Genomic DNA, 57,671 nt, shown 5'->3' on the forward strand with positions numbered 1-57,671 from the left:
CAGCATCGCTTGCGAACGGACGTCCACTTCCGGCCGAGACGCAGGCCTATCTGGCCTCGGTCACTGGCGGCGACAACGGATTTTTGCGCCGGGATAGCACCGAGGGTGCGCAAACGATCCTCGCGCCATCCTCGCCTTCAGGCCCCATCCGGCAGTCGATCTTCATCGTGAGGTCCTCGGCAAATGCCGGGACCTCACCTGACGTAGCATCGGACCGCCACGCGCCATCCCAGTCTGGCGGGGCGGCCGAGATCGACCCGCTTTTCGCTGTCCGCATTCTCGGGGCCGGACCGGCCCGCTGACAAACGCGCTCGCAGCATCGCCGCGGGAGAGAAGCGGCACCTGACTGCGGGTGTCGAGCGAGGACGAGAGGTAGACAGCCCTCCTCGGATCTGCCGAGCGTGACGGCCTCTGCGGCGGCTGTAAAGGCCGGCGGCACCTCCAATTTTGCCGCAGAAATAGAGCGCGCTACGCGCGCGAGTTTGTTTGTTTTCCTGGGGCAAAATCGGCTCCTCCGCCGCCGCTTCGCGGCGCACCGACAAGCCGGCGCGGCCCTGACAGCCACCGCGCCGACCGTCGGGCGACAAGGGTCCTCGAAGGTCGGGGACGCTCTAGCGAAGGAGGCTGTTATGGTTGCTCAGGTAAGCATCGGCGTTGCGGCGCAGCGGGTCATGGAAAAGCTGGTGGCAGGGCTCGAGATCGAGTTTGGACATGGAGCGGGCGCGGCGCTGGCAGCACGGTTCATGGAGGCAGAGGAGAGCGATTTCGTGTGGGACGCACGGGTGTGCGAGCGTTGGCTTGGCACGTTGATGTGCGATGGTGATTGCGGATCGGTTTGCGATTGCAAGGGACCGGATGGCGAGTGGTTCGAACTCGACAGGGTTGCGATCGTGGGGTGCCTGGATGGGGCTTGGTACGCGGCGGTTAGCATCGTCGACGGCGATGGCCGGGCGCACGGATTGATGGCGCGGCGGGCATGCGCGAGCGAAGGCGAAGCACGCGAAGCCTATGCCGCATTGCGATGAGAGGGAGGTCGGTTTCCAGCCGGGATGTGGGTGCACTTCGTTGCCTCGCACCCCGGCTTTTTTGTGCTCACCAGGCAAGCGGGGCTGGGCGTCGGTGCGGGTGAGGCGGAGGGAGCAGGGGAGGGCGGGATATGCGGCTGAGAGGTTAGGGGCGCGTAAGGCAAGATAAAGGCATGGCACCCCTGTGCCATAACCTGTTGTCTGCACATCGTTTTTGGCGGTTTTTAATGGCACTGGCCGTGATTCGGCAGTGCCATGAGGCCGTTCGCACCCGTGTTTCTGCGGCCTTGGATGGCACCGGTTTTCAGAAATCCGCTGTGGCCGCATGATTGCCGGGATTTTCCTGTCGCGAGCATTGCCATGATCGATGATGACGACTTCATGCCTCGTCTGGGCCGCCAGAAGGCGAAGGGAAGCAGGGGTGTAAAGCGCTATCTCGGGCAGGTGCTCGCGGCTGCAAATCTGGCGCGCGGCGGCGCGCGGGGGCCGTCCGGAAAATCGGGATTTTCCGGGAGCAAAATCGGGCGCGGCGCAGGCGTGGGACGCATGCTCGCCAGCAGGGGCGGAATGGCGGGTAGTCACCGTCGCCGTGTGGTGGTAAAAGCGAGCATCGTCAGGCTGAGCGGCAAGGGCGTTGCGGCGGCCGCCGCGCACCTTCGTTACCTGCAGCGCGACGGGACTACCCGAGAGGGAGAGCGTGGCTCACTCTACGGGCGTGATCTCGATACCGTGGATGGCAAGGCTTTCCTCGAAAAGGGGACCGGCGATCGTCACCAGTTCCGTTTCATTGTCTCGCCCGAAGATGGCGATCGATACGAAGACCTGAAGCCGCTGACGCGGCGGCTTATGGCGCAGATGGAAAAGGATCTCGGCACCGAGCTCGAGTGGGCGGCGGTCGATCACTACAACACGGCCCATCCACACACGCATATCGTCGTGCGGGGGAAGGATGTTGAGGGCAAGGAACTGGTGATAGCCCGCGACTATCTCACCAGTGGGATACGCGAGCGTGCGGCCGACCTCGTTGAACTCGATTTGGGGCTCCGGTCGGACCGGGAAATCGTCGATGGTCTTCGCGCGGAAATAGGCCAGGAGCGGCTGACCTCGATTGACCGGTTGCTGATCGGCGAGGCAGGGCAGGATCACGAGGTTGCTGCCAGGTCGCACGATCCGCTCCAGCAATCTGTGAGGGCCGGGCGTCTCGCCCATCTTTCGCGGATGGGTCTGGCCGAACATCTGGACGGCGATCGTTACCGCCTCGCCGCCGATCTCGACGATACGCTGCGCAGCATGGGCGAACGGGGTGATGTAATCCGTACGATGCAGCGCGAATTCACGAGGCTGAAGGTCGAGCGGGCAATGGCGGATCAGGTGATCTATGACCCGTCAGTAGAGAATGCTCGGCCCCTCATGGGGCGGGTGCTTTCACGCGGGCTCGCCGACGAATTCGAGGACCGCCATTACCTGATTGTCGACGGGGCGGACGGACGCAGCCACTATGTCGCGATCGGCAAGGCCGGGCAGAGCGCTCTTGGCGCAGGGGTAGACGAGGCCAGTTCGCTCGCGGGTTCCATAGTCAGAATAGAGCCGCTGCGCCCTAGCGTGCGCGAGGTCGACCGGACGATCGTGGCTGTCGCGGCGGCAAATGGTGGCCATTACCAAATCGACCTTCACTTGCGGCACGATCCCAACGCTACCCAGACTTACGCCGAGACCCATGTCCGCCGCCTCGAAGCGATGCGGCGTGAGAGCGGACTTGTAGTTCGTGAGCCCTCCGGGCGCTGGACGATTTCTGCCGATCACCTGGAGCGGGTTACCACGTGGCAACAGGGGCGGATCAGGGACCAACCAGTGGCCGTTGAATTGCTGACCCGCGAGCCGCTGGGTAAGCTGGCACAGATGGACGCTGCAACCTGGATCGATCGAGACCTGACTTCGGGCGCGCCGGAACCGGCGCGCAAGGCGGGATTCGGACAGGAACTGTGCGACGCCCGTAACCGAAGGCGACAATGGCTTCTGGCCCGGGGACTTGCGGATGAAGTCCAGGGCAGGACCGTGTTCGCAGACGGCATGATGGACGCGTTGCGTCGCCGCGAGTTGCTACGGGTTGCAGCCGGCCTCGAAGACGAGTTCGGTCGGCCCTATCGCGAAGCCCGGCAAGGCGAGCCTATCGAAGGCGTCTATCGTCGAGCTGTCGATCTGGTCAGTGGCAAGCATGCGCTGATCGAGCGCAGCCGGGATTTCACGCTGGTTCCCTGGCGCCCGGCGCTTGAAAAACAGGTCGGGAAGTCCGTCTCCGGCTTGATGCGGACGGGCGGCATCAACTGGACTATTGGGAGAGGGCGGGGCGGCCCGGGTTTCTCTTGAAAATTGGGGCTAGTGGCGAGCAATAGAATTGCCGAGCGTTGTACCTATTAAATTTTAGTTTTTTTGCTGAATGAGTGTGTAGAAAAATCATCAAGAGATTTGACGTCATCAATAAAATGCGATTAAATCCAAGTGCGACGAATAGAACGGCGCGGTTGGCGAGCGCGCCGACAAAAAGGCTTGCTGATGAAGAAGAGTTTTGCATTTTTAATCGGTGGAATTTTGATGCTCACCGGTTGTGGTCAAAATGGCAGTGATTTTCTTGGAACCTGGGAAAGCACCAGGCAGGCCAAGAGCACCATGACCATCGAACGGAACGGGGATGCTTACATCGTCCGCAGGGAGATCCCTACTTACGTTGGCGCTCCCAAGAAGGACTCCTATCCGGCAACGGTTGAAAACGGAATGCTCCATATGAATGTCGGTATCGGGACGATCGATTTCGCAATCGACAAATCGTCGGGCCATCTCGTTGGTGGTGGGTTGGATTACCTGAGAAAGTAGCGAGCCTCGTCCGACGCTAAATTGGGCCGACCGTTGCATAAGGGTGTCGGCTACCGACGCTTTGTTGTCGTTCCTGAGCTGGATTTCGATCCCCAAGTCCAGACTGGCAGCTATTCCGGCGGCTGCCGACCAGATACGACGTTTGATGGCGCTCTATTGAACGCCCATTTCTGACGGAAACTGCCGCTTGTTTTTTCCGGCGGTCAATCAGCCTCGCTACGCGCCTGACAACTCTTTGGTTTGGGTGCCTGTGGACGGTGCTTGGTGCCATTGCTACGGTATCTCTGGGGGGAACGAATGTCCGAAGACGCCAGCTTGTTTTTCGATAACCGATTCTTGGAACGTCATGCCGGTTCGATCATCCAAGATCCCGCCATCGCGATCGTCGAACTCGTCGCTAATGCATGGGACGCTTGGGCCACACGCGTTGATATCGTTTGGCCCGAAGCTGGCAGCGACAGCTATTTTGAGATTGAAGACAACGGCAAGGGTATGTCGGAGGCTCAATTCCGCTTGCGATGGCGGACGCTCGACTATGACCGGGTTCGCACGCAGGGGAAGCAATCGCTGCCACCACCCGAGCTGGGCGGACTCCAACCGCGCGAACCATATGGTCGCAACGGCAAGGGCCGTCATGCCGCCTTCCGGTTCGGCGAGGCGTACAAGGTGCGCACTTGGCGCGACGGCATAGAGGTAACCTTCGAGGTCCGACGCAGTGCTACCCAGCCATTTCTAATCGAGCGCATCGCTATGCGGGAGGAAGTGCCGGGCCACGGCACGGCTATCTCGTCGATCAACCCGTTGCCCATGGGGATGAACGCAGAGGCTGCGCGCGAAGTCATCGGAACACGCTTTCTCGCAGATCCCAATTTCGCTGTCACAATCAATGGAACGCGGATTACCTTTGATGATGTGCCCGAGCATCAGCTCAGTACGATCGACATCGACGTTCCCGGCTATGGCGTGGCTCATCTGGTCATCATCGACACTCAAAAGGCCGACCGGACGACGCGTCAGCACGGTATCGCCTGGCGTGTAAACAATCGACTTGTTGGCAAGCCTGGCTGGACCGGGTTCGATCAGGAGCGACTGCTCGATGGGCGGAGTAGCGAAGCAAAACGCTTCATTTTCATAGCCCGGGCCGACTTCCTTGGAGACGATGTGCTACCCGACTGGTCGGGCTTCTGGCCAAACAATGCTGGCTGGCGAACAACGCAAGCAGCGGTTCATGGCAAAATTCGCGAATATCTGAACGAGGTCAATGCCGACCGGCGGCGCGACGCCAAGGAAACTATCCGTGAAAATCTCGGCGCGACTGTCTCAAAGCTCCCGCCGGTCAGCCGAGATCGGTGGATCGAGTTCGTTGACCAAGTGGTCGATACCTGCCCGGGCATGAACCTTGAAACAGTTGAACAGGTCGCCGGCGTGCTCGCAAACCTGGAACTCTCAACCTCCAAATACGCATTGATCACCAAGCTCCATGACATGAAGCCGGGCGACCTAGACGAGCTCTATGCAATCCTCGCCGACTGGACCGTGCGCACTGCCAAGCTGGCACTCGATGAAATACAGACTCGCCTGAAGCTCATCGCTGAACTCGATGCAAAGCTCCACGACGAAACAATGGATGAGGTCGCCGACTTGCAGCCGCTGTTCGAGCGGAGCTTGTGGGTGTTCGGGCCTGAGTTCGAAAGCCTCGAGTTCACCAGCAATCGCGGCATGACCACGGTGATCAACAAGATCTTCGGCAAGAAACAGAAAGGTTCGCTGCAGCGCCCCGACTTTGTCATGCTGCCTGACGGCAGCGTCGGCTTCTATAGCCGCGATTCTCACGATCTCGGCGGCGAGGTCGACGGCGTCGCGCGCTTGGTCATCACAGAGATCAAAAAGCCCGGTGTAATCATAGGCGGTAAGGAGAAAAATCAGCCTTGGCGCTATGTGGAGGAGCTGCTCGATAAGGGTATCCTGACCGACGCAGCCACCGTCACCTGTTATGTTCTTGGATCGCAAATTAAGAGCACTGAGGCTGGCATCGACACAAAATACGATGGACGCGTCACGATCATCCCGATGACCTATGCGACCTTCGTCAAACGCGCCGAGAAACGGATGCTAGGCTTACGTGAGAAACTAAAAGATGCCCCGTTCCTCCATACCCAAGGCCTCGATCCCGATGCCTATCTTACGCCCCAATATCCGCGCCAAATCGGCCTGTCGTTGGACGATCCCGTGTCGGCGATACGCTAGGCGCGTCGGACACCGTCAGTGCGTGGTTAGGCTAGGGTTTTTCAGCCTTCGCGCCTGATCAGAACAGATATTGCGTAGTTCGGCATTGCACTCACCCCTCTGTCCCGGGAGCGGACGGCGATGCCGTTGGCCGGCTCGGTATAAGGGATGGACCCCACCGACTCTACGCGGAACGGTCCGCCCTTCAGCCAATCGGTATAGTCCAGGCCCATGTTATGGACGACTTGGTCGATATCGATCGCACCGGCGCGTGCCACGATGTGAAGGACGCCGCCTGGTCGCAGGCGCTCGCCGGCAATGGCGAGTGCCCTGTCCTCGACCAGCGTGCGATGGTCCGCGTCGCTCTTGATCTCGAAGTGCCGTGCAATCTCTGTTGCGCTCCGTGCCTTGTGGACGCCACTGAACCACAGGGTCACGGCATCTAGCGCTCCCACCGCGTCGAATACCCTCTCAAGCTCGGGATCCTGAACGATGACGTCCGACTGGACCAACGTAACGCCATCCGATCCCATCTGTACGGCACCGTGATACGTGGACACGTAGCGACCGCTTGGCAGGACTTCGTCGCACGCTCGCCAGATGTTCGAGCGCGGCACGTCGACCGCTAGCAAGCTCGTGGCGGCCTCGAGGCAGTCGGGATTTTCGTCCACGCCGATGAAGTGCGAGGCATCGGGAAAGGCTCTGCGAAGGGCGGCGAGGCCATGCCCCCTGCCACAGCCGATATCAAGCACGGCACGCACGCCACCTGCCAGTGCCAGATGTTCAGTGAGCATCTCGTAGAGCCCCTGCGCCTGATAGGCAGATGCATTGCCAGCCCATTCCTCGGCATAAATCGCGCGCGCGATCGCGAGCATTTCACCTTCGGGCGCATCGACGATGCGCTGGTGACAGTCGCGATACCGCTTGCCGTTCCCGCATGCGCAGGGGTCGTCGAGACCAAGCTGTTGGAGTGGCTTCATGGCACAAGGATAAATTCGGGCGCCATCCACGGCAATCTTGGATTTTCTGTCGCAGGGAAATAACCCAGGCGGCTGTTGACACCGACGCCTGCTCAAACGACTTCGCTCGTCTACACTCTCGCCTGAGTTGCCATTGATGACCGCATCTGTTCCTGCTCCCCTCAAAGGTTCCGCCGAGCGTCAGGCCGTCGACTCGCTGCGCGGTTATTCCTACCAGATATTGCGCAGCATTGAGGCGTGGATTGACCTTCCAGACGGCGCGATCCTTGTGCTGGAAGGCGCCGAGGATCTCGATCGCATCGAGGAAACCGGCGCTGCCACGGTCGAACAGGTGAAAGACACCTCGGGCTCCGGCAACGTCACCTTGCGGTCCGAGAGCGTCCTCGAGGCCATTGGCAATTTCTGGGATCATCTTGGACGAAATACTGGCGTCTCGATCCAGTTCAGGTTTCTCACCACATCGGGAATAGGCCGCGAAAAGAAGCAACCTTTCGGGTTCGACATTCCAGGGCTCGAAGCGTGGCAGCGCATCCGGATAGCTCCAGACGACACCATGTCGGTCGAGATGGCGGCGGGCATACAGGCCTTTCTCAAGGACAATGATACGCTCAGTGAGCCGTTCAGGCTGTGGCTTGGCAGCGCGTCAACAGAAGACTTCATAGCCCGCATCGTCCTGCCAATGGAGTGGGTCGCCGGCTGGCCCACATCGACCGACCTCTATGACACGATCGTCGCCAAGCTCGTGGAACTGGGCGAGAAACGCGGTGTCGGTTCCGCCGATGCGGTCAAGGCACTAGATGCCTTGCACACTGAAGCCTGGCGCATCGCGACCACCAAGGGCAACCGCGTGTTGAGGCGCGGTGATCTACTCAGGATATTCGACCAGGCGGGCACGACCGCTATTCCGAACAGTCAACTGCTGGCGCTTCTTGGCATCGTCACCGGTGTTCAAACCGACACCACTGCCATAGCGGTCGCTCCTGCGCCTTTCTCTCCACCACCGAGAGCGATCGCCGGAAGGCATGCGCGTCCGGCGTTAGAGGAGGCGATCCGTGAAGGGCTCGCGGTGGGAACCGTCCTCATCCATGGCGGAACCGGCATGGGCAAGACCGCCCTGGCGCTCGCGGTAGTCTCAAGCCCTGACCGGTGTTCGTGGTTGGACCTGCGGGATACCCCGCCAGCTACCGCGGCCTCGCGCATCGATGCCTTGGCCGTCCGGATCACCGAGACAGCCAGCGTGTATGACGTCGTACTGGACGACCTACCCGCCGGAGGTGACGCTCGCGCCCTTGAAGGCGCGCTCGGCCGACTGCGCAGCGTTCAGGACCGCTTCGCCGGCACGCTGCTGGTTACCTACTCCGACCGATTGCCGACCCGCCTTGCGACCCAGATCGCGCTTGACCCGGCTCGCACGTTCGCAGCGCCCGCCTTCGAGGTCGAGGATATTGACGGCTACCTTGCCGCCCGTGGCTGTCCAGCTCCTTACACCGAGATCTGGGCCAAGCTCATCTACGCTTCCACGAGCGGTCACCCCCAGCTCGTCGACGCCCGCGTCTCTGCCCTTACCGATGAAGGCTTTCCAGAGCCCGACCTCTCAGAGCTGCTGGTGGTGCCGGCGGGCATCCTCGATGTCAGATCCGAGGCGCGTCGTCTGGTGGCCGCGCGGCCGGAAGAGGACCGCGAGCTCCTTGCCCGAACCAGCCTGCTTCTCGGCCGGGCGTCGCGCGACAGGCTGATGGCGGTTGCGCAGATTGGGCCACCCATCCTTGAACCTGGCGATGTCATCGACCGGCTTGTCGGGCCTTGGCTCGAGCGCGTAGAGAGCGACAACCTTCGCGCCTCGCCGTTGCTGCGCAATCTCGGCATCGACACGCGGGGACAGGAGTGGGCCGCCGGCATGCACCGGGGAATCGCGCACTCCTTTCTGAGGGGCGGCACGTTGCTCGCCACTGACATTTTCGAGATCGCGACACATGCGGTGCTGGGCGGCAGTGCCGCCCCGCTGATCCCGATTTTGCCCGGCCTCCTGCAGGCGTCGCCCGAGGTGTGGGAGCAGGTTGCCCAGACCTCCTCGATGCTGACCTACGTGGGGCTCGACGGGACCACATTGCCTTTCCGCGACCCTCTCGACACGGCGGCGTTCCGCACTCTGCAAGTCCGGATCGCCATCGAGCTGGGCGACCACGACCGCGCCTCCGACATCGTGGCGCAAGCCCTCAAGGAATTTGACGCCGCAGGCGAGGCCGCCGTCCTGGGCCCGGGTCTGTTCGAGGTAGTGTTTCTTTGGCAGGTCCTGCAGCGGCCGGGGAACATTTCGCTTGAAGAGCGCCTGCGTCTTTCGATCCGCTTTGTGAAGGCAGGCGCCCGAACGGCAGAGGTCCTCCGCAAGGCTGTTCTTCCAGCGGGGGTTGATTCACAAGACAGGCATTTCCCCGACCTGTCGGCCTTCGTTCCAATGACGCTGGTTCCAGCAGTCTCCGACGTTGAAGACTTCGCTAGGCTGCTGGACCTGGTGGAAGGGCTGGACGAGGAAGACCGCGCCACCGCACTCGGCAGCTATGCCGCCGACGGCGAGGCGGCTGCGCTCGCACTTGATCGGATATGGCTGGGCGAAGCGTCACGTCCCGACCCACGTTGGTCAGATCTCGAACGCGAACTGAAGCGCGCGATAGTGCTCGCCGGCGAACTGACGATCCCGCAGCTCGGTGTAGCCGCCGCGCCGCTGCTGATACGCGTGATCGACGAAAACCTGAAGCAACCGGACGCAGCTCTTGCGCTGGCCGATGCGATGATCACCGATGGTGCTCGACCCGCGCGCGTGCTGACAGCCAAGGCGAAAGTATTGTGGCGGAGGGGGCAGGCTGCAGAGGCGATATCCCTCTATGAGGAAGCGCTTCCGGTCTTTCCGCTGGGCCTCTCGTGGAAGACTGACGCGCTGCGCGAAGCGGCCATTGCGGCCGGCAAGATCAACGATTGGCCGCTTGCCACCCGCCGCCTGACTGAGGCTGTCGCTAACCTTGCAGAAGACGAGCCACTCGTGCGGCACGTCGGATTTCGGTTCGAACTCGCGATCGCGTTGCAGCTGTCGTCTAGGACGAGGGAAGCCGTCAACCGATTGGGCGAGGCAATTGGTCTTCTCGTGGACGACGGCCAAGAGGCACCGCCCGAGCCGTTGCTTTCAGTCCGGCAGGTCGGGTCCCAGGCGATCAAATCCATCGGTTTCTCGCTCGGATTGAAGGGTCTGCTCGGGGATCCCCAGATGCCGCTCGAGACCCTTTTTGGCTCGACGAGCAGTCTTGAAGAATTGCAGTGGGGCGATCAGCGACCGGCCCCGCTCGGCGTAGTGGTTCTCATCATGGCCGAACTCGATGTCCAGCTTCCCGAATATCCGCTGATCGCCGAGCGCTTGGCACGGAGCCTTCGCGCTTCACCTGATCTCCTCACACAAAGCACTCAGGGCGATCTTCTGACGAGGCTCGCCGCCCGTACGCTTGATATCGCGGACGGCGCCGACGACGCGATCCGCGAGGTTCGCGCTCTTGCCTTTGCCGTTGCCGAGAGGGAAGCCGGTCGCGACACGGCTGGCCAGATTCTCTCGGCAGCCCCGATCGCGCTGGAACCGCGCTGGCAGGAGCTCGTCAAATCCCGCCTTCTCGCGCGTGTCGTTGCCATGATTGCGGCAGGAAGGGCGAGCGCCATTCCGGTCGAAATATGGCGCGCAGCCGTCAGTCAGGCGGAAATGAGCGACGTTCTCGCAATGGTCGACGACCTTGGCCGGCTGATCGACGGATCCGAAGACGCGTCACGCCGGATCATGGGCGGCAACGCGAGTTGGAATGACCACCTGCTCGCCGCGCTGATGGCACCCGTTCAATGCCCGATAAACCCGGATCAGCAGCTGATCTGCCATGCCGTTGCCGCGCGCCACCTCCACCAGGGAAAGCTGACAGAGTTTACCGCGCAGCCATTCTCGGCCATGGTAACAGACGCTTGGCTGGATCGATGTGACAACCCGGCCCAGCTTGTGACGCCCCGTTTGACCGTTCCGGCGATACGACGCGCGGCCACCAGCACGGCCGCAGGCTGGCAGCGCGTTCTGGCGGTACTGGAAGAAGCCAGACACGCCGTGTCCGCATCCACATTATCGTCTCTGAAGGAGACCATGAACGAACTCCGAAAAGCCATTGTCGGGTAACCAGTGCCGCTCACGTGCAAAGTCTGACCCTTATATACGCCGGACTGACACGCCTAAAAAGGAACGAGCTTGGCAGTTGGTTGACCGTTGTCTGTTGCGCGCCAGAATTAGCGGAATTCTGCGCATCGTTTCCCGATTATCAGACTGGAAGTGACCCAGTTGACGTTAATTAGATGCGCCGTGGTGGTTTCATAAAGGAGTTATCCGAGCGCCATCCAAGAATCCCAATGAGCTTGTTCTCGACAGTCGACATCCTCGTGAGTCGCATTTTGGCAAGAGCTGCCGTTCAACAAGTCGCATACAAACGGCAGTAATGTCCCAGTCCCGGCGGTCCGTCCGAGCAAAACCGACCCGTTGTCGCCGTTTGGCCACCAATTTCCGCTCCCCAGGAGCGGAAGGACCGCATTTCCAACCAGCGATGATGTGCGCGGGTCTCTGCGCGACACGCGATGAAAGAGGCATCTGGCGTTATCTGTTGAAGACGAGAGCTGGGCAACGGCATATCGGCGTCGCGACTTCCATTTTGTTTGTCGCACGCGCCGCTCTCGCCTAAGGACCGGGGCGGCAGCACAAGCACGGATGACCCGTCTTCCCTGCCGACCAGGAAAGACCGAAGTTGGTGCAAAAGCGCGTTCTCATTACCGATGTCGACAACACGTTGCTTGATTGGCAGGATCTTTGGTATCAAACCTTTTCGGCGATGACGGACACGGTGCTCGAAATCTCCGGCGTCGATCAAGACACGCTTTATGCCGAAGCCAGCGTGATCCATCAGAAGTACGGCACCAGCGAATATTCGCACCTGCTCGAAGAGCTGCCGTCGCTCCGTGCGCTATATGGCGACGATATCCTGACCGTGATGGCGCCAGCGATCGATGCCTTTCGGGAGGCGCGCAGGCGTGTGCTGGCCCTCTATCCGACCGTCGCCGACACGCTTGCTGCATTGAAGGCGAAGGGCGTACGGATCGCCGCCTTCACCGAGTCCAAGGCGTTCTACACCAACTATCGCTTCCGTAAGCTCGGACTCGATGGCTTGGTTGATGTGCTATATTCGCCCGAGGATCACAGCGTTCCGGATGAGACGGTGTCGACGCGACACTATGATGCAGAAAGCTACGCCTTCAAGCACACCGTCCATCACTACACGCCCGAGGGCGAGGTGAAGCCCAATCCCGATATCTTGCTCGATATCGTCAGGGATCTCGGCGTCTCGATCGACGAGGTCGTCTATGTCGGCGACAATCCGCTGAAAGACGTCTTCATGGCCCAGCAGGCCGGCATCACCGACGTCCACGCGGCTTATGGATCGAGCCAACACAAACCCGAATATGAGCTGCTACGCAAAGTCACGCACTGGACGCCCGAGATGGTCGAGCGCGAGCGCGCCGCGCTCAAGCCCGGTAGCGTCGTGCCGAGCCACGTGTTGACCGAGAATTTCGCCCAGGTCCTGCCCCTGTTCGAGATGTCGTGATGGCTGACCTCGATCCCGCACCCACATCACCGCCCACGCTAGCGGTGCCGCCTACACCGCCCGCAGCGCCATCGCTCGGGCCGGGACAGATCGAAATCTGGAAAAAGATCGTCGACGTGCAGCAGCACTTCAACGACCTAGAACTGCGCATCCGCAATTTCGCACTGATCGTCACCGGCGCATTCCTCGGCCTGGGCGGCTACGCGATCAAGGATGCCGGCGTCGTCAAGCTGTTCGGGCTGGAAGTGTCGATTGCCGGGCTGGTTGTGGTGTCGGCGATTTTCCCGCTCGCTGCCTTCTACTTCATGGACCGGCTCTGGTATCACCGCCTCCTCAATGGCTCGGTCTATGCCGGCATCGAAGCGGAAACGGCACTTAAGGATCTCGGTTACAAGGTCGATCTCGGCTCCAAAATCAAGGAGCATAGCCCGTTCAAACTTTGGCTCACCGAAAAGACGATGGTTCGGTCAGCGATCAAGATGGACCTCTTTTACGCCATCCTGGCAGTGTCGCTGTTTCTGGTCGCTGGCTTTCTCGGGTTTGGGATCCGGCCGCAGACCGTCGTGGACAAAACGCCATCGCGCATGGTAGTGCCACCGGCAGGTCAACCGCCGGCCGATGCTGCTTCACCGGCGCTCCCTGCCAACAACCCAGCCTACCGTTGCGGGCGGACTGTCCAAGGTGGTCGAACCAATCATCACAAATTCCCAGACCGGCAAATGAAATCGCTCACTCCATAATTGTTTCCTAATCAGCTAGTTGCAAAGGCTGGGCATGGGCTAAACGTCCCTCCTGGCAGAGGCGGTCGTTCGGCATGGCGCATGCATATGGCGGCTTCGGTCCAAGGCGCCCCCCATTGAGATGAGGTGGCGCAGCGGAGGAGCGAACGTCGGCTCACTGTGGACGGTCGCCGATAAGTCGACAGACCGGAAGGTGCCAGAGGCGAGCTGTCGGACTTGCAACGGCGGGACCTCCACTGTCGTCGGGCTGATCGGGTTTAGGCACGGAGCAGTCGTGGCATGGCTTCGACCTCCGCGCATACTTGGGGGAAGGCTGAATTCGGCGGCGCACTGGTTTTGGAGCTGTGCGCGACCGGCAATCACAGGAACACCCAGTAGATCGCATTCCGCAGGGGCTTGCCAACCGATCTCATTCGGACGAGAATCCAATAGATGCGTAAGGATATTGATCATCTCCCGGCAGTTCAGCGGGCGGAGCTCGAACGGGCAAAACAGATCCTGATGGCCGAATTCGAGGTTGCGATTTCGCGGGCAACACAGCCTTGGAAGAAGAATGGCCGGATCCTTAAGATCATTCTTTTCGGGAGCTATGCCCGAAGTGACTGGGTAGATCGGCCGCTCAATGGCTACCAGTCCGACTTCGACTTGCTGATCATTGTGAGCCACCCCAAGCTCACAGATATCGCCGAATATTGGCACGTTGCGGACGACAAGATCGCTAGAGATCCGGCGATCGAGCGCCAGGTCAATTTCATTGTCCACACGATGGATGACGTAAATCAGAGCCTCAACCGCGGCGAGTATTTCTGGGTGGACATCGCTCGGGATGGCATCGCTCTGTACGAACTTCCTGGCAATACGTTTGTCTCACCAAAGCCCCTTACGCCTACAGATGCGTACGAAATGGCCGCTGCCTACTTTGAAAGTTGGAGCAAGAAGGTCGGTAGTGGCCTCAAGCTAGCGGCATACGCCCTTGCGGAAGGGGAGCTGAATGACGCTGCCTTTTTGCTTCACCAGGCGACAGAACGGGCCTACATTTGCTATCTTCTTGTTCGCACCCACTATTTTCCGCGGTCGCATAACATCAAGTTCTTGCGATCATTTGCAGAGGGAAAAGACTCTCGCCTCATCGAGGCCTGGCCACGTGAAGCAAGAATAGATCGACGGCGCTTTGAACTGCTCAAGCGAGCTTACGTCGAGGCCAGGTACTCCACGAGCTACGAGATCAGCATCGAAGATCTTGAAGCGATTACGGAGCGTGTTCACGCTCTTCGGGAACTTACCGACATCGTTTGCCAAGAACGACTCGCGCAGCTGCGCGAAAAGGCACGTCACGATATAGGCGGTAATTCACGCGGAGCGTGATCCGCAATATCCTGCAATATCCAATAAACGCCTATTAGCGCCGTTTAATTTTTTCCCTTCATCACGGATTCTTCTCCCGCTCGGATCGCAACGGACGACCGGGCTGGAGAAGCCCCGTGACGCCTACCAAACTCCTCGTTGGCCAGATCCTCGTCGTCTTCGCGATCATGTTCGCGGGTCTCTGGATTTCGACCCAGTGGGCGGCCGCCATGCTAGCCTATCAGCCCGAGCTTGGCGCGGCATCGTTCGAGCTGTTTGGAGTGCCCTGCTACCGACCTTGGGCGCTGTTCGGTTGGTGGTACCACTTCGACGCATATGCGCCTGAAGTCTTCGACAAGGCGGGGATGCTTGCCGGCGCCAGCGGCTTTCTCGGCTGCGGGTCGGCAGTCGCGGGCTCACTCTGGCGGGCCCGCCAGAAAGGCAGGGTCACCACCTACGGATCCGCGCGTTGGGCCAGCAACAGCGAGGTGGTTCGCGCCGGACTGCTCGGCGATGCCGGCCTCATCCTTGGCAAGCTGGGCCGCGAATATCTGCGCCATAACGGCCCCGAACATGTGCTGGTCTTCGCGCCGACCCGGTCCGGCAAGGGCGTGGGTCTTGTGGTGCCGACCTTGCTCACCTGGACGGGATCCGCCGTCATCCATGACATCAAGGGCGAAAACTGGACGCTGACGGCCGGATGGCGCGCGCGGTTCTCACACTGCCTGCTGTTCAACCCCACCGATGCGGCATCGGCGCACTACAATCCGTTGCTTGAAGTGCGCCGCGGCGCCAATGAGGTCCGCGACGTCCAGAACATCGTCGACATCCTCGTCGATCCCGAAGGGGCGCTCGAACGCCGCAACCATTGGGAGAAAACCAGCCATTCCCTGCTGGTCGGCGCGATCCTCCATATCCTCTACGCAGAGCAACAGAAGACGCTCGCCCGCGTCGCCACGTTCCTCTCCGACCCTCAGCGCTCGTTCGCCGCCACGCTGCGCGCCATGCTCACCACCAACCACCTTGGTAGCGACGAAGCGCCACGCGTCCACCCAGTCGTCGCTTCAGCCGCGCGGGAGCTTCTCAACAAGAGCGAGAATGAACGCTCGGGCGTGCTCTCGACCGCCATGTCGTTCCTCGGCCTCTATCGCGATCCGACGATCGCGGAGGTAACCTCGCGCTGCGACTGGCGGATTGCCGATCTTGTCGATGCCGAGCAACCATGCTCGCTTTACCTCGTCATTCCCCCATCGGACATCAGCCGCACCAAGCCGCTGGTCCGCCTGGTGCTAAACCAGATCGGGCGGCGCCTGACCGAGCAGCTGGACGGGCTTGGCGGGGCAGGTCGCAAGCACCAGCTGCTCATGATGCTCGACGAGTTCCCCGCGCTTGGCCGCCTGGACTTCTTCGAGACGAGCCTCGCATTCATGGCGGGCTACGGAATCCGCGCCTTCCTCATCGCCCAAAGTCTCAATCAGATCGAGAAGGCGTACGGCGAGCACAACTCGATCCTCGACAATTGTCACGTCCGTGTTGCTTTCGCGGCGAACGATGAGCGGACAGCCAAGCGCATTTCCGACGCCTTGGGCACCGCTACCGAGCAGCGCGCCATGCGCAACTATGCTGGCCACCGTCTCGCGCCCTGGCTCGCGCACGTCATGGTCAGCCGTCAGGAAACCGCGCGCCAGCTTCTGACCCCCGGCGAGGTCATGCAGCTTTCGCCCGATGATGAGTTGGTGCTGCTGTCAGGCATGGCGCCCATACGCGCTCGCAAGCTGCGCTATTTTCGCGACCTCAATTTCACCGACCGTCGGCTTCCTGCTCCGACCGTTTTCTCCGGCACCTATGTTGATCGGCCGGCATCGCGCCCCAACGATTGGCAAGGCACTGCACGGGCGCAAGACGCGAGACTGGCCGCGCTGATGACGCAGGCCGACGCCGACGACGAAACCGGACCGCAACAACAACGGGCGCCCGGGCAAGGTGGTGTCCAGCCGATCGCACGCGATGAGCCCGCAGTCCCCGAGCCCGATCTCGCGAACGACGATGACGGCAACCCCGTCGCGGACAAGCGGGCGATGGAACAGGCACAGGCCCTGACGCCCATCGCGCGCGGATTCGCCTTCGATGACAGCCAGCACATTCGCGACCTTGGACTGTGAGGGAGCCCATGAAAATCCGCCAGAACCTCTACCTCGACCGCGACGTCACCGTGGCGCTAGACCGCCTGGCCGCCGGCACGCGCGGCAACAAGAGCCGCCTCGTCAACGATGCGCTAAAGGCATGGATCGCGCGCCAAGGCTCGAATGAGATCGACGACCTGCTGCGTCTGCGCTTCGATCGCCTCTCGCGGGAGATCACCGCGAGCCGGCGCGATATCGATGTCGTGCTGGAAAGCCTGGCGCTCTTCATCCGCTACCAGCTCTCGGTGACAGCGCCGTTGCCCGAGGCTGACTCGGCCGCCCGCGCGGTTGGCCGCGAGCGCTTCGAGGCGTTCGTTGCCCAGGTCGGGCGCCAGATCGCCACCGGCAAGCGAACGCTTCCCGAGCGCAAGTCGGAAGAGGGCGCATGACAAACTCTCCTGACGCCGTTTCGGCCGACCGCCGCCGCGCCATGCTGCGCACCGCCATGGGGCCGGCCATTCGCGCCGCGCTCGAAGATCCGCGCATCATCGAGATCATGGTCAATCCGGACGGTGCCCTGCGTGTCGACGTGCTAGGGGAAGGGCGAGTCGATACCGACGTCCGGTTCGAGCCGGCCCAGGTCGAACGAATTGTCCGGTTGGTGGCATCGCATATCCGCGCTGAAGTCCATGACGACGCCCCGATCGTCTCAGCCGAACTCCCGGCCCATGGGGCGGGTGCGGGAGAGCGCTTCGAAGGCCTGCTGCCACCGGTTGCCATGGCGCCGTGCTTTTCGATCCGGAAGCCTGCAGCGCGGATCCACACGCTTGCCGACTATGTGCGCGATGGGATCATGACAATAGATCAGGCGGGCTTCCTGTCCCGGGCGGTCGTCGCACGCGCTAACATCCTGGTCGCGGGCGGTACGAGCTCCGGCAAGACCACGCTCGCCAACGCGCTGCTCGCGGAAATGGCCAGTCTCGATGAGCGCGTGATTCTGATCGAGGATACGCGCGAGCTGCAATCGCCCGCGGCCGATACTGTCGCGCTGCGTACCAGAGCGGGCAGCGTGTCGATGAGCGATCTCGTCCGCTCCACCCTGCGCCTGCGGCCCGACCGGATCATCGTCGGGGAAGTGCGCGGGCCGGAAGCGCTAGACATGCTGAAGGCGTGGAACACCGGACATCCCGGCGGGATCGCCACCGTCCACGCCAACAACGCGCGCGCGGCGCTCTATCGCATCGACGGACTGGTGCAGGAAGCGGTCACGACTGTTCCGCGTCGGCTGATCGCCGAAGCCATCGACATGATCGTCTTCATCGCCGGCCGGGGTGCCGGCCGCCGGATCGAGACGATCGCCCGCGTCGCCGGGCTGGATGAGCGCGGCGAGTACCGCGTCATCGATGCCTTTCGAACTCCCAGCACCTCCAACAACCCCCAACCTGAAGGAGAAGACTAATGCGTAGCATCAAACTTGCCGCCAACCTCGCGCGCCGCGATCTGAGCGGTCTCGTAATTTTCGCTGTCGCTGCGGCCGTAGCGTCGCCGGTTCTTGCCAGCGGATCCGGCATGCCCTGGGAAGACCCGCTCGAGAAAGTCCTGGAATCGGTCCAGGGACCGGTGGCCAAGATCGTGGCGGTGCTGATCATCATCACCACCGGGCTCGCACTGGCGTTCGGCGAGACTGCCGGCGGGTTTCGAAAGCTGATCCAGATCGTCTTCGGTCTCTCGATCGCCTTTGCCGCCTCGTCCTTCTTCCTCTCGTTCTTCAGCTTCGGCGGAGGGGCGCTGGTCTCGTGAGCCATATCGAGGGCTTCGAGACACCGATCCACGCGAGCCTCGTTCAGCCCATCCTGATGGGCGGGGCTCCGCGCGGGATCGCGATCGTCAACGGGACGCTCGCCGCCGCGCTCGGGCTCGGCCTCCAGCAGTGGCCGGTCGGGATCGCGCTCTGGGCGATCGGGCACAGCCTCGCGGTCTTCGCGGCCCGGCGTGACCCCGAGTTCGCGAACGTCCTCATCCGCCACCTCCGGCAAAAAGGATACCTGGCATGTTGAACCTTGCCGAATATCGCTCCCGCTTCGACCGGCTTGCCGATCACTTGCCCTGGGCCGCGCTGGTCGCACCCGGTGTGGTGCTCAACAAGGATGGCAGCTTCCAGCGCAGCTTCGCCTTCCGCGGCCCCGACCTCGAAAGCTCTACCGAAGCTGAACTTGTCGGTGCCTGTGCCCGCGCCAACAATGTCCTGCGCCGGCTTGGGTCGGGCTGGGCGATATTCTTCGAGGCCCATCGCCGCGAGATTTCAAGCTATCCGCAAAGCCAGTTTCCCGATGCGGCATCCTGGCTGATCGACGAGGAACGGCGCGCCGCCTTTGAAGCTCACGGGCATCACTTCGAAAGCGTGTTCACCGGTACGCTCCTGTGGCTGCCGCCCGCGGATTCGAGCGATGCGGCCGGCCGCTCGCTGGTCGAGCGGCCCGAGGCGGAAGGTAGCGAGCCAGGTGGGCGCGATTGGCGCGCCACGCTTGCCGGATTTGTTTCCGAGACCGACCGTGTCCTCGATCTCTTTGCCAGCTTCATGCCTGAGGTGCGCGGGCTCTCGAGTGCCGAAACGCTCTCCTACCTGCACGACGCTATATCGGATCGGCCAGTCCATCTCGCCGTTCCGGAGACGCCAGTCTACCTTGACGCCATTCTGGCCGACACCCCGTTCATCGGCGGGCTGGAGCCGAAGCTTGGACGCCATCACATCCGCACGCTGACGCTGCCGGGTTTTCCGAATGTCAGCCGGCCGGGTCTTCTTGATGCCCTCAATAATCAGGGTTTCGGCTATCGCTGGATGTCCCGCTTCATCGCCATGGACCGGGCGGACGCCACCAAGGTGCTGACCAAACTGCGGCGCCAGTGGTTCAACAAGCGCAAGTCAATCACCGCACTGCTGCGCGAAGTCATGTATAATCAGCCGACGCAGCTGGTGGACAGCGACGCCGACAACAAGGTGGTCGATGCCGATACCGCGCTGCAGGCGCTTGGCGGCGATCACGTCTCGTTCGGCTACCTCACCGCGACCATCACCGTCGCCGACGAAGACCGCGCCCGCGTCGAGGAAAAGGTCCGCGCGGTCGAACGCGTGGTCAATGGGCTTGGTTTCACCTGCATCCGCGAAGGCGTGAACGCGGTCGAAGCCTGGCTCTCCTCATTGCCGGGGCAGGTCTACGCCAATGTCCGGCAGCCGCTGGTCCATTCGCTGAACCTCGCGCACATGATGCCGCTCTCAGCAGTATGGGCCGGTCAGGAGGGCAACACGCATCTTGCCGGGCCGCCGCTGTTCCATGCCCAAACGCAGGGTTCGACCCCGTTCCGCCTCTCGACCCATGTCGGCGACGTTGGCCACATGCTGGTGGTGGGGCCGACCGGCGCCGGCAAGTCGGTGCTGCTCTCGCTGATCGCCTGTCAGTTCCGCCGCTATGCCGGATCACGGGTCATTGTCTTCGACATGGGTCTTTCGGCGCGCGCAGCGGTCCTGGCCATGGGCGGAACCCATAACGCTCTGGGGCAGGGCACCGATGCGCTGAACGGGCTGAGCTTCCAGCCGCTCAAAGCCATCGACGATCTGGTCGAACGCAGTTGGGCCGCCGACTGGATCCTCGAACTTCTGACCCACGAATTGCTCGTCACCTCTCCGGAAATGCGTGACCATGTCTGGTCGGCGCTCACCAGCCTTGCCGGCGCTCCGGAGAACGAGCGGACGCTCACCGGGCTCTCGCTGCTGCTGCAGTCGAATGAGCTGCGCATGGCGCTGGCGCCTTATACGCTCGAGGGCACGTTTGGCGGACTGCTGGATGCAGCCGAGGAACGCCTCGCGGACGCCGACGTCCAGTGCTTCGAAACCGAAGCGCTGATGGGACGGAAAGGATTGGTCGCCCCGGTGCTGACCTATCTCTTCCACCGCATTGAGCAGCGCTTCGATGGGCGCCCGACGCTGCTGGTACTCGATGAGGCCTGGAGCCTGCTCGACGATCCGATCTTCGCTGCGCGCATCCGCGAGTGGCTGAAGACGCTGCGAAAGAAGAACGTCTCCGTCCTGTTTGCGACGCAGAGCCTCGCCGACGTGGCGCAGAGCTCGATTGCACCGGCGATCATCGAAAGCTGCCCGCAGCGGATTTTCCTGCCGAACGACCGCGCGATCGAGCCGCAGTCTCGCGAAGTCTATGACGCCTTCGGGTTCAACGATCGGCAGATAGAGATCGTCGCACGGGCCACGCCCAAGCATCACTACTACCTCCAGTCGGCGCGAGGAAACCGCCTGTTCGAGCTGGGGCTGGGACCCGTTGCACTGGCGCTCTGTGGCTCCTCCGGGCCAGCCGTGCAGCAGAGGATCGACCGGATCATCGCCGAGCACGGGGCTGGCGACTTCCTGATCAAGTTCCTCGCCGGCTCGGATGCCGCATGGGCGTCCGACCTTGCCGCCTCGTTTCGGGCGCCCGCCACCATCTAACCCCGCTTCAGCAAAGGAGAAGACCGATGATTGTGAAACAGCATACGCGTTCCTCGCTTGCCGCCGCTGGATGCATGGCGTTGGTGGCCGTTGGCGGCACCTTCGCCGCCATGTCGTATCCATCGGAGCCCGCTAAGGCGCTCATCGTCTACGACCCGACCAACTACAGCCAGAACCTGCTGACGGCGGCCCGTACGCTCCAGCAGGTCAATAACCAGATCAAGTCCCTGCAAAACGAGGCGCAGAGCCTGCTCAATCAGGGCAAGAATCTAACGACGATTGGTTTTCCCGAACTTCAGGCGCTGACGCAGACGCTCCAGCAGATAGATGTGCTGATGGGGCAGGCGCAGGGCATCCAGTTCCAGGTCTCGACGCTGAATCAGCAGTTCCGTCAGCTCTATCCGACCAGCAACGGCTCGCTCTCGCTCAGTAGCCAAGTATCGGCTGCCCGCGCGCGCCTCGATACCGAAATGACGGCCTACCAGCACACGATGACCGTGCAGGCGCAAGTCGTCGAGAATATCCAGAGCGATGCCTCCGCGCTCTCGGCTATGGTGGAGCGCAGCCAGAATGCCGAAGGCGCACTTCAAGCGAGCCAGGCGACCAACCAGCTTTTGGCGCTGACCGCCAAGCAGCAATTCCAGATCCAGCAGTTGCTCGCCGCCCAGTACCGCGCTGACGCGCTGGAGCGCGCCAACCGCGCGCAGGCGGCCAGCGACGCGCAGGCCGCGACCGCAAAATTCCTCGGCAACGGGACGGCCTACACGCCGAACTGACCATCGGGACCGGCCGCGGCCGGCTCCGTTTCGAACATCTTTTGCGGTGACGGTCCGCCTCTCCCGTCACCGCGTCGCGGGACGCGGTTTTTCCGCGCCCTGGCCGCGTCCCGCGACACCCATTGTTTCCAATCCCCTCGGCATTCGGATGGAAAGTGCAGCGCCATGAACGACCTCAATGTCATCGACCGCTTCATGACCAGCTTCATCGCCTACATCGACAGTGGGTTCGGTCTGCTGGGCGGCGACGTCCATTTCCTGACCGCGACGCTGATCGGTATCGACATGACGCTCGCGGGGCTGTTCTGGACGATGGGCGGCGAGGACAACATCCTCGGGCGGTTCATCCGCAAGATCCTCTACGTCGGTGCCTTTGCGTTCATCATCGGCAATTTTTCGGCGCTCGGCGATATCGTCTTCCGCTCGCTGGCACAGGCGGGCCTGACCGCCGGCGGCGGCGCGCTGACCGCGGCCGATCTGTTGAAGCCGGGGCGGCTGGCTGGCACGGGCTTTTCTGCCGCATGGCCGCTTGTCGAGTACGCGTCCAAATTGATGAGCGTCACTGGCTTGCTCAACAACTTCCTTTTGATCGTCGTCCTTTTGCTGGCGTGGCTGCTGGTGATCCTCGCGTTCTTCATCCTCGCGGTGCAGATCTTCGTCACCATCCTCGAGTTCAAGCTGACCAGCCTTGCCGGTTTCATCCTGGTGCCGTTCGCGCTGTGGAACCGCACCGCATTCCTTGCCGAGCGGGTACTCGGCAACGTCGTCAGCTCAGGCATCAAGGTCATGGTGCTCGCCGTCATCGTCGGGATCGGCTCGAACTTCTTCGACGAATTCACCACGGCCCTCCAAGGGCAGCAGCCCGACATCGGACAGGTGCTGAGCCTTGTGCTCGCCAGCCTTGCGCTGTTTGGACTCGGAATTTTCGGTCCATCGATCGCCTCGGGACTCGTCGCCGGTGCGCCGCAGCTGGGTGCAGGCGCTGCGCTTGGTACCGGGGTCGGCGCAGCCGGGATCATTGCCATGGGCGCCGGTGGCGCGGCCGGAGCGGCCAAGCTTGCGGGCGGCACTGCGCTTGGCGCGGTGCGCGCCGGCACCAGCATGGGCGCGGCCGCCTCCACCTCGTGGAGCATGGGTCAATCCGCCGCCGGCTCGCAAAGCGTCGGTGCTGGCCTCAGCGGCATGGCCAAAGCCGCTGGCGGCGCGGCCCGACAGAAGGCCAGTCAGGCCTTCGGGCTTGGCGAAGCCGCCGAACGCGGTCGCTCGGCTGCGAGGGCTGCCTTCGAAGGCTCGGAAGGTGCTGGCAGTGCGTCTGAGACCACAGCCAATCCCGCGAACAATTCCGCTCTGGGCTGGGCGCGCGACCTCCGCCGCCAGCAGGACACCCGCCATCACCGTCAGATCGCGCTCACCACCCTGAAGGACGGTGAGCGCGGCGGTGCCGCCGCCAACCCCGACATCAAGGAAAAGGAGGACTGATCGATGATCTTCAAGCGCGCTGTCCAGCGTTACGGACGAACACCGCAGCCCGAAACGCCCTTCCAGCGGGCGGGCCAGGTCTGGGATGAGCGCATCGGCTCCGCCCGCGTCCAGGCACGCAACTGGCGGCTGATGGCTTTCGGGACCTTAGGTATGGCCGGAATGATGGGCTCGGCGCTGGTCTGGCAATCACTTCAGAGCCGCGTGGTGCCCTATGTCGTCGAGGTCGACCAGCTTGGCGAGGCGAGAGCGGTGAACGAGGCCGATGTCGCCATCACGCCCACCGATCCGCAGATCGCCTGGCATCTGGCCCGCTTTATCGAGTGCGTGCGCGGCGTGTCGCTCGATCCGGTGCTGATGCGCCGCGACTGGCTCTCCGCCTACGATTTTGCCAGCCAGCGCGGGGCGCGTTTCCTCGATGGCTATGCGCGCGAGGCCGACCCGTTCGCCAACCTCGGGCAGCGCAGTGTCTCAGTGCAGGTGACCAGCGTCGTGCGCGCGTCGGACCAGTCGTTCCAGGTGAAGTGGATCGAGACGTCCTATGAGCGCGGCGCGAAGGCCGGAACCAGCCACTGGACCGCAATCCTGACGATACTGACCCGCCCGTCGCGCAGCGCCGACATCCTGCGACGCAATCCGCTCGGGATCTATGTCGACGCAATCGACTGGAGCCGGGAGCTTGAACCCGCCGCGTCAACCCATTCCGCGGCGGCAGCCCCGCCGTCAACCCAACTTCCGCCTGAACCCGCAGCTCAGTCAGCATCGGAGATCCAGCCATGAATGTGCATTCCCACAGGCTCGCCATCATCGCGGGCGTTCTCGCGCTACCTGTGTTGGGCCATCCCGCCCTCGCGGCCCCTGCGCCCAGCTCCCGCGCGGCCGTTGTCGACCGGGCTAATCGCGCGGCGACGATCGAGCCTCAGACCAGCGGGTTTGTCCAGGCCATCCAGTTTCAAGCGTATTCAGAAGGGGCGATCTACCACGTTTTGACCGCGCCCGACCGGGTGACCGATATTGCGCTTCAGGCGGGCGAGGTGCTGGTCGCGGTCGCCAGCGGCGATACGGCGCGTTGGGTAATCGGCGATACGACAAGCGGGCAGGGCGACAACAAACGCACCCATATCCTCGTAAAACCCTACTCGCCGGGGCTTTCAACCAACCTTGTCATCACGACCGACCGGCGCAGCTACCATCTGGCGCTCTCCAGCAGCGGCGGCGCGGCAATATCGGCGTTGTCCTGGACCTATCCGGCGGACGAGTTGGTCGCGATCAAGCGGGCAGCGGCCACGGCGGAAGCTGCACAGCCGATAGCCGCCGGTCTCGCCGCCGAAAACCTCAACTTTAACTACGAGATCTCCGGCGATAAGCCGACCTGGCGGCCGCTCCGCGCCTTTGATGATGGCCGGCAGACGTTCATCCAGATGCCCCCAAGCATCGCGCTCGATGAAGCGCCTCCGCTCTTCCTCGTCGATGAAAAGGGGACCGCACAGCTGGTCAACTACCGACTGTCGGGCCGCTTCTATGTTGTCGACCGCATCTTCACGGTCGCCGAATTGCGGCTGGGGACGAAGAACCAGCAGGTGGTGCGCATCCAGCGCGTCGCCGAGGGTGCGGTTCAGGGGAGGGCGCGATGAGCGAAGAACCCGTAAGCGCCGTCAATCAGCGGCAGCCAATTGGAGACCAGCAAATGGTGGGGGCCGCTGACAATGTGGAGAGCGCGCCGGCCGCTGGAGTCCGCCCGCCGGCCAAGGTCGATCCGGAGTCGCTGGCGCTCCGATCGAAACCGCCCCGGGCCATCCGCTTCAAGCGGGAAGTCATCGTCGGGATGACGGGAACACTCGCGCTCATCGTGGCGGGAACCGCCTGGTATGCACTCGGGTCGATCAAGCTTCACCTTGCCGGCAACGGCGACAGCGAGGCCAATGCCGCAAAGATCCCTACCGACGCGATCAATGTGCTGCCCGACAGTTATGACAAGGTGCCCAAGCTCGGGCCGCCGCTACCGGGTGACCTAGGGCGAGCCATCGTGGAGAAACAGGGCGCAACGATCACCCCGATCTCGACCGCCTTGCCAGGATCGGGAGCGACACGGCCGCAGTCGGCGCCGGATCGGATGGCGGAAGAAAGGAGATCGGCACGGCAGTCCGGTCTGTTCTTTGGCAGCGCCAAGGCGGCGGCGATGTCTGCGACCTCGGAATCTAGTGCGCTTCAGGCCGAAAAGCTCGCAAACGGCGCCGATGGAAAGCTCGCGATCGACTTCAACGCCGATCCCAACGCCCAGCAACGCAAGGCCGATTTTGTGTCAGCCAAGGATACCGCCGGCGATGTTGAGCCGCATGCGCTAACTTCGGCGGCGTCGGCCAACATGCTTTCTGCCGGCAGCGTGATTGCAGGGAGCCTCATTACCGGGCTGCGTTCGGATCTTCCCGGTCTCGTGATCGCGCAGGTCACCGAGCAGGTCTTCGATAGCGCGACGGGGAGGACCTTGCTCATTCCGCAGGGCGCCAGGCTGATCGGCAGTTACGATAGCCTTGTTGCCTTCGGACAGAAGCGAGCACTCATCGTTTGGCAGCGGATTGTCATGCCCGATGGCAGTTCGATGCGCCTCGACAACGTGCCGGCGGCCGACATGTCAGGGTATGCTGGCCTGGAGGATAATATCGACGCCCATACCTGGCAGGTCATCAAAGGGGCGGCGATTTCTACGCTTTTCGGAGTTGGATCGGAACTGACCTTCACGGGCGAGAGCGATCTGGTCCAGGCGATCCGGCAGTCGACTCAGCAGAGCGTTTCGCGGGCGGGCGATCAGCTCGTTTCCCGCAGTCTACAAATCCAGCCGACGATCACGATACGGCCCGGAGCGCAGGTTCGCCTCGTGGTTCACCGCGATCTCGTTTTGCCGCCATGGCTTCCGTAGGAGCAATCACTATGACTGAGTTGAAGCTACCAGTATTGCCCGATCGGACTCCGGTAAAGCTCTCCATTCACATCGTACCTGAACTTGCCGAAGCGCTTCAGGACTACGCGAAGTTATACGCTTCAACTTATGGTCGAGAAGAGCCGGTGTCAGTTCTGGTACCGGCAATGCTTGAGGCGTTTCTCAGCAGCGATCGGTCGTTTGTCCGAGCAAGAGGACGGGGTGGAAGATAAGCTCATAGTCCCCTAATGTGCCTCGTCTCGATACACCGGCTCACTCTCCACCTGGTCTGACCAACGGAAGGTTTCACCGTGGCAAGGAACGTTAATCGCGAAATGCGTGCGTTGGGTCAGTTCGACCCGATCAGTGTACGGATTCCAGATGCAGTGCGCATGACGGGTCTTAGTCGATCTAAAATCTATTTGCTCATTGCTGCTGGTGATCTTGAGGCTGCCAAAGTCGGACGATCGACAGTGATTACGATCGAGAGTCTGAAGGCTGTCATTCAAGCACGGCGAATTTTACCCAGCGGTCGACGGAAAAGCCGCTGACTCAAGGATGGAATGATGTTGCCGTTTGCATCCTCCAAGGCGATAGGCTCAGAAGATACAAGCTTGCGTGCCAGCCCTCAATGCCGCCAAAGCGTCAGGGAACCTCGTATCCATAAGGCGGTGTGAAGTTCCAGTTGGCACCGCCGCCTGCCAGTTCCCTGGCGATGGTGTTGGCCCGGGCCTCGTTCCTTTTGAACTGATCGCTATCCGGATACTGCTTAGCTTGAACGTCAGCCGAAAGGCCGCTGCCGGAACCACTCCGGTATTCATCCCACATCGCAGCATTGAATTGCTGCATGGACTTCAACGCGTGAGCGACCTCATGCCAGACCAGATACTGAAGTCCGCCGTTGAGAAGGTTGTAATTGCGAAGAGCGGTGACGTTGATAACGACCGGAACCTCGGAGTTGCCGATACCCACGCCGTTCTCGCCGGCGCGCCCTACGCCGAACTCTCGATTTGTGGCAGTGAACTTCAAATTTCTCAGAATATTTACAAGTTCGCCATACTTAATGGCGCCAATGATGGACGAATTTATCACCGCCCCCTGGCTAGCATACATGTTTATAAATTGACTGAACACCGTCGATTTCATCGAGTTTCCGATTACGGTGATGTCATCGCCTATAACATCAATCTCTTTGGTAACTAGTGTTTTTGCAGTCCAGAACGTCGTGGCTTGCGCCACAAGCATCTGTTGTGTTCCTGCGGTGTTTTGTATGACCGCATTGGTGAAATCAAAAGTGCCAACGCGCGAAGTTACAATAATCTCACCAGGCATATTCGATCCTTATGTTGATTACTTCTTAGAAATGATGTCTTCTTGGCCGCCAGAAAGTCGATGAATCTCCCCGATTTTTCCTCCTACAAATGTGTAGGACACAGCGTCATAGTGCCAGCAGCAGTGAGATGGCGGTCCGTTCCCCCAACTTCCCGCCGAGTTGAAATACTCAATAGTTAGTAGGCTGCCGCTTGATGGATAAGCAGACTTGATCGTATAGGTGACGCCCGCAGCTGCAAGTGGCTCTCCAAATTGCGTCATCCATGATGTTTTATTGTCGGCTATCAGCCGTTCACCCTCATATACCTTCACGTCATCCGCAAGAAGGTTAGAGTATTTGGCCACGTCCTTGTTCTCTATCGAGGATATTAGATCATTGATCAAAAAGTCTTGGCCGTTTGGTGCCGGTGGTGCCAGTACCTGAGCATCAGCGATGGGGGCGGATGCCAGATAGGCAGCGGATAAAACTACGGTAAGATATCGCATCCAGCCAGTCTCCTTTTACATGCAGCCGCAGCGCGTCAGAGGAGCATACTCCCGCAGACTCAGAGGCTTGCAAATTCCATGCTAACGCGTCGCATTATATCTTTGCAAGCAATTCGGAATGTATTTTTGGCACAAACATCCAGTCAAAGTTCATGAAATTTGGCATCAGTTTCACCGTAATGGCAAGAGAACCAAAACATTCTTCAATTAACGCAGAAATTGGTATGCCAACTATTTGTGAACTAATCTCGCTAGCCCCGGCGATAATCTGCCAGATTATGCAATTTCGCTGACTGCAATAGAAACTTGTGGCGGCGCTGGATCGGTTACGCATCAGCACGCTAACGACCGTTCTTCAGAATTGTCGACCATGGTACGGCTTTGGCGTAGTCGTTGAGATTATGGACATGGATCGTTAGGCAAGCGGGTTCGCTAAATTTCGTTGCAACGCCATGGCCGATCACTCACGACCGCCACAATATATAGAACATATAGGGAACAAATGCAAGAGCTTTTCCCTCTGGTGGTCCCGCGATGCCGCGAATGAGGCGTTACGCGTGCGTTTAGTATCGCGCCGCTAAGCTGCGTATCCAAGGTTTTCTCGGAGCGGCCGAGCGATCCTCATAAAGTAGGTTGAGGCCTAGTTGTCCGCTGGCGCAACTTCATTGGCAACTGGCTAAATGAGGCTATCGCAGAACACTCGCGGCGCGCTATTACGCCTTTTAATCAAGTTTCGTGATGGTGCAAATACATCTTCAAGCCCGGACCTCACCGGCTGTACGAACGGGAATTGGTCGTTCGGCTGAGTCTAGGGGCTTGGTCGTCAGGCTATGACATAAGCGCCGAAACTGTAGGCAAATGGTACAAACGGCGAGAAGAAGCCGTCCGCGATCACGCAAGCCGCCCCGTTCGTCGCGTATGGTCGGGCCAATTTTAACCAATGTACTTTTTTGTCGCATGAAATGCACATGCCGGCGCAAGCGGATGTTTGTGGGGGTATTTTTGGGGGTGGTATGATTAAGTGAAGTGAAAATGATGTGTTAAATCAATTGCATAGTTGTCCTGAAATGTCCTACCCCCGCAACCAGACATACAAACATACAAACACCCCCCTCGGTACCACCCGCCGGGGGGTTTTCTTTGTCTGGCTCCGATCCGCTTCAGTATCTTCGCCGGATACGTGCGAACATCGGCGAGTAATGTCTCCAATTCCCCCCGCCTGGCACAAGCAGCGCGCCATTGTGCATCGAGTTCGCGAGGTGGATTGCGAAATGGGCCACGATCCCCGGCGACAGCAGGCGGCCGCGCAGTGAACCCCGCCGGTATTGGCCCTTCTCCCCTTCAGGGAATCCCCCGTCATCCTGCGGGATATCCCCAATAAGGCGCTCTCCAAAGCGGCCTTACGATTGCGGGCCTTCCCACAGGAGCTTTCCCATGCCGGACGACAAGACCCCTGACATTCTGCCGCGCCCCGACTTCCATTTTACGGGTGAGATCGGACGCACGTTCAAGGATTCGGACCCGGCTACCTTCCCGCAGCCAGTGCAGCCGCCCAAGGGCGCGCCGAACATCGTGCTGATCCTGCTGGATGACGTTGGCTTCGGCCAGTTCAGCACTTTCGGCGGCGGCGTGCCTTCGCCGACGATGGACCGGCTCGCGGCCGAGGGACTGCGCTACAACTACTTCCACACTACCGCACTGTGCAGCCCCACGCGTGCGGCGCTGATCACTGGGCGCAACCACCACTCCGCCTCGTTCGCGGGGATCACTGAACTGGCCACCGGCTATGACGGTTATTGCTGCGTGCTGCCGCGCAACTGCGGTACCGTCGGCGAAGTGCTGCGCCAGAACGGCTATATGACCGCGTGGATCGGCAAGAACCACAATACGCCGACTTGGGAGACCAGCGCGGCCGGTCCGTTCGATCGCTGGGCCAATGGGCTCGGCTTCGATTACTTCTATGGATTCAATGCCGGTGACATGAATCACTGGAACCCGATCCTCTATGAGAACAAGAACCTGGTGCCGGCGTCCGAGGATCCCGATTACCATCTGACCGAGGATTTGGCGGATCGCGCGATCACCTGGGTACGGCAAGTGAAGAGCATCGCGCCGGACAAGCCCTATTTCCTTTACGTCGCGCCCGGGGCCACCCATGCGCCGCACCAGGCGCCGAAGGAGTGGATCGACCAGTTCAAGGGCAAGTTCGACATGGGCTGGGACGCCTATCGCGAACAGACGCTGGAACGCCAGAAGAAGCTGGGCGTAGTTCCCGCCGATACCGACCTGACGGAGCGTTCGAAGGGCCTGCCGGCCTGGGATGGCCTGAATGACGATCAGAAGCGGCTCTACGCCCGGATGATGGAAGTCTTCGCCGGCTATGGCGCCCAAGTCGATGCGGCGATGGGCCGGGTGATCGATGCGGTGAAGGCGATGCCCGATGCCGACAACACGATCATCATCTACATCGCCGGCGATAACGGATCGAGCGCGGAAGGCGGGCTGGAAGGCTCCCTATGCGAAAACATGTTCTTCAACGGCTTCCCGGAGAAGTGGGAGGACAACATCAAGGCCATCGACGAGCTGGGTGGGCCCAAGCATTTCAACCACTTCCCGTCGTCATGGGCGCATGCGATGAACACGCCGTTCCAGTGGACCAAGCAGGTGGCCAGCCACTTCGGCGGCACACGCAACCCCATGATCATTTCGTGGCCCGAGCGCATCAGCGATAAAGGCGGATTGCGGGATCAGTTCATCCATACGATCGACATCGTGCCGACGCTCTACGAGATCTGCGGCGTTACCGCGCCCAGCGAATTGAATGGCATTCAGCAGAAGCCGATCGAGGGCGTCAGCTTCGCGGCAACCTTCGATGACGGCACCGCCGCTAGCAAGCGGCGGACGCAGTACTTCGAACTGGGCGTCAATCGCGGGCTCTATCACGACGGCTGGATGGCCTCAGCCCCCAGCTTTGTGCCGTGGCAGCCGGTTCGGTCCGAGGATTGGGATCCGGACCAGCAGGTGTGGGAACTCTACAAGCTGGATCAGGACTTTTCGCAGGCGCACGATCTGGCGGACAAGCATCCGGACAAGCTGCGCGAATTGCAGGACATGTGGTGGGTTGAGGCGGCCAAGTATAATGTGCTGCCGCTCGACTGGCGGGCGACGGTCCGCATGAATGCGGAACTGATGGGGCGCCCCAGCATGGTCGGCGACCGGACCAAGGCGGTCTATTACGAAGGACAGGTCGCGCTGCCCGACGGGGCTTGTATGCACATGCTCAACAAGAGTTGGACGATCACGGCGGAGATCGAACTGCCCGACGACAAGGCGGAAGGCATGATCGTGACCCATGGCGGGCTGGAGGGCGGCTATGGCCTCTATTTGCGCGAGGGCAAGCCGGTCTTCGTCTACAACTTCCTGGGGGCCGAGCGGCCGACATTTACCGCCGAGGCGCCGCTACCCAAGGGCAGGACTACGCTGGTTGCCGATTTCAAGTACGACGGCGGCGGCATGGGCAAGGGCGGCACGGTGACGCTCTCGGCCAATGGAGTGAAAGTGGCTGAAGGGCGGCTGGAACGTACCGTGCCGATCCAGTTTTCGCTCGGCGAAGGCCTCGACATCGGAATGGATACAGGCTCGCCCGTCGACTTCACTTACAAGATGCCGTTCAAGTTCACCGGCAAGATCGAGAAAGTGGAGATTGAGATAAGGCCCGGCGCCTAGACGCGGCCGAGCCCGCGATCTGATTGCGGCGTCGTCAGCATGAGCATGAGCATGAGCAGGCAACCGCCTGCCGCGCGATGGGTAGGGCACAGCGGCGATTGACCGGTTTGAGCGGGGCGTGGCTTCGGCGCCGGCTTTCGCAAGCTGATCGCAGCCGCAGACGGCAGGGGCATGCGCGTGCTCGGCGGAACGATTACACTAGAGCGTTTTCTAATCAGGTGGAATCACCTGATGACTCGGAAAACGCGGAAAACCAAAACCTTAGAGCAGTTGATCCGATGCAATCGGATCGGAAACTGCTTTAGGTCGAGGCCGGCACGCCCCGTCAGGTGGACGGCGCGGCGGCGACCCGTTCGGCGGCTTCCATCACGCGCAGCACATTGCCGCCGGCCAGCTTGGCGATATCCGCATCGCTCCAGCCCCGGCGCATCAATTCGGCCAGCAGTGCCGGATAAGTCGAAACGTCGCCCAGCCCGCGCGGCAGTTCGTTGCCCACCCCGTCGTAGTCCGAACCGATGCCGACGTGATCGACACCGGCGATCCTGGCGATGTGTTCGATGTGATCGGCCACTTCGCCCAACGCCACGGGCGGCTTCGGATGGGCCTTCAGCCATGCGGCATAGTCGGCCGCCGCCTTGTCTGGCTGGCCGATGTCGAGGCCGCCGTAGGGCGGCGAATTGAGGCGGATCTTCTCCGCCGCCGCATCTGCCGACCAGTGGCGATAGGCGTCCGACACGTAGAGCGAGGCGTAGTTCACCATCACCACGCCGTCATGCGCGGCGATCAGGCGCAGCACATCGTCGGAGACGTTGCGCGGGTGGTCGTTGATGGCGCGCGCGCTGGAGTGCGAGAAGATCACCGGCGCCTTCGACGTGGCGATGGCATCGCGCATCACCGCCTCGCTCACGTGGCTCACGTCCACCAGCATCCCCAGCCGGTTGAGTTCGAGCACGACCTGCTTGCCGAACGGCGTCAGCCCGTTGTGTTCGGGATTGTCGGTGGCGGAATCAGCCCAGGCGATGTTGCGCGAGTGCGTCAGCGTCAGGTAACCGGCCCCCAGTGCGGCATAGCTGCGCAGGACGGAGAGGCTGCCGTCGATCTGCCCGCCACCCTCGACCCCGATCATCGAGGCGATGCGGCCCGCCGCATGGGCCTTGCGTACGTCATCCGCCGTGCGCGCCAGCGCGAAGGTATCGGGATAGCGCGCGACGATAGAGCGGACGAGGTCGATCTGCTCCAGCGTCTCGACCACCTGCTGGTCGCCCGGCAGGTCGGGTGATACCCAGACCGACCAGAACTGGCCGCCCAGCAGGCCCTTGCGCAGCCGCGTGACGTCCGTGTTGTAATGCGCGGGGTTCGCCGAAAGGTCGCGCAGGTCCATGGTCCAGCGCTTGTCGCCTTCGGTTTCGCGCAGCATTTCCGGCCAGTCGTTGTGCCCATCGATCAGCGGCGTGGTGCGCAGCACATTCTCTACCCGCGCCGCATAGTCGGCGGCCGGCTTGGCAGCGGTCTTGGCGGAAGCGGCGGAGAGCGAGGTGGATGCGAGCAGAAGGGTCGAGAGCAGTACAGTGGCAGCGCGCATCACTTCACCTTTTTCTTGCGGGAGGGGCGGGTGGCAGGGCCATCTTCGTTGGCGGGAATGGCATTCTGCCGCTGTTCTTCATGGATATGCAGCATGGCTTCCATCAGCGTGTCGTCCGAACTGGACATCACGCCCAGCACTTCCGCCTCATCGCAGCCTTCGGCCGCCAGATAGGCGTGGCCCATGCTGGAATCGATGTAGAGCGACTGGCCGGCTTCCAGCGTGATGCGGTCGTAGAATTCGGTTTCGACGACGATGCTGCCGCTCAGCACGTAGATGAATTCCTCGCCCGAATGGCGCACCAGTTCGCCGAACTGCTCCGCCGATCGCGCGCGGATCTTGGTGATCACCGGGATCATCCGCTTCCGGCGAAGCTCTGTGCAGAGATAGTAGTAGTCGTAGTTGGCCGTCTCGACGCGGACCGAATGGGCGATATCGCCGATGCTGCGCCGCGCGGTAACGGGCTGGGCGGCGTCTTCTCCTTCTTCCGCGAAAAGTTCGGACATGCGCATGCCCAGCCGCTGGCCCAGCAGCTGGAGCTTGTCGTAAGTCAGCGTAAGCCGGTCATGCTCAACCTTGGAGAGGGTGGAGACGGGGATTCCGCTCCGCGCGCTCATTTCCTTCAGCGTCCATCCTTCCCGCGCGCGGAGGCCGCGCAGCAGTGCTCCGAGCGTCGACGGAGTATCGGGCAAACTGGATTCCTTTCAGCCCATTGACGAATTTTCCAATCAGGATAACAATCACCCAATTGGAGAAACTTTCCCCAACTGTATCGACGCATCGCGTCGCGCGCAACGGGGATACGAAAGGGTGGGGCCAATGAACCGGGGACGTACGAAGGGAATTCTCGCAGCAGGGTTGATCGCCACGCTGACCGCCGCTGGCGCGATGGTGACGGCGCAAGTGCCCACCGACAAGCCGCTTTCCACTGCGAAGACGGTGCTGCCGGCCGACAGCGCCAAGTCGACCGCACCCGCGGCCAACGCCGCTGGCGGACGGGAACTGAACGCCACCGACGTCGACGCCTGGCTCGATGGCTACATGCCCTTCGCCCTGCGCTCCAATGACATTGCAGGTGCCGTTGTGACCGTGGTCAAGGACGGTCAGGTCATCGCCGCGCGCGGTTATGGCTATGCCGATATCGCGCACCGCAAACCGGTCGATCCCGCCACCACGCTGTTCCGGCCCGGCTCGGTATCCAAGCTGGTGACCTGGACCGCGGTGATGCAGCAGGTGGAAGCGGGCAAGATCGACCTCGACGCGGACATCAACACCTACCTCGATTTCAAGATCCCGCCCCGCAATGGCAAGCCGGTGACGATGCGCCAGATCATGACGCATACCGCCGGTTTCGAAGAGGCGATGAAGGACCTCATCACCGACAAGCAGGACGGGCTGATCCCGCTGGGCACCTACCTCAAGCGCTGGACGCCGACGCGGATCTTCGATGCCGGAACCACGCCGGCCTATTCCAACTGGGCCACGTCGCTGGCCGGCTACGTGGTGGAGCGGACCTCCGGCATGGGGTTCGACGATTATGTCGAGGCGCACGTATTCCGGCCGCTGGACATGAAGACCGCCAGCTTCCGCCAGCCGCTGCCGGGCAACCTGAAGCCGCTGGTGGCGACGGGTTATCCGCGCGCATCTAAGGATGCGGAGCCGTTCGAAGTGGTGATCCCGGCACCGGCCGGCTCGCTCTCTGCCTCGGGCCTCGACATGGCGAAGTTCATGATCGCGCACCTGCAGAACGGCAAGGGACTGCTGAAGCCGGAAACGGCGACGACGATGCACAACAGCCCGCTGGACAAGGTCAATCCCGTCTCGCTGGTGCCCCCGCTGAACCGCATGGAACTGGGCTTCTTCGAAACCAATATCAACGGCCGCGAAGTCATCGGCCATCTGGGCGACACCAACAATTTCCACACTTCGCTGCACTTGTTCATGAACGAGGGCGTGGGTTTCTACGTCTCGTTCAACAGCGCGGGCAAGGAAGGCGGCGCGCATACCGTGCGCTTGCAACTGTTCCAGGATTTTGCCGACCGCTACTTCCCCTCCACCGTCAAGGACGGCCGCATCGATGGCAGGACGGCGGCCGAACATGCCAAGCTGATGACGGGCCTGTGGGAAAGCAGCCGCCGGGGAAGTTCCAACTTCGTCGACGTGCTGAACCTGTTCGGCCAGACCGAGGTGACGGTGGACAAGGACGGCGGATTGCTGGTGCCCTCGCTCACCTCGCCTGGCGGCGGCGTGCAGAAGTGGGACGAGATCGCACCGTTCGTCTGGCGCGATCACAACGGCCACGATCGCCTTGCCGCGCAAGTGGTGGGCGGCAAGGTCGTGCGCTGGAGCTTCGATCTGGTCGCGCCGTTCACCGTGTTCGACCGCGTGTCGGCATGGCGTTCCTCGGCATGGCTGAAGCCGGCGATCTACGCCAGTCTCGCGATCCTGCTGCTGACCTTCCTGTCGTGGCCGGTAGCCGCCTTCACCCGCTGGCGCTTCGCCGCCCCGCTGAAGGTGGAGGGCAAGGCCCGCATGGCCTATCGCGCCACCCGCCTTGGCGCACTGCTGACCTTGGCGGCGGCCGGCGGTTGGACCGCGTTCATCATCAGCGCCTTCTCCAACCTTTCGGTGCTGAGCGCGGCAAGCGACGGCATTCTCTGGTTCCTGAAGGGCGCCAGCGCGCTGGCCTTCTTCGGCATGGTGGCTGCTGCGGCGTGGAATGCCGTGCTCACCTGGCGTGACGGCCGCCGCTGGCCGGCCAAGACCTGGAGCGTGCTGGTCGTGTTGGCCGCGCTGGTTCCGCTCTACGTCGCGCTGGTCTTCCATCTGCTCGTACCCTCGGTGATGTACTGATGCTGCGGCTTGAGGTTGAGACCGACACGCTGCGGCTGGCCGAGCCGTTCCGCATCGCGGGCTACGTCTTCGAAACGGCCGACGTCCTTGTCGTCACGCTGGATGACGGCACGCATCGCGGGCACGGGGAGGCGGCCGGGGTCTATTACCTCGGCGACGATCTCGCACATATGCGCGCCCAGATAGAAGGCGCGCGGGCGGCGATCGAGGCCGGGCCGAGCCGGGAGGAACTGCGCACGATCCTGCCGCCCGGCGGCGCCCGCAATGCGGTGGACGCGGCGCTGTGGGAACTGGAAGCCGCCCGCGCCGGCAAGCCCGTCTGGGCACTGGCCGGGCTGGCGGAAGCGCCCAAGGCCATCGTCACCACCTTCACGGTAAGCGCCGATACGCCCGAGGCGATGGCGGCCAAGGCGACCAGCTACACGGGCGCGCGTTCGATCAAGGTCAAGCTGACCGGCGAAGTCGAACTGGATCTGGCGCGCGTCGCCGCGATCCGTGCGGCACGGCCCGATGTCTGGCTGGGTGTGGACGGCAACCAAGGCTTCAAGCGCGCCGATCTTGACGCGTTGGTGGCGGCCCTTGTCGAAAGCGGCGTGGCGCTGCTGGAACAGCCGCTGGCGCGCGGGGCGGAGGCGGAACTGGAAGGTTTCGTCTCGCCGGTGCCGATCGCCGGGGATGAAAGCCTGATCTGCCTTGCCGACGTGGCCGGCGCGAAAGGCCGGTTCGACGTCGTCAACATCAAGCTCGACAAGTGCGGCGGGCTGACCGAGGGTTTGCTGATGGCCGCCGAGGCGCGCCGGCTTGGGCTGGGCGTGATGGTCGGAACCATGGTCGGCACCAGCCTCGCCACAGCGCCCGGCTTCGTGCTGGGCCAGATCGCCGATCTGGTCGATCTCGATGGGCCGACTTTTCTTGAGCAGGACCGCCGGCCGTCGGTGACTTACGCCGACGGCACGCTCTTCGCCTCGGAAGAGGTCTGGGGTTCGGGCCGCGCATGACGGGACCGGCAGCGCGCACATGGTTTGGTCAGCCGCGCGGGCTGACCGTGCTGTTCCTCACCAACATGTGGGAACAGTTCTCCTACTTCGGCATGCGCGCGCTGCTGGTCTATTACATGACCCGCGAACTGTTGCTGGGGCAGGAAAAGGCCTCGGTCATCTACGGGATCTACACCGCCTGTGCCTATTTCACGCCGATCGTCGGCGGGGTGGTGGCGGACCGGTATCTCGGCAAGCGGCGGGCCATCGTCATCGGCGGATCGATCATGGCGCTGGGCCATTTCATGATGACGTTCGAGCCGCTGTTCTACCTCGCGCTCACCACCATCGCGCTGGGCAATGGGCTGTTCCTGCCCAGTCTGCCCAGCCAGATCGACGATCTTTACGAGCCCGGCGATCCGCGCGTGGGCTGGGCCTACAACGTCTACTACGTCGGCGTGAACATTGGCGGTTTTCTGGCGCCGCTGATCTGCGGGACGCTGGGCGAGTTGTACGGTTGGCACTGGGGCTTCGGCGCGGCGGGTATCGGCATGGTGCTGGGGCTGGGCATCTACCTCTGGGGCCAGCGCCACTTGCCCGAACAGGCGCGCCATCCGGTGGTGGAGCATCATGCACTGCCCCGCGCGCGCTTCCCGCGCAGCACCTTGCTGCTGCTGCTGGCCGTGGCGCTGTCCGTCACGGTGTTTCGCGGCGCCTACGAGCAAGTAGGCAATACCGTCGCGCTATGGGCGGACAGCGGCGTCGATCGCCACCTGGGCGCGTGGACGATCCCGATGACGTGGTTCCAGTCGCTCAATCCGCTGCTGGTCATGGCGATGACGCCGTCGTTGCTGGCCTTCTGGCGCCGCCGTGCGAAGGCGGGCGGCAGAGAGCGTCCCATCCGGCGCATGGCCATCGGCGCGCTGATCGTGGGCGGCGCCTATCTGCTGCTGGCCGGCATCGCGGCGACCGGCGGTACGGCCTATTGGCTGTGGCTGGCGCTATTCTTCGTGGTGCTGACGCTGGGCGAGCTGTTCATCCTGCCCACCGGCCTGGGCCTGTTTGCCCGCCTCGCGCCGGAGGGGCTGGGCGCCACCACCGTTGCCGCCTGGTACCTTGCGACTTTTGCGGGAAGCCTGTTCGCCGGGCTGATCGGCACGCTGTGGAGCGGCATGCCGCACGCGCTCTATTTCCTGTTGCTGGCGGTAATCGCGGCCGCCGCGGCGCTTTTGCTGGCGGCCATAGACCGGCGGGGAAACCGCTTTATCGAATCTGTTTGACAATTTTCTGATTAGGACAATAAATTTCTAATTAAGATGATTCAGGCCGGCGTTGACTGGCCCGGGCACCAGGGTTCTAGGGGGACACAGGCAATGAAAACGGTTCGGCTCGTTCTGTCGATGTCATGCAGCGCTGCCGCGCTGCTCACTGCCGGTGTCGCACGCGCCGATGAGGCGCCCGGCGGCGCGGTCACCGATCCCAGCGAAATCATCGTCACCGCACAGAAGCGCGCGCAAAACCTGGTCGACGTGCCGCAGGCAGTTTCCGTCGTCACCGGGGACGCGCTTGAGCGTAACGGCGCCGTGACCTTTCAGGACTATCTGAAGCTGGTTCCCGGCCTGCAGGTTTCGCAAAGCAACCCGGGCGAGGCGCGCGTGGTCCTGCGCGGCATCAACACTGGCGGTGCCACTGCCACGGTTGCCACGTATGTCGACGAAACACCGTTCGGGTCTTCCAGTGGCCTCGTGAACTCGGCCATTCTCTCCGGCGAACTCGATACTTTCGACGTTGCCCGGATCGAGGTTCTGCGCGGGCCGCAGGGCACGCTCTACGGCGCCAGTTCGCTGGGCGGCGTCATGAAGTTCGTGACCAACGAGCCGCAGACCGACGGCTTGGAAGCACGCGCGCGTGGCAGCGTGGAAAGCACCGATGGCGGCAAGGCATCCTACATGGGATCGGCGCTGGTCAACGTGCCGGTTTCCGACAATTTCGCGATCCGCGCCTCCGGCTTCTATCGCAGCTACGGCGGCTTTATCGATTCCATCGGCACCGGCGGTTCGGACCTGGCGAAGAACATCAACGATACGCTGAGCTATGGTGGCCGCGTTTCCGCGCTGTTCAAGCCCAGCGATGCCTTCTCCATCCGGCTGACCGCGATCCTCCAGAACCTGGACAGCGACGCGGCCAGCGTGGTGGAGGCCGATCCGGCGCGCCTGACGCCGCTCTACGGCGGCCTCACCCAGTCGCAGTTCGTGCCCGAATTCACCAATATCGCCTACCGGCTCTACAACGGCACCGTCGCGGCCGATCTCGGTTTCGCGGATCTGCTTTCGACCACCAGCTACAGCACCCTGAAGGAACACCTGCGCGACGATTACACCGTGCAGTACGGAACCTTGCTGGGGCTCTACGATCCGGTCACCGGCACTGCCGCTGCCGACATCGGGCTGACCCAGAACACCAATGTGGAGCGCGTGACCCAGGAACTGCGCCTGTCGTCCAAGGGCGAGGGCATGTTCGAATGGATGGTCGGCGGCTACTACAACCATGAAAAGGGCGCGATCCTGCAGCTGCTGCAGGTCTACGACGCCGGCACCACTACGCCAATGACCGGCTTCCCGCTGCTGGCCGACATCTTCCTGCGCTCCAAGTACGAGGAGTTCGCCGGCTTCGCGAACGGTACGCTGCATCTGGGTGACCGTTTCGACTTCACGTTCGGCGGCCGCTACAGCCATAATAGCCAGAGCGCGTCGCAGGGCGGCGAAGGCCTGCTGGCGGCGGACGCGCTGAGCGCGAAGTCCAAGGAAGGCGTGTTCACCTGGTCGGCCGCCCCCAAGTTCAAGTTGAGCAAGAGCGCGGCGATCTACGCCCGCGTCGCAAAGGGCTTCCGTCCCGGCGGCCCCAACCTGATCCCGCCGGGCGCGCCTGCCGGCACGCCGTCCACCTACAATTCGGACTCGCTGATCAGCTACGAACTGGGCGTGAAGGCGGAAACGGCTGACAAGACGTTCTCCATCGACATTGCCGCCTTCCATATCGACTGGAAGGACATCCAGTTGCTGGCAGTGGTCAACGACTATGGCGTCAACACCAATGGCGGCTCGGCCAAGAGCGACGGCTTTGAATTCACCGCCAGCCTGCATCCGCAGCGCGGGCTGACCTTCTCGCTGAACGGCGCCTATACCCACGCGCGCCTTACGGCGGACACCGATCCGCTGCTGGTCGGCGGCAGCAAGGGCGATGCCCTGCCCTTCGTTCCCAAGTGGAACATCAGCCTGAACGGCGATTACGAATGGTCGGTCGGCAAGGATGCATCGGCGTTCATCGGCGGATCGATTCGCACACTCAGCCAGCAGAGCGGCAATTATAACCCGACCTACCTCGCCACCTTCGGGCGGCAGATCACCTTGCCCGCCTATGACGTGATAGACTTGCGCGCGGGCCTGGATTTCGGCCGTTTCTCAGTCACCGCCTATGCCAAGAACCTGGGCAACAGCAAGGGCCTGATCAGCGCGGACTACACCGGTGGCTATCCCAACGGCGCCGCCGGCGTCGGCGTGATCCGCCCGCGCAGCTTCGGCCTTACTCTCGATGCCAAGATCTGAGATCCTGTTTTCATGACGAATTCCGCAATGTCCGTGGGGGGCCGCGAGGGGAGTGTGATGCTGACGCACGCACTTCCCTCGCCTTACCTGCTGTTTCTGGGCGATACGACCGTTTCCGGCTTCGCGAAGACCGCTTTCGGCCTGCGCGATTGGGCGGGCGATCGCTGCATCGGCGAATTTGCCTTGCCAGCCGCCACCGTCAGCACCGGCCTTGCGCGGCTGACCCCGCAAGAGGCGGCCGCGCGCGGCGCCAAGGCCATGGTCATCGGCGTCGCCAATCAGGGTGGGATAATCCCCGATAGCTGGATGCCGGCACTGCTGGACGCGCTGCAGGCCGGGCTGGACCTTTTCGCCGGCATGCACGCCCGCATGGCCGATATTCCGGCGCTGCGCGATACGGCGGCACGGCTGGGGCGCGGCTTGCACGACTTGCGTACGCCGCCGGCGGGATTGCCGATCGCCAGCGGGCACAAGCGTTCGGGCCGCCGGATCCTCACTGTCGGCACCGATTGTGCGCTGGGCAAGAAATACACCGCGCTGGCCATCGCGCGGGGACTTTCCGCACGCGGACTGGACGCCAGCTTCCGCGCCAGCGGGCAGACCGGCATCATGATCGCGGGTGAAGGGCTGGCGCTGGACGCCGTGGTGGCGGACTTTGCGGCCGGCGCCGCCGAACTGCTCAGCCCGGCCGCCGCGCCCGATCATATCGACGTGATCGAGGGGCAGGGGTCGCTGTTCCATCCCGCCTATGCGCCGGTTTCGCTGGCGCTGCTGTTGGGCAGCCAGCCGGACCTGTTCGTGGTCTGCCACGAACCGGGCCGCACCGCGATCCTGGGCCATGCGCATTATCCGGTGCCGTCGATCTCCGAAGTGATCGAGCAGACGGTGATGGCCGGCAAGCTGACCAATCCGGCGATCCGTTGCGCCGGGATCAGCCTGAACACCGGCGCATTGTCCGAAGCCGAAGCCGCGCGCGTCATCGCCGAAACCGCACAGGGGATGGGCCTACCGGCGGCGGATCCGATGCGCGGCGGGCAAGCCTTCGAACAACTGCTCGACGCCTGCTACTGATGGAGATGCAGGAGTGAGCCGCGCCGCTGACCGCTTTCGCCGCTTCCTCCTGCCAGGCCTTGCCTTCAAGGCCGTGATCATCGGTGGCGGCTACGCCACCGGGCGGGAGATCGCACAGTTCTTCCTGCCCTCCGGCCCTTGGGGCGGGCTGGCGGCGATGGCACTGGCGATGGCGATCTGGTCGATCGTGGCCGCCGCAACTTTCCGCTTGGCCCATGCGATGGGCGCGCGGGATTACCGTCATTTCTTCGAAGCGCTGCTGGGCCGCGGCTGGGTGCTGTTCGAGATCACCTATGCGGTCTTCATCGTATTGATCCTTGCCGTGTTCGGTGCGGCGGCAGGCGCCATCGCGGCGGCCACGCTGGGCGTTCCGCCCTTGCTGGGCACGCTGGCGCTGATGTTCGCGATCGTGGCCTGCGTTGCCTTCGGGAATCGCGGGGTGGAGCGCGTCTTCCTCTGGGTGTCGATCCTGCTCTACGCGACCTATGCGGTGTTCTTCGTGCTGATCCTGTCGGGCACGGGGCAGGGCATCGCCAATGCCTTCCGTCATGCGCCCGCGCCTTCGGGCAACTGGGCAAGCGGCGGGGTGATCTATGCCGGGTACAACATCATCGGCGCGGTGATCGTGCTGCCGGTGACGCGCCATTTTCGCAAAGGCCGCGATGCGGTGATCGCCGGACTGCTGGCCGGCCCGCTGGCGATGATCCCGGCGCTGATCTTCTTCCTGGCGATGACCGCGTTCATGCCGGGCATTGCCGACGCGGTGCTGCCATCGGATTACATGCTGACCCGCCTCGGCCATCCGGCGTTCCACATCCTGTTCCAGTTCATGATCTTCACCGCGCTGCTGGAAAGCGGCACCGGAGCCGTCCACGCGGTCAACGAGCGGATCGCGCGCACCGGCGCCGTTCTCGGCCCGTGGCTGCGCGCCAGCACGGCGCTGGCCGTGCTCGCGCCCTGCATGTTGATCGCCGATCGCGTGGGCCTCGTAACGCTGATTGCGTCTGGATATTCCGCGCTCGCCTGGGCCTTGATCGCCCTTTACGTCGTTCCGCTGCTGCTGGTGGTCGTATTGCGCCGCCGGCCCGCCGCTCCTCTGGAGATCGCCCAGTGAGTATTAGAGTGACCGTCAGATCCGCTGTCTTGGGTGCTGTCCTGCTCGCCGCCGCCGCGCATCCCGCGCTTGCCGCACCGCCTGCGAACCTTGACGCGCGGATCGAGGAGATCCGCGAGAAGTCGGGTACGCCGGGCATGTCGGTGGCGATCGTCGAGCATGGGCAAGTGGTCTTCGCCAAGGGCTTCGGCGTGCGCAAGCTGGGATCGCCCGAGAAGGTGGATGCCGATACCCTGTTCATGATCGGCTCTACGGGCAAGGCATTCACCAGCGCCGCGCTGGCAAGGCTGGTCGATGCGGGCAAGCTGAACTGGGATGACAAGGTGATCGACCACCTGCCCGATTTCCGCATGTACAATTCCTGGGTCACGCGCGAGATGACCGTGCGCGATCTGCTGGTCCACCGCAGCGGGCTGGGGCTTGGCGCGGGCGATCTGCTGATGGTGCCGCGCGGCAAGCTTTCGCGGGCGGAGATCGTCAAGCGGCTGCGCTACATCAAGCCGGCCACCAGCTTCCGCTCCGCCTATGCTTACGACAACATCCTCTACATCGTGGCGGGCGCGGTGATCGAGTCCGTCAGCGGGCAAAGCTACGAAGACTTCATGCGGGACGAGGTCTTTAAGCCCGCCGGCTTGCCCGACGCCACCGCCGACATGGCCATCCAGCTTTCCACGCCGGACCGCGCGCAGCCGCATGCCCGCTATGGCGAGGCGGTGCGCGGTACCGGGCCGATGAAGCTGCTGGATGAGCGTGACCGGCTGGGCCAGGCCGGCGCGCCGGCGGGGCTGCTGGCTGCCAGCGCCAACGATCTGGCGCGCTGGCTGCAGATCCAGCTGGCCCATGGCGCCTTGCCGGATGGCAAGGGCCGCCTCTTCAGCGAAGCCGCCGGACGCGAGATGTGGACGCCGGTGACGCCGATCCCGATTTCCCCGATGCCCGCGCCGATTTCCGGCATCACGCCGGGCTACGATGCCTATGCGCTGGGCTGGGAAGTGCGCGACTACAAGGGCGCCAAGCTGGTCTGGCATTCGGGCGGCCTGTTCGGGTTCACCACCATCGTCGTCATGATCCCCGATCGTGACGTGGGCTTTGCCATCACCGTGAACAGCGAGGAACTCGAACCCCGCATGGGCCTGATGTACGAGTTGATCGATCATTACATCGGCCAGCCCGCGCAGGATTGGCCCAGCCGCTTTGGCGAATTCCGCAAGACCCGCATTGCCGGTGCCCTCGCGGCCGTGCAGCAGAAAAGCGCCGCGCCGGCCAAAGTCGGCCCGTCGCTGGCTTTGGCGCGCTATGCCGGCAGCTACGCCGATCCGTGGTACGGCACGCTGAAAGTCACGCAGGACGGCAGAGGGCTGGCGGTCGACTTCACGACCACGCCGGGCATGACCGGCAAGCTGACGCATTATCAGTACGATACCTTCATAGCGAAGTTCGATGATCCGGCGATCGAGCCCGCCTATCTCACCTTCAACCTCGATGCCGACGGCAAGGTTTCGCAGATCACGGCCAAACCGGTCTCGCCCATTGCCGACTTCAGCTTCGACTATCAGGACCTGCTGTTCACGCCGCAACCTCCCGCCACGGAGCCTGGCCGATGAAGCGCGCGCTGCTGGCGCTGGCTTTTTCGGGCGTATCGCTCGCTCTGATCGGCGCCGCGCCGCCAAAGCCTTCGGAGCCGTATGACCTTATCGTCCGGGGCGGCACGATCTATGACGGTTCGGGCGGCATCCCGTTCCGGGGTGACCTAGCCATACGCGGCGACCGCATCGTTGCGGTGGCGGCCCATGTCGATGGCCCGGCAAAGGCCGAGATCGACGCCAGCGGCAAGGCAGTGTCGCCCGGCTTCATCAACATGTTGGCCCATCCCGAACAGAGCCTGCTGATCGACGGGCGCGCGCTGTCCGACCTGGCGCAGGGCGTGACGCTGGAGGTCATGGGTGAAATCTCGATGGGCCCGTTGAGCCCGGCGATGAAGAAGGACATGATCGACCAGCAGGGCGACTATCACTACGATGTCGACTGGACCACGCTGGGCGAATATTTCCAGCGTTTGGAGGCACGGCCGATCGCGCCCAACGTCGCCTCTTTCGTCAGTGCCGGCACGGTGCGCGAAGCGGTGCTGGGCGCCAACGACGTTCAGCCCGACGCGGCGCAACTGGCCACCATGCAGCGCCTGGTGCGCGAAGCGATGGAGCAGGGCGCGCTGGGCCTTACCGATGCGCTGATCTACACCCCGGCCACTTTCGCCCATACCGACGAGTTGAAGGCGCTTGCCAAAGTCTCCGCCCAGTGCGGAGGTATCTACACCGTACACATGCGCAGCGAGGGCGACCGGATCGAGCAGGCGGTGCAGGAAACCATCGACATTGCCGAATATTCGGGCGCGCCGGCGGAAATCTATCACTTCAAACTGGCCGGACGCGACAACTGGGGCAAGTTCGACAGTGTCGTCGGCATGATCGAGGCGGCACGGGCACGCGGCACGCGCATCTCCGCGAACATGTACAACTATACCGCCGGTGCCACCGGCCTCGACGCGGCAATGCCGCCGTGGGTGCAGGCGGGCGGCTATCAGGCTTGGGCCGGGCGGCTGAAAGACCCGGCCACGCGCGCGAAAGTCGTTGCCGAAATGCGCACGGCGCACCCGGCTGACTGGGAAAACCTCTATGCCGGCGCGGGGCCGGAAGGCACGATCCTGCTCGCCTTCAAGAACCCGGCGCTGAAATCGCTGACCGGCAAGAGCCTTGCCGAAGTGGCCAAGATGCGCGGCAAGAGCCCGGAAGAGACGGCGATGGACCTCGTCGTAGAGGATGGCACGCGCGTCGGCGTCGCCTATTTCCTGATGAGCGAGGACAACGTACGCCGCTCCATCCGCCTGCCGTGGATGAGCTTCGGATCGGACGAGGAAGCCCCCGCGCCGGAAGGCGTGTTCCTGCTCTCCAAGCACCATCCGCGCGCCTACGGTAACGTCGCGCGGCTGTTGGGGCACTATGTCCGCGATACGAAGGACCTGACGCTGGCCGAAGCGGTACGCAGGCTCACCAGCCTTCCGGCGGACAACCTTTCGCTCGGTGATCGGGGGCGGTTGAAGCCGGGCATGTTCGCCGACGTGGTCGTGTTCGATCCCGCTACGATTACCGACCACGCGACCTACGATCAGCCCGAGCAACTTTCGACCGGGGTGAGCGACGTGATCGTCAACGGCCGCTTCGCCCTGCGTGGCGGCAAGGCCACCGGCGCTGCCACCGGCCGCATCGTGCGTGGTCGCGCGGCCCAACCCGGCGGCAGTTGCCGGGCCAGCGCTGCCGACTGGAAGTGGCGTTCCTAACCCGTAATGCAGGGCCGCCTTTATCCCTGATGCGGATGGTTCGGGACCCCATTCCATAAGTCCTTCAAGCATACCGCCGCCTGAGGCGTGAAACGCCGATCCCCATATGGGAATGGCGCACCACCCCGCCTTGCCGTCTCTCTTGCGGCAAGAACGGGAGAGTGATGAATGGACCTCAATCTCAAGGGCCGTCGTGCCCTGGTGACCGGGAGCAGCAGCGGCATAGGCGAGGCGATCGTGCGGATGCTCGCCGAAGAGGGCGCCGAGGTCGTCGTTCATGGGCGCAATCGCGAACGGGCCGAAGCGGTCGCGCGCGCGGTCGGTGCCGCAGGCATCGCCATCGGCGAACTTTCCGAGGATGGCACTGCCCAGTCGGTTTATGCCGAGGCGGTCGCCGCTCTGGGCGGCAATGTGGAGATCCTGATCAACAATGCCGGCGGGAATGCGGAAGGCAACTCCTCCAAGCCGCCTGTCGAGATCGATGCCGCCGATTTCCTTTCCAACTACCGCGCCAACACGCTGGGCGCCGTCCAGCTATGCCAGCTCTGCGTGCCGGACATGGTGGCAAACCGTTTCGGACGGATCGTCAATGTGTCGAGTGCGGTCGCGATGCAGCCCAATTATGTGGGCGCGGATTATTCCGCCGCGAAAGCAGCGCTCAACAACTACACCGTAAGTCTGGCCGGATCGCTTCGCGGCGTGGGCGTGACGGCCAACATCCTCACGCCCGGCATCATCATGGTAGATGGCTTGCTGCGCTTCGGCCGCGAGAAGTTCGGCGACCCGGACATGAGCTTTGACGAGGTTTGCCAGCGTTTCGGCGAGGCGAAAGTGTTCAACATTCCGCCCGTGGGCCGTGTCGGCAAACCTTCGGAACTGGCGATGGTGGCCTGCCTGCTCGCCAGCCCGCTCTCCGGTTTCATTACCGGCGCCAATTATCGCGTCGACGGCGGCCAAAGCCGCGGCCTGAACTGAGGAAAGTCACCATGGCTGAGAAGACCTACCGCGTCATCCAGTGGGCCACCGGCACCGTCGGCAGTGCGGCGCTGAAACACTTCATCGAAAATCCGGTGATCGAGCTGGTCGGCGTCTACGTCACCAATCCCGAGAAGGTCGGCAAGGATGCGGGCGAACTGGTCGGCCTGCCGCCAACGACCGGCGTTGTTGCGACCGACGATGTCGACGCGATCCTCGCAATGGAGGCGGACGCGGTGCTGTTCGCGCCCAGCATGATGACCCCGCCGCTTGAGCAGGTCTGCCAACTGCTGGCCTCCGGCAAGAACGTGGTCTCGCCCGCGGGACCGTTCCTTCCCAACAAGTGGCTGCCTGAGGAGACGGCGCGGATCGAGGCGGCGTGCCGTGAAGGGCAGGTCTCGTTCCACGGCTGCGGCATCCATCCCGGTTTTTCGGGCGATATCCTGCCATTGACGCTCGCGCGGCTGATGAGCCGGGTAGACTGCATCGAAGTGGCGGAGATCATCGACAAGGTGCGCAATCCCATGATCTACACAGAGATCATGGGATTCGGCGCCGATCCGGAAGAGCTGCTGGCAAATCCGCGCCGCTCGCCCGAAACCTACAAGCACTTCTACTCCAGCATGGCGATGATCGCCGCCGGCCTGGGCAAGGAGATCGAGAAGGTCACCGTAAAGTTCGAGGTGGCGACGGCACTGACCGATATCCAGCACCGCTATGGCGAGGTGAAGGCTGGCACCGTGGGGGGGCAGCACTACGAATGGACGGCTTGGTGCGAAGGCGCGCCGCTGATCGTCTACCACTTCTACTGGCAGCTTGGGCACGAGATCGACCCGGTCTGGGAAGAGGGAGAGGCCAAGTACCGCGTGCGGATCAAGGGGGAGCCGCCGCTCGAATGCCATCTGATGGCCACGCAGGACGACGATGGCCGCCACCCGTTCCTGGGCCTTCCGTGGACGGGGCTGGTCGGTGCAACCGCAATTGCGGGCGTGTGCGACGCCGCTCCGGGGATCGTCACCCATCTCGATCTGGGCGTGGTTCAGCCCAAGGGATTGGTCCGGCGCTGAAGCCTGGCTGTACCGGCGGCGATAGCCGGGGGACGATTGAGGGTGGGCGTTCCGGGGCGTGAGCCTTCTGGATTTGCAGAGGCCCGCAGCCAAGTCTGTCCTATATGGAAAAGTGCGAGCATCGGGACGCGGATGCGCTCCCCGATGCGCTCGCCCCCCAATACACTCGCCCCTTGCTTGTATCGATTGCGGGCTGGCGATTTCCAGCGTCGCGGCATGGGACATCCTGTGCGTTTCAGCCCGTTTCTCGTCTGGGCTGTGGCCCTCTGCGTGCGCACCGATCCAGTACATTCCGGCCACGGGCTATTTGACGGACATCACGCCGTCCTTACCCGCCTGCCATACCCATCGAGCTAGATCCAGCGACCGCCTGACGCCGCAATGCCAGAGCGAGCCGGCAGGCGGGAGCGCGATCCCCAGGGCCGAACATGTCGCTACTGCGATGCATTTGCGACACACCGTGATAAATTTCCTCAACCCCTCTTGCGGCTAACGAGAATCAGTCGCATTAGCGCCCGTCAAATTCGCCACGCTTTCGAAACAAGGGGGAAACAATGTCCATCTCACGTCTGCGCAGCTCTCTGGCTAGCGCTTCGCCCGCGTATCTCGCTCTCAGCTGTTTTGGCCTCGCTGCCTCGCCGGCGCTGGCGCAGGAGCAAAATACTGCGAATGAGAGCAAGCCCGCCCGTCTCGGTGGCGTGACGGTGACCGACACTGCGATCGACGACAGCATCAAGGTCGATCGCGCATCTTCGCCCAAGTTCACCCAGCCGCTGCAGGATACGCCGCAGACCATCCAGGTGATCAGCAAGGAGCTGTTCAACCAGCAGGGCGCGACCACGCTGACCGAAGTCCTGCGCAACACCCCGGGCGTCGGCACTTTCTACGCAGGCGAGAACGGCAACACCTCGACCGGCGATGCCGTCTACATGCGCGGCGTTGACAGCTCGGGCAGCATCTTCGTCGACGGCATTCGCGACATCGGCACAATCTCGCGCGATACCTTCAACACCGAACAGGTCGAAGTCGAAAAGGGCCCTGCCGGCACCGACAACGGCCGCACTTCGGCAGGCGGTTCGATCAACATGGTCTCGAAGCGCGCCAATATGGACACGGCGGTTTCCGGTACCGCCACCGTTGGCACGGACGGCCAGAAGCGCGGCACGGCGGACTTCAACCAGGCGATCGGCGGCATCCCCAACGCGGCCGTCCGCTTCAATGTGATGTGGCAGGACAGCGACGTTGCCGGCCGCGACCGTGTCAACAACAGCCGCGTCGGCATTGCGTCCTCGTTCGGGTTCGGGCTTGGCACGTCAACCCGCGCTTATCTGAACCTGATGTATGTCGATCAGAACAACATTCCGGACGGTTTCGTCCCCACGATCGGCATCAAGTACTGGCAGCCTCAGGCGGGTATCGAACAGCTTGCGGGCCATCCGGTGGATTCCACCAATTTCTACGGCACCCGTCAGGATCATGACGATGTGACCGCCAAGATGGCGACCTTCATTCTTGAGCATGACTTTTCCGACAATGTCAGGCTCACCAACAGTGCACGCTGGGGCCGGACCGATCAGGACTACCAGCTCACTTCGTTCATGACGACCGCGGCGAATATCAAGTGGACGGACATCAACGATCTGTCGACTTACACGATGGCCCGCAGCAACGTGAACCTGAAGGATATTTCCAACAAGATCCTGACCGACCAGCTCAACCTGCGGGCCGATTTCTCGACCGGGGCGATCGAGCACAACCTCAGCGTCGGTGTCGAATTCACCAGCGAGCAGCAGTATCAGCGGACCATGGCAGGCACCGGCACTTTGCCGCGCGCCAGCCTCTACGATCCCAACTGGAACGACACGAACACTTACGTCGCTTCCTATACGGGCGGCCACTCCAAGGGTAAGACGAATACCCAGTCGTTTTACGCCTTCGACACGGCGAAGTTCTTCGACGACATGCTGCTGGTGACCGGCGGCCTGCGCGTCGATCACTACAAGCTTACCTATTTCGTGAACGCGCCGTGCGCCACCGCCGCTGCCTGCGGCACTTCGACAACCGGCACGATCCTTCCGACCACCGACCTGAAGGACAAGGGCACGCTCTTCAACTGGAAGCTGGGCGCGGTGGTCAAGCCGATCCCGGCGGTCAGCCTCTATGTCAACTACGCGCTTTCGCAGCAGCCTCCGGGCGGTGCGAACTTCACGCTCAGCTCGGCATTGAACAACGCGGCCAACCCGAACATGGACCCGCAGAAGGCCGATACTTTCGAAGCCGGCGTGAAGTGGGGCGCGTTCGACGGCGCTCTTGCCGTAAACGCCGCCGTGTTCCGCACCAAGATCAGCAACGAGATCAACAACAACGATCTGGACGAAAACGGCAATCCCACCCAGACCGGCAAGAAGCGGGTCCAGGGCGTGGAGCTGTCGGTCGTGGGTAACGTAACGCCGGAATGGCAGCTCTCGGGCGGCTATACGTATCAGGACGCCAAGGTCATCAATGGCCCCGACGTGGCGCAGGATGGCACGAACTACATCACCTACACGCCAAAGAATGCGGCAACGCTGTGGACCACCTACAGCTTCCCGTTCGGCATTCAGGCGGGCGGCGGCGTTCGCTATGTCAGCGGGCTGCACCGCGGTACCGACGGCGCCGTCGGCACGCCCGTGAAGACCGATGGCTACACGGTGGTCGACGCGATCCTGTCCTACGCGCTTACGCAGAACATCAAGCTGCGCGCCAACGCCTACAACCTGTTCGACAAGCACTACGTTCAGGCGATCAACAAGAGCGGCTACCGCTATACCCCCGGAACGCCGCAGACGTTCCTGTTCAGCGCCGACTTCCAGTTCTAAGAACGGGTCGGTCAAACAATTGGCAGCGGAAGAGGCCTCTTCCGCTGCCAAGTTCTTTTGCGGATTATCGGCATGCTGTTGCACATCCCCCAGATTCTGACGCCAGAGGAAGTCGCCGAGTTTCGGCGCCGGCTAGAAGAGGGGGACTGGACCGACGGGCGCGAGACCGTGGGCGCGCAAGGCGCCGAAGTTAAGCGCAACGAGCAACTGCGCGACACCTCGCCGCTCAAGGCCGAATTGGGCGATGCGGTGCTGCGCGCGCTCAGGCGCAGCCCGCTGTTCTTCGCGGCGGCTCTGCCCCGGCGAATATTGCCGCCGCGCTTCAACCGCTATGCCGGCGGCGGCGAATACGGTTTCCACGTCGACGGCGCGGTCATGAGCCTTGGGCCCGATGAGCAGATGCGGTCCGACATATCCTGCACGTTGTTCCTGAACGATCCCGAGGAATACGACGGTGGGCGTCTCGTCGTCAGCGACACGTACGGGGAACACGTCATTGCCGAACGGGCTGGCGATGCGGTGATCTACCCGTCCAGCAGCCTGCACCGGGTGGAGCCTGTTACGCGCGGAGTGCGGTTGGCATCCTTCTTCTGGGTGCAGAGCCTGGTACGCGACGATGCGACGCGGCGCATCCTGTTCGAACTGGATACCTCGATCCAGAAACTGACGGTGGACGGGGCAGATCGCGATGCGGTGCTGCAACTGACCAGCGTCTATCATAATCTGCTGCGCCGCTGGTCGGAGTGCTGAGTATTCGCGAGCACGCCTTCAACACCGGTGCCGACTTGCTTGATGCACAAGCATCCGCCAGCACGAAGCAGATCTCCGTGGCGGCTTAATCCGTAACTTTCGATGCAAGGCGTTCCTGCGCCGGAAGCGCAGTCGCCGTAACGGTCATGCGCGCAAGCAGGATTGGCCGGGCGTCACCCCCGAATGCCGCTTCGGCGACAGGCCGAGCGAGAGTCGTTTCGGGCCCGATCGTCCCCACGCCCATGAAGATCGCGGCGGAACTTGCAAGTGCGGCCGGAATTCCAAGTAAGCGAACCATGACTGCGTACCTCCCGTTGTCGGGACGGGATTAGCCCACAGTTGTCGCGCCGCCTTGCCGCGCTCGTGTCCAATTGTCTGAAAATGTCTCGTTCAGGTCGATGCTGCGAACACCTTGCGATGTGTTCGCAAAATAATCGGCGCATCTGGAGCGGCTCGTCTCACGCGGATTCCTGTGCTGTCAGGTCATCCATTGCCGGTGGCCGGGGCGGATCTGGTCAGCACCGTACCGGCCGCCGTCGGCGTCATTCGGTTGCGGCCAGATCGACGGTGCCGCCTTTCAGCCCTTCGGCCGTGGCGATGACGGTGAAATGGCCGTTGCCCGTGCCCCGGACCAGCGCGACGGCGAGACCGTCCTGCGCCGCACGGTCGGGCGAAGGGAAGGGGGTATGATCGACCGAGGAGCCATTGTCGGTCGCGATCAGCTGCCCTTTGCCCTTGACCGCGAAATGCAGGCGATGGCTGGCGGAAGGCACGGTGACGCCGTTCGCATCGACCACCCGCGCACGCACGTAGACCATGTCGTCGAAGGTGGAGCCAACGGTTGGCATGTCCGGTTTCAATTCGATGCGGACCGGCTTCCCCGCCGTTCGCAGGCTGGAATAAACGGCCTCGTTACCGGGATCGCGGCAGGTGGCACGCACCTCTCCCGGCGCATAGCGTACTGCCCAGCGCCGGGGGGAGGCGTCCGCATTGATCGGCAGCGTGCCCAGCGAGCGACCGTTGAGGAATGCCTCGACCTGCCGACAATTGCTGTAGACCTCGATCGTCTCGTCGTGGGGGCTGCGGTCCTGCGGCGTCCAGTCGTCGAACAGGGCGATCTTGGGCTTGGGCGTGGCCACGGCGATCATGGTGGGCAGCACGGGCTGGTTCGGGCCGCCGGCACCATCGGTCGCCGGTCCGGCCGCCGCCGGATCGGCATTGCGCACGACATGCACCACGGGCCGGTCCGACCACCAGCTTTCGCGCTCCATCCCGCTGATCTTCTGGCGGCCGGTGCGATCGAGCAGCCCGGCCGGATTCTGGATATTGGGCCAGCCGGACCGGTTCGCCTCGCCCAGATAATCGACGCCGGTCCACAGGAACATGCCTGAAAAGGGCGCATAGTCGCGTACCGGCAACCAGTTGCTGCGGTTGTGCGCGTTTTCCGTGCCGATGATGCTGCGTTTCGGGTTCTGTTTGCTTGCCGCGATCAATTCGTTTTCGCGATAATTCTGTCCGACCACGTCCAACATGTCGGCCAGGCCGTTGTCGTAATCCTTGGTCACGTTCGGCCGGAAAAGCGCCATCGTTACCGGCCGTGACGGATCGGCGGCATGAACGATGTCGAGGATGCTGCGCAGCGCGGCCTTGGCCTGGACCGGATAGGCAGTGTCATGGATTTCGTTGCCGGCGCTCCACAGCACGATGCTGGGATGGTTACGATCGCGGCGCACCATGTCCAGCGTGTCGCGCTTGTGCCAGTCGCCGAAGAAGAGATGGTAATCCTCCGGCGTCTTGGCGACATTCCACTGGTCGAACAACTCGTCCATCACGATCAGCCCCAGCTCATCGGCAAGGTCGAGAAATTCGGGGCTGGGAAGGTTGTGTGCGGTGCGGATCGCGTTGACGCCCTGCGCCTTGAGCGCGGTCAGCCGCTGGCGCCAGACGGCCAGTGGGACGGCGGCCCCCACCGCGCCGCCATCCTGATGCAGCGCCACGCCTTTCAGCTTGAAGTTGCGGCCGTTCAGCCAGAAGCCGGTTGCCGGATCGAACCGGGCTTCACGCAGGCCGAAGCGGACGTCCTCATTGTCCAGCAGCGTGCCGTCGGCCGCCAGCACGCGGATGGAGGCGCGATACAGGGCGGGATCGTTTATGTCCCAGCGATGCGGGCGGGGCAGCGCGATCTCGGCCGGCAGGATCATGGTGCGCCCGGCCGCCACACTGGTGGCCGGCGTCACGGTGCGCGCAATTTCGCGCCCATCGGGATCGGTCAGCAGCAGTTCGACCTTGATGTCGGTCGCGGCACCGGTGTCATTCTGCACATCGGTGGTGACCGCGATCGTCGCCTGCGCATCGCTAATGGCGGTCGCCCGCACATAGGCGCCGCCCTGCGGGATATGAACATCGTCCGTCTCGATCAGGCGGACGTGTCGATAGATGCCCGATCCGGTATACCAGCGTGACGAGGGCGCGGCGGAAGTATCGGCGCGGACGGCGATCACGTTGTGGCCATCCGCGCGCAGATGGCGCGTCATGTCGTAGCGCTGGCTGACGTAGCCCATCGGGCGATAGCCGATGTGATGGCCGTTCACCCAGACTCCGCTGCGCTCCATGATGCCGTCAAATTCGATGAAATAGCGCCGTCCCGGCTGGGGCGTCAGGTCCAGCGTCTTGCGATACCAGGCGACTCCGCTGGGCAGGAAGCCGTTCTCGCCTGCGGCCTTGGCATTGGGATCGAACGGGCCGGCGATGGCCCAGTCATGCGGAACGGTAACGACTTGCCACGATGTATCGTCCAGCGTGGGCGTTTCCGCGCCTTCCGGATCCGCCTGGATGAAGCGCCAGCCGGCCGGCAGCGGGGTGACCATGCGGGGGGCAGCCTGAGCCGCGCCGATCGAGGCGAGAGCTGTCGCCAGGGTACAAAATAGCGTCCTGCTGCCGGTCTTGCGCACCCGAGTTTCCTGTCCTGCTCCTAACCCTGTCCTTCAGTTACTCAATATCCCGCTATTTGCAATAATGTTTCATAATGCGGCCTTGCGGGGCGAATGGGCGAGAGGGGGCGGGGTGGTCGAAGCTGCCAAGTCCGGGAAACGCGCCGAGGCATGCAGGCGACCATGTTCGTGCGGGGCTATGGCGGAGGCGGTCTGGGAATCGCAGACGGTGGCCGGCGCATCGGCCGCCAGATCGGGATTGCATCCGACCGGATGATCGTTGGAAACGATGGCATCGTAGTCGAGCGCGGGGGCGTTGAGAATGGACGCCGTGTCGCCAACGGGTTCGACCGCGCGGCGGCGATCCACACCGTGTCATCGACAAACAGCGGTTCAACCGCGATGCGGGACGGCAAGCCCTGCAATGCGCCAAGGGCCGGATCTAGAGCGTTTTCTAATCAGGTGGATCACCTGATGACTCGGAAAACGCGACAAACTAAAAGCTTAGAGCAGTTGATCCGATGCAGATGGATCGGAAACTGCTCCAGCGCGCATATCGGGTCCGGGCGACCGTCAGGCCGCCCGGATAACCTTCATCGTATTACGTAAGGCCGCCACCGATGGCCCGGTAGATTTCCACCATATTGCTGGCCCGGGTCAGACGCGTGGTGACAAGGGTCTGCTCGGCGCTATGCAAAGTGCGCTGCGCGGCGAGAGTCGTCAGGAAGTCGTCCACGCCGGCCCGGAAACGCGCATCGGACAGCTTGTAGCTGACGCGTGCCGCATCGCGCAGCGACGTTTGCGCCTCAAGCTGCGCATTCATCGTCGCCCGTCGCGCCAGCGCGTCCGCCACTTCCTTGAAGCCGGTCTGCACGCTTTTCTCATACGTCGCGACCATCGCGTCATACGTTGCGCGGGCATAACGCAGGTTGCCCTGGTTCTTGCCGAAGTCGAAAATCGGGAGAGTGGCGGAAGGCGCCACCGACCAATAATCGCTTCCCGACTTGAACAGGTTCGACAGGCCAAGGCTCATCGTCCCGAAGGCGGCCGTCAGCGAAATGCTGGGGAAGAAGGCCGCGCGCGCCGCACCGATATTGGCGTTCGCGCCGATCAGCTGGTGTTCCGCCGCCGCAATGTCCGGACGGCGCAGAAGCAGCGTTGAGGGCAGTTCCGCCGGCAGGTTGTTCAGCGTGACGTCGCTGTCCGGCAATTCGGTCGGCAAGTCGCCGGGGGCAAGGCTGGTCCCAGCCAACAGGTCAAGCGCGTTTCGGTCCTGCGCGACAAGGGTCGTCGCCAGGGCAATATCGGAACGGGCCTGATCGTGGCTGGTCTGGGCCTGGCGCACTTCCAGTTCGGAAGCGATGCCCTTGGCGAACCGCGCCTTGGTCAGATCGAGCGTCTGCCCGAATGCCTTTTCAAGATCGCTGGCGATCTTCAGGCGTTCCTGGTCGGCGGCCATCGTCAGCCAGGCGTTGGCGGTTTCGGCGATCAGCGCCGTCTGCGCGGCATTGCGGTTCTCTACCGAGGCAAAGTAGCTTTCCTGCGCCGCCTTGGTCAGATTGCGGACGCGGCCGAACAGATCGATTTCCCAGGACGAGATACCGACGGAGGCCGTGTAGATGTCCGTCCGTCCGGAAGCCGATCCGGCACCGCCCGAAGACGCCTGAGCGAACGGCTGGTCCTGATAGGTGGCGCTGCCGCCGGCGGCAACGGTGGGCAGCAGATCCGCACGCTGCACGCGATACTGCGCGCGGGCCTGCTCGACATTGGCGACTGCAATGCGCAGGTCGCGGTTGTTGTCGAGCGCCGTCTGGATGACCCGCGCCAGGCGCGGATCGGTGAAGAACTCCTTCCAGGAGGTATCGGCCGAAACCGTTGCGCCCTGCCCAATACCTTGGGCATTGCCGTCGACCGGCCCCGAAGGGCTGGTCTCGGGAACGGGAAGATCGGGGCGGACATACTTGGGCGCCATGTTGCAGGCCGCCAGCGCGAGCGCCAGCGATGTGGCGGTAAGCGCTTTCACATTACGCATTTTCATGCCTCCTGCGGCTCGGCCGAAGCCTCGCCCTCATTGGCTCGATCACCCTTACCCTTGCCGTGTTGTTCACGGAACAGGCGCTTCACCACGGTGAAGAACACGGGCACGAAGAAGATCGCCAGAATGGTGGCGGAGATCATGCCGCCCACCACGGCCCAGCCGATGGCGTTCTGGCCGCCGGCGCCCGCGCCGGTGGAGACCGCCAGCGGCAGCACGCCGAAGATGAAGGCGAAGCTGGTCATCAGGATCGGCCTGAGGCGCAGCTTGCCCGCTTCGAGCGCCGCCTGAACCGGTGGCAACCCGTCGCGCATCTTTTCTTCCGCGAACT

Annotated in this window: 45 protein-coding genes (2 of these 45 cut by a window edge); 35 read left to right on the forward strand and 10 right to left on the reverse strand. The window is 62.8% G+C overall.

Translation table 11 applies throughout. The annotated features are described in order from the left end of the window. From WBP07_RS27845 to WBP07_RS27865, 5 genes are all read left to right on the forward strand, one after another. Positions 1 to 302, forward strand: the end of a protein-coding gene (locus WBP07_RS27845) for a lytic transglycosylase domain-containing protein (RefSeq protein ID WP_395337581.1). Its footprint begins 373 nt before the window's first position; the window shows 302 of its 675 coding nt (coding positions 374–675); its start codon lies off the left edge, out of view; it ends in the stop codon at positions 300 to 302. A 99-nt stretch (positions 303 to 401) separates the two neighbouring features. After that, positions 402 to 1,025 carry a hypothetical protein gene (locus WBP07_RS27850; protein WP_395335112.1) on the forward strand — a complete coding sequence of 208 codons (624 nt, stop codon included), beginning with the start codon at positions 402 to 404 and terminating at the stop codon, positions 1,023 to 1,025. Between the two features lie 360 nt (positions 1,026 to 1,385). After that, complete coding sequence (gene rlxS / locus WBP07_RS27855) at positions 1,386 to 3,392, forward strand: relaxase/mobilization nuclease RlxS (protein WP_395398194.1); 2,007 nt, start codon at positions 1,386 to 1,388, stop codon at positions 3,390 to 3,392. 186 nt (positions 3,393 to 3,578) lie between these two features. Then, the gene (locus tag WBP07_RS27860) at positions 3,579 to 3,896 is read left to right on the forward strand and encodes a hypothetical protein (protein ID WP_395398195.1); all 318 of its coding nucleotides are present in this window, start codon (positions 3,579 to 3,581) and stop codon (positions 3,894 to 3,896) included. A 297-nt stretch (positions 3,897 to 4,193) separates the two neighbouring features. Further along, the gene (locus WBP07_RS27865; RefSeq protein WP_395398196.1) at positions 4,194 to 6,143 is read left to right on the forward strand and encodes an ATP-binding protein; all 1,950 of its coding nucleotides are present in this window, start codon (positions 4,194 to 4,196) and stop codon (positions 6,141 to 6,143) included. Positions 6,144 to 6,184: 41 nt separating this feature from the next. Here WBP07_RS27865 and WBP07_RS27870 read toward each other — a convergent pair whose 3' ends face one another. Next, positions 6,185 to 7,102 carry a class I SAM-dependent methyltransferase gene (locus tag WBP07_RS27870; RefSeq protein WP_395398197.1) on the reverse strand — a complete coding sequence of 306 codons (918 nt, stop codon included), beginning with the start codon at positions 7,100 to 7,102 and terminating at the stop codon, positions 6,185 to 6,187. A 136-nt stretch (positions 7,103 to 7,238) separates the two neighbouring features. Here WBP07_RS27870 and WBP07_RS27875 point away from each other — a divergent pair, with 136 nt between their 5' ends. From WBP07_RS27875 to WBP07_RS27955, 17 genes are all read left to right on the forward strand, one after another. Further along, positions 7,239 to 11,297, forward strand: a complete 4,059-nt coding sequence (locus WBP07_RS27875) for a hypothetical protein (RefSeq protein ID WP_395398198.1) — start codon at positions 7,239 to 7,241, stop codon at positions 11,295 to 11,297. A gap of 619 nt (positions 11,298 to 11,916) precedes the next feature. Further along, positions 11,917 to 12,768 (forward strand): HAD family hydrolase, encoded by an 852-nt coding sequence (locus WBP07_RS27880; protein WP_395398260.1) that lies wholly within the window; start codon positions 11,917 to 11,919, stop codon positions 12,766 to 12,768. Beyond that, positions 12,768 to 13,508, forward strand: a complete 741-nt coding sequence (locus tag WBP07_RS27885) for a hypothetical protein (protein WP_395398199.1) — start codon at positions 12,768 to 12,770, stop codon at positions 13,506 to 13,508. The genes WBP07_RS27880 and WBP07_RS27885 overlap by 1 nt, the downstream gene beginning before the upstream one ends. A gap of 432 nt (positions 13,509 to 13,940) precedes the next feature. Beyond that, complete coding sequence (locus WBP07_RS27890; protein WP_395398200.1) at positions 13,941 to 14,873, forward strand: HEPN domain-containing protein; 933 nt, start codon at positions 13,941 to 13,943, stop codon at positions 14,871 to 14,873. 116 nt (positions 14,874 to 14,989) lie between these two features. Continuing rightward, entirely contained in the window at positions 14,990 to 17,014 is a 2,025-nt protein-coding gene (locus tag WBP07_RS27895) for a conjugal transfer protein TraG (RefSeq protein WP_395398201.1), read from the forward strand. An 8-nt stretch (positions 17,015 to 17,022) separates the two neighbouring features. Further along, positions 17,023 to 17,424 carry a CopG family transcriptional regulator gene (locus WBP07_RS27900; RefSeq protein WP_395398202.1) on the forward strand — a complete coding sequence of 134 codons (402 nt, stop codon included), beginning with the start codon at positions 17,023 to 17,025 and terminating at the stop codon, positions 17,422 to 17,424. Next, positions 17,421 to 18,434 carry a P-type conjugative transfer ATPase TrbB gene (gene trbB / locus WBP07_RS27905; RefSeq protein ID WP_395398203.1) on the forward strand — a complete coding sequence of 338 codons (1,014 nt, stop codon included), beginning with the start codon at positions 17,421 to 17,423 and terminating at the stop codon, positions 18,432 to 18,434. Before WBP07_RS27900 ends, trbB begins: the two co-directional genes overlap by 4 nt. Further along, complete coding sequence (locus tag WBP07_RS27910) at positions 18,434 to 18,775, forward strand: TrbC/VirB2 family protein (RefSeq protein WP_395398204.1); 342 nt, start codon at positions 18,434 to 18,436, stop codon at positions 18,773 to 18,775. The genes trbB and WBP07_RS27910 overlap by 1 nt, the downstream gene beginning before the upstream one ends. 56 nt (positions 18,776 to 18,831) lie before the next feature. Next, positions 18,832 to 19,032 carry a VirB3 family type IV secretion system protein gene (locus tag WBP07_RS27915; protein WP_231635456.1) on the forward strand — a complete coding sequence of 67 codons (201 nt, stop codon included), beginning with the start codon at positions 18,832 to 18,834 and terminating at the stop codon, positions 19,030 to 19,032. After that, positions 19,026 to 21,473, forward strand: coding sequence for a conjugal transfer protein TrbE (gene trbE, locus WBP07_RS27920; protein ID WP_395398205.1), 2,448 nt, complete (start codon positions 19,026 to 19,028; stop codon positions 21,471 to 21,473). Before WBP07_RS27915 ends, trbE begins: the two co-directional genes overlap by 7 nt. A 26-nt stretch (positions 21,474 to 21,499) precedes the next feature. Next, the gene (gene trbJ / locus WBP07_RS27925; protein ID WP_395398206.1) at positions 21,500 to 22,249 is read left to right on the forward strand and encodes a P-type conjugative transfer protein TrbJ; all 750 of its coding nucleotides are present in this window, start codon (positions 21,500 to 21,502) and stop codon (positions 22,247 to 22,249) included. A 165-nt stretch (positions 22,250 to 22,414) separates the two neighbouring features. Beyond that, complete coding sequence (trbL, locus tag WBP07_RS27930) at positions 22,415 to 23,728, forward strand: P-type conjugative transfer protein TrbL (RefSeq protein ID WP_395398207.1); 1,314 nt, start codon at positions 22,415 to 22,417, stop codon at positions 23,726 to 23,728. A 3-nt stretch (positions 23,729 to 23,731) separates the two neighbouring features. Further along, positions 23,732 to 24,508, forward strand: coding sequence for a conjugal transfer protein TrbF (gene trbF / locus WBP07_RS27935; protein ID WP_395398208.1), 777 nt, complete (start codon positions 23,732 to 23,734; stop codon positions 24,506 to 24,508). Further along, positions 24,505 to 25,362, forward strand: a complete 858-nt coding sequence (gene trbG, locus WBP07_RS27940) for a P-type conjugative transfer protein TrbG (protein WP_395398209.1) — start codon at positions 24,505 to 24,507, stop codon at positions 25,360 to 25,362. Before trbF ends, trbG begins: the two co-directional genes overlap by 4 nt. Further along, positions 25,359 to 26,645 (forward strand): TrbI/VirB10 family protein, encoded by a 1,287-nt coding sequence (locus tag WBP07_RS27945; RefSeq protein WP_395398210.1) that lies wholly within the window; start codon positions 25,359 to 25,361, stop codon positions 26,643 to 26,645. The genes trbG and WBP07_RS27945 overlap by 4 nt, the downstream gene beginning before the upstream one ends. 11 nt (positions 26,646 to 26,656) lie before the next feature. Then, positions 26,657 to 26,878, forward strand: coding sequence for a DUF2274 domain-containing protein (locus WBP07_RS27950; protein ID WP_395398211.1), 222 nt, complete (start codon positions 26,657 to 26,659; stop codon positions 26,876 to 26,878). A 102-nt stretch (positions 26,879 to 26,980) separates the two neighbouring features. Further along, positions 26,981 to 27,196 carry a helix-turn-helix domain-containing protein gene (locus tag WBP07_RS27955; protein ID WP_395398261.1) on the forward strand — a complete coding sequence of 72 codons (216 nt, stop codon included), beginning with the start codon at positions 26,981 to 26,983 and terminating at the stop codon, positions 27,194 to 27,196. A 94-nt stretch (positions 27,197 to 27,290) separates the two neighbouring features. Here the strand turns inward: WBP07_RS27955 and WBP07_RS27960 are convergent, their stop codons facing one another. Next, a complete protein-coding gene (locus tag WBP07_RS27960) occupies positions 27,291 to 27,977 on the reverse strand; it encodes a hypothetical protein (RefSeq protein ID WP_395398212.1) in 687 nt (228 codons plus the stop codon). A gap of 18 nt (positions 27,978 to 27,995) precedes the next feature. After that, positions 27,996 to 28,463, reverse strand: a complete 468-nt coding sequence (locus WBP07_RS27965; RefSeq protein WP_395398213.1) for a hypothetical protein — start codon at positions 28,461 to 28,463, stop codon at positions 27,996 to 27,998. Between the two features lie 1,434 nt (positions 28,464 to 29,897). Between WBP07_RS27965 and WBP07_RS27970 the strand changes: the two genes are divergently transcribed. Beyond that, positions 29,898 to 32,189: an arylsulfatase gene (locus WBP07_RS27970; RefSeq protein WP_395398214.1), complete on the forward strand. Its 2,292-nt coding sequence runs from the start codon at positions 29,898 to 29,900 to the stop codon at positions 32,187 to 32,189. A gap of 325 nt (positions 32,190 to 32,514) precedes the next feature. Here the strand turns inward: WBP07_RS27970 and WBP07_RS27975 are convergent, their stop codons facing one another. Both WBP07_RS27975 and WBP07_RS27980 read right to left on the reverse strand, forming a co-directional pair. Further along, entirely contained in the window at positions 32,515 to 33,771 is a 1,257-nt protein-coding gene (locus WBP07_RS27975) for a dipeptidase (protein WP_395398215.1), read from the reverse strand. Next, on the reverse strand, positions 33,771 to 34,463 hold the full coding sequence (locus tag WBP07_RS27980; RefSeq protein WP_395398216.1) for a helix-turn-helix domain-containing protein: 693 nt from the start codon (positions 34,461 to 34,463) through the stop codon (positions 33,771 to 33,773). The genes WBP07_RS27975 and WBP07_RS27980 overlap by 1 nt, the downstream gene beginning before the upstream one ends. 127 nt (positions 34,464 to 34,590) lie before the next feature. On the opposite strand from WBP07_RS27980, the gene WBP07_RS27985 reads away from it, so the two are divergent. The 12 genes from WBP07_RS27985 to WBP07_RS28040 all read left to right on the forward strand — a co-directional run bounded on the left by WBP07_RS27985 (position 34,591) and on the right by WBP07_RS28040 (position 52,375). Continuing rightward, on the forward strand, positions 34,591 to 36,624 hold the full coding sequence (locus WBP07_RS27985; protein ID WP_395398217.1) for a serine hydrolase domain-containing protein: 2,034 nt from the start codon (positions 34,591 to 34,593) through the stop codon (positions 36,622 to 36,624). Continuing rightward, positions 36,624 to 37,622, forward strand: a complete 999-nt coding sequence (locus tag WBP07_RS27990; protein ID WP_395398218.1) for a dipeptide epimerase — start codon at positions 36,624 to 36,626, stop codon at positions 37,620 to 37,622. The genes WBP07_RS27985 and WBP07_RS27990 overlap by 1 nt, the downstream gene beginning before the upstream one ends. After that, on the forward strand, positions 37,619 to 38,881 hold the full coding sequence (locus tag WBP07_RS27995; RefSeq protein ID WP_395398219.1) for a peptide MFS transporter: 1,263 nt from the start codon (positions 37,619 to 37,621) through the stop codon (positions 38,879 to 38,881). Before WBP07_RS27990 ends, WBP07_RS27995 begins: the two co-directional genes overlap by 4 nt. Positions 38,882 to 38,974: 93 nt before the next feature. Further along, on the forward strand, positions 38,975 to 41,206 hold the full coding sequence (locus WBP07_RS28000) for a TonB-dependent receptor (protein ID WP_395398220.1): 2,232 nt from the start codon (positions 38,975 to 38,977) through the stop codon (positions 41,204 to 41,206). A gap of 57 nt (positions 41,207 to 41,263) precedes the next feature. Beyond that, the gene (locus WBP07_RS28005; RefSeq protein ID WP_395398221.1) at positions 41,264 to 42,277 is read left to right on the forward strand and encodes a DUF1611 domain-containing protein; all 1,014 of its coding nucleotides are present in this window, start codon (positions 41,264 to 41,266) and stop codon (positions 42,275 to 42,277) included. Between the two features lie 13 nt (positions 42,278 to 42,290). Then, a complete protein-coding gene (locus WBP07_RS28010) occupies positions 42,291 to 43,391 on the forward strand; it encodes a hypothetical protein (protein ID WP_395398222.1) in 1,101 nt (366 codons plus the stop codon). Between the two features lie 8 nt (positions 43,392 to 43,399). Next, positions 43,400 to 44,995, forward strand: coding sequence for a serine hydrolase (locus WBP07_RS28015; protein ID WP_395398223.1), 1,596 nt, complete (start codon positions 43,400 to 43,402; stop codon positions 44,993 to 44,995). Further along, entirely contained in the window at positions 44,992 to 46,725 is a 1,734-nt protein-coding gene (locus WBP07_RS28020; RefSeq protein WP_395398224.1) for an amidohydrolase family protein, read from the forward strand. The genes WBP07_RS28015 and WBP07_RS28020 overlap by 4 nt, the downstream gene beginning before the upstream one ends. A 168-nt stretch (positions 46,726 to 46,893) precedes the next feature. Continuing rightward, on the forward strand, positions 46,894 to 47,700 hold the full coding sequence (locus WBP07_RS28025; protein WP_395398225.1) for an SDR family NAD(P)-dependent oxidoreductase: 807 nt from the start codon (positions 46,894 to 46,896) through the stop codon (positions 47,698 to 47,700). Positions 47,701 to 47,711: 11 nt separating this feature from the next. Next, positions 47,712 to 48,767 carry a hypothetical protein gene (locus WBP07_RS28030; RefSeq protein ID WP_395398226.1) on the forward strand — a complete coding sequence of 352 codons (1,056 nt, stop codon included), beginning with the start codon at positions 47,712 to 47,714 and terminating at the stop codon, positions 48,765 to 48,767. 554 nt (positions 48,768 to 49,321) lie between these two features. Then, complete coding sequence (locus tag WBP07_RS28035) at positions 49,322 to 51,625, forward strand: catecholate siderophore receptor Fiu (RefSeq protein WP_395398227.1); 2,304 nt, start codon at positions 49,322 to 49,324, stop codon at positions 51,623 to 51,625. 72 nt (positions 51,626 to 51,697) lie between these two features. Continuing rightward, on the forward strand, positions 51,698 to 52,375 hold the full coding sequence (locus WBP07_RS28040) for a Fe2+-dependent dioxygenase (protein ID WP_395396524.1): 678 nt from the start codon (positions 51,698 to 51,700) through the stop codon (positions 52,373 to 52,375). Positions 52,376 to 52,460: 85 nt separating this feature from the next. Here WBP07_RS28040 and WBP07_RS28045 read toward each other — a convergent pair whose 3' ends face one another. The 5 genes from WBP07_RS28045 to WBP07_RS28065 form a co-directional block, all read right to left on the reverse strand. Then, positions 52,461 to 52,673, reverse strand: coding sequence for a hypothetical protein (locus WBP07_RS28045; RefSeq protein WP_395396525.1), 213 nt, complete (start codon positions 52,671 to 52,673; stop codon positions 52,461 to 52,463). Positions 52,674 to 52,917: 244 nt separating this feature from the next. After that, on the reverse strand, positions 52,918 to 55,326 hold the full coding sequence (locus WBP07_RS28050; RefSeq protein WP_395396526.1) for a glycoside hydrolase family 2 TIM barrel-domain containing protein: 2,409 nt from the start codon (positions 55,324 to 55,326) through the stop codon (positions 52,918 to 52,920). A 69-nt stretch (positions 55,327 to 55,395) separates the two neighbouring features. Then, positions 55,396 to 55,674, reverse strand: coding sequence for a hypothetical protein (locus WBP07_RS28055; protein ID WP_395396527.1), 279 nt, complete (start codon positions 55,672 to 55,674; stop codon positions 55,396 to 55,398). Positions 55,675 to 55,906: 232 nt separating this feature from the next. Next, the gene (locus WBP07_RS28060) at positions 55,907 to 57,337 is read right to left on the reverse strand and encodes an efflux transporter outer membrane subunit (protein ID WP_395396528.1); all 1,431 of its coding nucleotides are present in this window, start codon (positions 57,335 to 57,337) and stop codon (positions 55,907 to 55,909) included. Between the two features lie 2 nt (positions 57,338 to 57,339). Then, a protein-coding gene (locus WBP07_RS28065) for an efflux RND transporter permease subunit (RefSeq protein ID WP_395396529.1) crosses the window boundary here: on the reverse strand, positions 57,340 to 57,671 show its 3' end. It continues 2,875 nt past the right edge of the window; only the last 332 of its 3,207 coding nucleotides appear in the window; its start codon lies off the right edge, out of view — the gene reads right to left on this strand; its stop codon occupies positions 57,340 to 57,342.

It is taken from the genome of Novosphingobium oxfordense (assembly GCF_044029435.1).
In the GTDB taxonomy this organism is placed as follows: domain Bacteria; phylum Pseudomonadota; class Alphaproteobacteria; order Sphingomonadales; family Sphingomonadaceae; genus Novosphingobium.

What these genes read in the sequence shown, in the direction of transcription:
- rlxS (WP_395398194.1), top strand. Translation starts at nt 1,386, where the DNA reads ATGATCGATGATGACGACTTCATGCCTCGTCTGGGCCGCCAGAAGGCG.
- WBP07_RS27860 (WP_395398195.1), top strand. Translation starts at nt 3,579, where the DNA reads ATGAAGAAGAGTTTTGCATTTTTAATCGGTGGAATTTTGATGCTCACC.
- WBP07_RS27865 (WP_395398196.1), top strand. Translation starts at nt 4,194, where the DNA reads ATGTCCGAAGACGCCAGCTTGTTTTTCGATAACCGATTCTTGGAACGT.
- WBP07_RS27870 (WP_395398197.1), bottom strand. Translation starts at nt 7,102, where the DNA reads ATGAAGCCACTCCAACAGCTTGGTCTCGACGACCCCTGCGCATGCGGG.
- WBP07_RS27875 (WP_395398198.1), top strand. Translation starts at nt 7,239, where the DNA reads ATGACCGCATCTGTTCCTGCTCCCCTCAAAGGTTCCGCCGAGCGTCAG.
- WBP07_RS27885 (WP_395398199.1), top strand. Translation starts at nt 12,768, where the DNA reads ATGGCTGACCTCGATCCCGCACCCACATCACCGCCCACGCTAGCGGTG.
- WBP07_RS27890 (WP_395398200.1), top strand. Translation starts at nt 13,941, where the DNA reads ATGCGTAAGGATATTGATCATCTCCCGGCAGTTCAGCGGGCGGAGCTC.
- WBP07_RS27900 (WP_395398202.1), top strand. Translation starts at nt 17,023, where the DNA reads ATGAAAATCCGCCAGAACCTCTACCTCGACCGCGACGTCACCGTGGCG.
- trbB (WP_395398203.1), top strand. Translation starts at nt 17,421, where the DNA reads ATGACAAACTCTCCTGACGCCGTTTCGGCCGACCGCCGCCGCGCCATG.
- WBP07_RS27910 (WP_395398204.1), top strand. Translation starts at nt 18,434, where the DNA reads ATGCGTAGCATCAAACTTGCCGCCAACCTCGCGCGCCGCGATCTGAGC.
- WBP07_RS27915 (WP_231635456.1), top strand. Translation starts at nt 18,832, where the DNA reads ATGGGCGGGGCTCCGCGCGGGATCGCGATCGTCAACGGGACGCTCGCC.
- trbE (WP_395398205.1), top strand. Translation starts at nt 19,026, where the DNA reads ATGTTGAACCTTGCCGAATATCGCTCCCGCTTCGACCGGCTTGCCGAT.
- trbJ (WP_395398206.1), top strand. Translation starts at nt 21,500, where the DNA reads ATGATTGTGAAACAGCATACGCGTTCCTCGCTTGCCGCCGCTGGATGC.
- trbL (WP_395398207.1), top strand. Translation starts at nt 22,415, where the DNA reads ATGAACGACCTCAATGTCATCGACCGCTTCATGACCAGCTTCATCGCC.
- trbF (WP_395398208.1), top strand. Translation starts at nt 23,732, where the DNA reads ATGATCTTCAAGCGCGCTGTCCAGCGTTACGGACGAACACCGCAGCCC.
- trbG (WP_395398209.1), top strand. Translation starts at nt 24,505, where the DNA reads ATGAATGTGCATTCCCACAGGCTCGCCATCATCGCGGGCGTTCTCGCG.
- WBP07_RS27945 (WP_395398210.1), top strand. Translation starts at nt 25,359, where the DNA reads ATGAGCGAAGAACCCGTAAGCGCCGTCAATCAGCGGCAGCCAATTGGA.
- WBP07_RS27950 (WP_395398211.1), top strand. Translation starts at nt 26,657, where the DNA reads ATGACTGAGTTGAAGCTACCAGTATTGCCCGATCGGACTCCGGTAAAG.
- WBP07_RS27955 (WP_395398261.1), top strand. Translation starts at nt 26,981, where the DNA reads ATGCGTGCGTTGGGTCAGTTCGACCCGATCAGTGTACGGATTCCAGAT.
- WBP07_RS27960 (WP_395398212.1), bottom strand. Translation starts at nt 27,977, where the DNA reads ATGCCTGGTGAGATTATTGTAACTTCGCGCGTTGGCACTTTTGATTTC.
- WBP07_RS27965 (WP_395398213.1), bottom strand. Translation starts at nt 28,463, where the DNA reads ATGCGATATCTTACCGTAGTTTTATCCGCTGCCTATCTGGCATCCGCC.
- WBP07_RS27970 (WP_395398214.1), top strand. Translation starts at nt 29,898, where the DNA reads ATGCCGGACGACAAGACCCCTGACATTCTGCCGCGCCCCGACTTCCAT.
- WBP07_RS27975 (WP_395398215.1), bottom strand. Translation starts at nt 33,771, where the DNA reads ATGCGCGCTGCCACTGTACTGCTCTCGACCCTTCTGCTCGCATCCACC.
- WBP07_RS27985 (WP_395398217.1), top strand. Translation starts at nt 34,591, where the DNA reads ATGAACCGGGGACGTACGAAGGGAATTCTCGCAGCAGGGTTGATCGCC.
- WBP07_RS27990 (WP_395398218.1), top strand. Translation starts at nt 36,624, where the DNA reads ATGCTGCGGCTTGAGGTTGAGACCGACACGCTGCGGCTGGCCGAGCCG.
- WBP07_RS27995 (WP_395398219.1), top strand. Translation starts at nt 37,619, where the DNA reads ATGACGGGACCGGCAGCGCGCACATGGTTTGGTCAGCCGCGCGGGCTG.
- WBP07_RS28000 (WP_395398220.1), top strand. Translation starts at nt 38,975, where the DNA reads ATGAAAACGGTTCGGCTCGTTCTGTCGATGTCATGCAGCGCTGCCGCG.
- WBP07_RS28005 (WP_395398221.1), top strand. Translation starts at nt 41,264, where the DNA reads ATGCTGACGCACGCACTTCCCTCGCCTTACCTGCTGTTTCTGGGCGAT.
- WBP07_RS28020 (WP_395398224.1), top strand. Translation starts at nt 44,992, where the DNA reads ATGAAGCGCGCGCTGCTGGCGCTGGCTTTTTCGGGCGTATCGCTCGCT.
- WBP07_RS28025 (WP_395398225.1), top strand. Translation starts at nt 46,894, where the DNA reads ATGGACCTCAATCTCAAGGGCCGTCGTGCCCTGGTGACCGGGAGCAGC.
- WBP07_RS28030 (WP_395398226.1), top strand. Translation starts at nt 47,712, where the DNA reads ATGGCTGAGAAGACCTACCGCGTCATCCAGTGGGCCACCGGCACCGTC.
- WBP07_RS28035 (WP_395398227.1), top strand. Translation starts at nt 49,322, where the DNA reads ATGTCCATCTCACGTCTGCGCAGCTCTCTGGCTAGCGCTTCGCCCGCG.
- WBP07_RS28040 (WP_395396524.1), top strand. Translation starts at nt 51,698, where the DNA reads ATGCTGTTGCACATCCCCCAGATTCTGACGCCAGAGGAAGTCGCCGAG.
- WBP07_RS28045 (WP_395396525.1), bottom strand. Translation starts at nt 52,673, where the DNA reads ATGGTTCGCTTACTTGGAATTCCGGCCGCACTTGCAAGTTCCGCCGCG.
- WBP07_RS28060 (WP_395396528.1), bottom strand. Translation starts at nt 57,337, where the DNA reads ATGCGTAATGTGAAAGCGCTTACCGCCACATCGCTGGCGCTCGCGCTG.